57 protein-coding genes, 1 tRNA gene and 1 pseudogene (1 of these 59 cut by a window edge) are annotated in these 53,456 nt (G+C 41.5%); 29 read left to right on the top strand and 30 right to left on the bottom strand.

Annotation, left to right across the window (positions count from 1 at the left end; genetic code table 11):
• Nucleotides 1–196: 196 nt before the first annotated feature.
• Complete coding sequence (locus LC653_RS05385) at nt 197–1,840, bottom strand: acetolactate synthase large subunit (protein WP_229493150.1); 1,644 nt, start codon at nt 1,838–1,840, stop codon at nt 197–199.
• Between the two features lie 149 nt (nt 1,841–1,989).
• Nucleotides 1,990–3,357 carry an NAD-dependent succinate-semialdehyde dehydrogenase gene (locus LC653_RS05380; RefSeq protein WP_229493148.1) on the bottom strand — a complete coding sequence of 456 codons (1,368 nt, stop codon included), beginning with the start codon at nt 3,355–3,357 and terminating at the stop codon, nt 1,990–1,992.
• 227 nt (nt 3,358–3,584) lie between these two features.
• On the opposite strand from LC653_RS05380, the gene LC653_RS05375 reads away from it, so the two are divergent.
• Complete coding sequence (locus LC653_RS05375) at nt 3,585–4,208, top strand: Uma2 family endonuclease (RefSeq protein ID WP_229493129.1); 624 nt, start codon at nt 3,585–3,587, stop codon at nt 4,206–4,208.
• A 44-nt stretch (nt 4,209–4,252) separates the two neighbouring features.
• On the opposite strand, the gene LC653_RS05370 is transcribed toward LC653_RS05375, so the two are convergent.
• The 4 genes from LC653_RS05370 to LC653_RS05355 all read right to left on the bottom strand — a co-directional run bounded on the left by LC653_RS05370 (nt 4,253) and on the right by LC653_RS05355 (nt 8,860).
• Nucleotides 4,253–4,723: a hypothetical protein gene (locus LC653_RS05370; RefSeq protein WP_229493128.1), complete on the bottom strand. Its 471-nt coding sequence runs from the start codon at nt 4,721–4,723 to the stop codon at nt 4,253–4,255.
• Between the two features lie 276 nt (nt 4,724–4,999).
• On the bottom strand, nt 5,000–5,968 hold the full coding sequence (locus tag LC653_RS05365) for a lipase family protein (protein ID WP_229493127.1): 969 nt from the start codon (nt 5,966–5,968) through the stop codon (nt 5,000–5,002).
• A gap of 757 nt (nt 5,969–6,725) precedes the next feature.
• Nucleotides 6,726–8,378: an adenylate/guanylate cyclase domain-containing protein gene (locus LC653_RS05360; RefSeq protein WP_229493125.1), complete on the bottom strand. Its 1,653-nt coding sequence runs from the start codon at nt 8,376–8,378 to the stop codon at nt 6,726–6,728.
• A gap of 290 nt (nt 8,379–8,668) precedes the next feature.
• Nucleotides 8,669–8,860 (bottom strand): hypothetical protein, encoded by a 192-nt coding sequence (locus tag LC653_RS05355; RefSeq protein WP_229493124.1) that lies wholly within the window; start codon nt 8,858–8,860, stop codon nt 8,669–8,671.
• Nucleotides 8,861–8,935: 75 nt separating this feature from the next.
• Here LC653_RS05355 and LC653_RS05350 point away from each other — a divergent pair, with 75 nt between their 5' ends.
• Nucleotides 8,936–9,343, top strand: a complete 408-nt coding sequence (locus tag LC653_RS05350) for a hypothetical protein (protein WP_308189038.1) — start codon at nt 8,936–8,938, stop codon at nt 9,341–9,343.
• A gap of 27 nt (nt 9,344–9,370) precedes the next feature.
• Here the strand turns inward: LC653_RS05350 and ylqF are convergent, their stop codons facing one another.
• From ylqF to LC653_RS05320, 7 genes are all read right to left on the bottom strand, one after another.
• Nucleotides 9,371–10,252, bottom strand: coding sequence for a ribosome biogenesis GTPase YlqF (gene ylqF, locus LC653_RS05345; protein WP_229493122.1), 882 nt, complete (start codon nt 10,250–10,252; stop codon nt 9,371–9,373).
• 87 nt (nt 10,253–10,339) lie between these two features.
• The gene (locus tag LC653_RS05340; protein ID WP_229493120.1) at nt 10,340–10,723 is read right to left on the bottom strand and encodes a VOC family protein; all 384 of its coding nucleotides are present in this window, start codon (nt 10,721–10,723) and stop codon (nt 10,340–10,342) included.
• 129 nt (nt 10,724–10,852) lie between these two features.
• Nucleotides 10,853–11,275 carry a type II toxin-antitoxin system VapC family toxin gene (locus LC653_RS05335; RefSeq protein WP_229493118.1) on the bottom strand — a complete coding sequence of 141 codons (423 nt, stop codon included), beginning with the start codon at nt 11,273–11,275 and terminating at the stop codon, nt 10,853–10,855.
• Entirely contained in the window at nt 11,275–11,532 is a 258-nt protein-coding gene (locus LC653_RS05330) for a DUF2281 domain-containing protein (RefSeq protein WP_229493116.1), read from the bottom strand. The genes LC653_RS05335 and LC653_RS05330 overlap by 1 nt, the downstream gene beginning before the upstream one ends.
• Nucleotides 11,533–11,738: 206 nt before the next feature.
• Nucleotides 11,739–11,861 (bottom strand): N-6 DNA methylase, encoded by a 123-nt coding sequence (locus tag LC653_RS47205; protein WP_372478111.1) that lies wholly within the window; start codon nt 11,859–11,861, stop codon nt 11,739–11,741.
• A gap of 447 nt (nt 11,862–12,308) precedes the next feature.
• Nucleotides 12,309–12,381: transfer RNA gene (locus tag LC653_RS05325), tRNA-Arg, on the bottom strand.
• Between the two features lie 65 nt (nt 12,382–12,446).
• Entirely contained in the window at nt 12,447–13,652 is a 1,206-nt protein-coding gene (locus LC653_RS05320) for a murein hydrolase activator EnvC family protein (protein ID WP_229493114.1), read from the bottom strand.
• A gap of 966 nt (nt 13,653–14,618) precedes the next feature.
• Between LC653_RS05320 and LC653_RS05315 the strand changes: the two genes are divergently transcribed.
• The 4 genes from LC653_RS05315 (at nt 14,619) to LC653_RS48265 (ending at nt 17,984) form a co-directional block, all read left to right on the top strand.
• Complete coding sequence (locus tag LC653_RS05315) at nt 14,619–15,446, top strand: glycosyltransferase family A protein (RefSeq protein ID WP_229493113.1); 828 nt, start codon at nt 14,619–14,621, stop codon at nt 15,444–15,446.
• Nucleotides 15,447–15,452: 6 nt separating this feature from the next.
• Complete coding sequence (locus tag LC653_RS05310) at nt 15,453–15,635, top strand: hypothetical protein (protein WP_229493111.1); 183 nt, start codon at nt 15,453–15,455, stop codon at nt 15,633–15,635.
• Between the two features lie 539 nt (nt 15,636–16,174).
• Nucleotides 16,175–17,806, top strand: coding sequence for an NAD(P)H-hydrate dehydratase (locus LC653_RS05305; RefSeq protein ID WP_229493109.1), 1,632 nt, complete (start codon nt 16,175–16,177; stop codon nt 17,804–17,806).
• 13 nt (nt 17,807–17,819) lie between these two features.
• Complete coding sequence (locus LC653_RS48265) at nt 17,820–17,984, top strand: DUF8639 family protein (RefSeq protein WP_504828425.1); 165 nt, start codon at nt 17,820–17,822, stop codon at nt 17,982–17,984.
• A 715-nt stretch (nt 17,985–18,699) separates the two neighbouring features.
• On the opposite strand, the gene larC is transcribed toward LC653_RS48265, so the two are convergent.
• A complete protein-coding gene (larC, locus tag LC653_RS05300; protein WP_229493108.1) occupies nt 18,700–19,986 on the bottom strand; it encodes a nickel pincer cofactor biosynthesis protein LarC in 1,287 nt (428 codons plus the stop codon).
• A gap of 167 nt (nt 19,987–20,153) precedes the next feature.
• Here larC and LC653_RS05295 point away from each other — a divergent pair, with 167 nt between their 5' ends.
• From LC653_RS05295 to LC653_RS05280, 4 genes are all read left to right on the top strand, one after another.
• Nucleotides 20,154–20,813, top strand: coding sequence for an L-threonylcarbamoyladenylate synthase (locus tag LC653_RS05295; RefSeq protein WP_229493101.1), 660 nt, complete (start codon nt 20,154–20,156; stop codon nt 20,811–20,813).
• Nucleotides 20,814–21,205: 392 nt separating this feature from the next.
• Nucleotides 21,206–22,426, top strand: coding sequence for a HetZ-related protein (locus LC653_RS05290; protein WP_229493100.1), 1,221 nt, complete (start codon nt 21,206–21,208; stop codon nt 22,424–22,426).
• 115 nt (nt 22,427–22,541) lie between these two features.
• Nucleotides 22,542–22,751 (top strand): addiction module protein, encoded by a 210-nt coding sequence (locus LC653_RS05285; RefSeq protein WP_229493098.1) that lies wholly within the window; start codon nt 22,542–22,544, stop codon nt 22,749–22,751.
• Nucleotides 22,752–23,793: 1,042 nt separating this feature from the next.
• Nucleotides 23,794–24,270, top strand: coding sequence for a PD-(D/E)XK nuclease superfamily protein (locus LC653_RS05280; RefSeq protein WP_229493146.1), 477 nt, complete (start codon nt 23,794–23,796; stop codon nt 24,268–24,270).
• On the opposite strand, the gene LC653_RS05275 is transcribed toward LC653_RS05280, so the two are convergent.
• Nucleotides 24,242–25,099 carry a DNA adenine methylase gene (locus LC653_RS05275; RefSeq protein ID WP_229493096.1) on the bottom strand — a complete coding sequence of 286 codons (858 nt, stop codon included), beginning with the start codon at nt 25,097–25,099 and terminating at the stop codon, nt 24,242–24,244. The genes LC653_RS05280 and LC653_RS05275 overlap by 29 nt on opposite strands.
• Before the next feature lie 165 nt (nt 25,100–25,264).
• Between LC653_RS05275 and LC653_RS05270 the strand changes: the two genes are divergently transcribed.
• From LC653_RS05270 to LC653_RS05260, 4 genes are all read left to right on the top strand, one after another.
• On the top strand, nt 25,265–25,471 hold the full coding sequence (locus tag LC653_RS05270) for a DUF751 family protein (protein WP_190731327.1): 207 nt from the start codon (nt 25,265–25,267) through the stop codon (nt 25,469–25,471).
• Between the two features lie 123 nt (nt 25,472–25,594).
• Nucleotides 25,595–26,014 (top strand): 30S ribosome-binding factor RbfA, encoded by a 420-nt coding sequence (rbfA, locus tag LC653_RS05265; RefSeq protein WP_229493095.1) that lies wholly within the window; start codon nt 25,595–25,597, stop codon nt 26,012–26,014.
• 311 nt (nt 26,015–26,325) lie between these two features.
• On the top strand, nt 26,326–26,511 hold the full coding sequence (locus LC653_RS47200) for a hypothetical protein (RefSeq protein WP_372478109.1): 186 nt from the start codon (nt 26,326–26,328) through the stop codon (nt 26,509–26,511).
• 650 nt (nt 26,512–27,161) lie between these two features.
• Entirely contained in the window at nt 27,162–27,398 is a 237-nt protein-coding gene (locus LC653_RS05260; RefSeq protein WP_012407481.1) for a DUF4327 family protein, read from the top strand.
• Between the two features lie 495 nt (nt 27,399–27,893).
• On the opposite strand, the gene LC653_RS05255 is transcribed toward LC653_RS05260, so the two are convergent.
• Nucleotides 27,894–28,247: a hypothetical protein gene (locus tag LC653_RS05255; protein ID WP_100901541.1), complete on the bottom strand. Its 354-nt coding sequence runs from the start codon at nt 28,245–28,247 to the stop codon at nt 27,894–27,896.
• Nucleotides 28,248–28,394: 147 nt separating this feature from the next.
• Between LC653_RS05255 and LC653_RS05250 the strand changes: the two are divergent.
• Nucleotides 28,395–28,970, top strand: a pseudogene (locus LC653_RS05250) (cation diffusion facilitator family transporter); the annotation flags it as partial.
• 418 nt (nt 28,971–29,388) lie between these two features.
• On the opposite strand, the gene LC653_RS05245 reads toward LC653_RS05250, so the two are convergent.
• Nucleotides 29,389–29,793 (bottom strand): response regulator, encoded by a 405-nt coding sequence (locus LC653_RS05245; RefSeq protein WP_229493093.1) that lies wholly within the window; start codon nt 29,791–29,793, stop codon nt 29,389–29,391.
• 40 nt (nt 29,794–29,833) lie between these two features.
• On the opposite strand from LC653_RS05245, the gene LC653_RS05240 reads away from it, so the two are divergent.
• Entirely contained in the window at nt 29,834–29,980 is a 147-nt protein-coding gene (locus tag LC653_RS05240) for a hypothetical protein (protein ID WP_229493091.1), read from the top strand.
• 608 nt (nt 29,981–30,588) lie between these two features.
• Here LC653_RS05240 and guaA read toward each other — a convergent pair.
• The 10 genes from guaA to LC653_RS05190 all read right to left on the bottom strand — a co-directional run bounded on the left by guaA (nt 30,589) and on the right by LC653_RS05190 (nt 37,041).
• Nucleotides 30,589–32,208, bottom strand: a complete 1,620-nt coding sequence (gene guaA, locus LC653_RS05235) for a glutamine-hydrolyzing GMP synthase (protein ID WP_229493089.1) — start codon at nt 32,206–32,208, stop codon at nt 30,589–30,591.
• 224 nt (nt 32,209–32,432) lie between these two features.
• Entirely contained in the window at nt 32,433–33,548 is a 1,116-nt protein-coding gene (gene cbiD / locus LC653_RS05230) for a cobalt-precorrin-5B (C(1))-methyltransferase CbiD (protein ID WP_229493087.1), read from the bottom strand.
• 118 nt (nt 33,549–33,666) lie between these two features.
• Nucleotides 33,667–33,969 (bottom strand): DUF5615 family PIN-like protein, encoded by a 303-nt coding sequence (locus tag LC653_RS05225; RefSeq protein ID WP_229493086.1) that lies wholly within the window; start codon nt 33,967–33,969, stop codon nt 33,667–33,669.
• Complete coding sequence (locus tag LC653_RS05220; RefSeq protein WP_229493084.1) at nt 33,963–34,301, bottom strand: DUF433 domain-containing protein; 339 nt, start codon at nt 34,299–34,301, stop codon at nt 33,963–33,965. The genes LC653_RS05225 and LC653_RS05220 overlap by 7 nt, the downstream gene beginning before the upstream one ends.
• A 121-nt stretch (nt 34,302–34,422) precedes the next feature.
• Nucleotides 34,423–34,656, bottom strand: a complete 234-nt coding sequence (locus tag LC653_RS05215; protein WP_229493145.1) for a DUF433 domain-containing protein — start codon at nt 34,654–34,656, stop codon at nt 34,423–34,425.
• 39 nt (nt 34,657–34,695) lie between these two features.
• A complete protein-coding gene (locus tag LC653_RS05210) occupies nt 34,696–34,947 on the bottom strand; it encodes a DUF6887 family protein (protein WP_229493083.1) in 252 nt (83 codons plus the stop codon).
• The gene (locus LC653_RS05205) at nt 34,934–35,122 is read right to left on the bottom strand and encodes a DUF6888 family protein (protein WP_229493081.1); all 189 of its coding nucleotides are present in this window, start codon (nt 35,120–35,122) and stop codon (nt 34,934–34,936) included. The genes LC653_RS05210 and LC653_RS05205 overlap by 14 nt, the downstream gene beginning before the upstream one ends.
• 63 nt (nt 35,123–35,185) lie before the next feature.
• The gene (locus LC653_RS05200; protein ID WP_229493079.1) at nt 35,186–35,482 is read right to left on the bottom strand and encodes a DUF7734 family protein; all 297 of its coding nucleotides are present in this window, start codon (nt 35,480–35,482) and stop codon (nt 35,186–35,188) included.
• Nucleotides 35,483–35,519: 37 nt separating this feature from the next.
• Nucleotides 35,520–36,116 carry a DUF3177 family protein gene (locus LC653_RS05195; protein ID WP_229493077.1) on the bottom strand — a complete coding sequence of 199 codons (597 nt, stop codon included), beginning with the start codon at nt 36,114–36,116 and terminating at the stop codon, nt 35,520–35,522.
• 679 nt (nt 36,117–36,795) lie between these two features.
• On the bottom strand, nt 36,796–37,041 hold the full coding sequence (locus LC653_RS05190; RefSeq protein ID WP_190939487.1) for a Calvin cycle protein CP12: 246 nt from the start codon (nt 37,039–37,041) through the stop codon (nt 36,796–36,798).
• 370 nt (nt 37,042–37,411) lie between these two features.
• Here LC653_RS05190 and LC653_RS05185 point away from each other — a divergent pair, with 370 nt between their 5' ends.
• The 3 genes from LC653_RS05185 to kdpA all read left to right on the top strand — a co-directional run bounded on the left by LC653_RS05185 (nt 37,412) and on the right by kdpA (nt 41,254).
• Nucleotides 37,412–38,647, top strand: a complete 1,236-nt coding sequence (locus tag LC653_RS05185) for an FIST signal transduction protein (protein WP_229493076.1) — start codon at nt 37,412–37,414, stop codon at nt 38,645–38,647.
• 185 nt (nt 38,648–38,832) lie between these two features.
• A complete protein-coding gene (locus LC653_RS05180; RefSeq protein WP_229493075.1) occupies nt 38,833–39,147 on the top strand; it encodes a hypothetical protein in 315 nt (104 codons plus the stop codon).
• A gap of 361 nt (nt 39,148–39,508) precedes the next feature.
• Nucleotides 39,509–41,254 carry a potassium-transporting ATPase subunit KdpA gene (kdpA, locus tag LC653_RS05175; RefSeq protein WP_229493073.1) on the top strand — a complete coding sequence of 582 codons (1,746 nt, stop codon included), beginning with the start codon at nt 39,509–39,511 and terminating at the stop codon, nt 41,252–41,254.
• A 184-nt stretch (nt 41,255–41,438) separates the two neighbouring features.
• Here the strand turns inward: kdpA and LC653_RS05170 are convergent, their stop codons facing one another.
• The gene (locus tag LC653_RS05170) at nt 41,439–41,579 is read right to left on the bottom strand and encodes a hypothetical protein (protein ID WP_229493071.1); all 141 of its coding nucleotides are present in this window, start codon (nt 41,577–41,579) and stop codon (nt 41,439–41,441) included.
• A 33-nt stretch (nt 41,580–41,612) separates the two neighbouring features.
• Between LC653_RS05170 and kdpB the strand changes: the two genes are divergently transcribed.
• The 9 genes from kdpB (at nt 41,613) to LC653_RS05125 (ending at nt 49,253) form a co-directional block, all read left to right on the top strand.
• Complete coding sequence (gene kdpB / locus LC653_RS05165; protein WP_229493069.1) at nt 41,613–43,754, top strand: potassium-transporting ATPase subunit KdpB; 2,142 nt, start codon at nt 41,613–41,615, stop codon at nt 43,752–43,754.
• Nucleotides 43,755–43,760: 6 nt separating this feature from the next.
• Nucleotides 43,761–44,030: a potassium-transporting ATPase subunit F gene (locus tag LC653_RS05160; RefSeq protein ID WP_229493067.1), complete on the top strand. Its 270-nt coding sequence runs from the start codon at nt 43,761–43,763 to the stop codon at nt 44,028–44,030.
• A gap of 370 nt (nt 44,031–44,400) precedes the next feature.
• Nucleotides 44,401–45,039, top strand: coding sequence for a K(+)-transporting ATPase subunit C (gene kdpC / locus LC653_RS05155; RefSeq protein WP_229493065.1), 639 nt, complete (start codon nt 44,401–44,403; stop codon nt 45,037–45,039).
• A gap of 517 nt (nt 45,040–45,556) precedes the next feature.
• Nucleotides 45,557–45,922 carry a potassium transporter TrkA gene (locus tag LC653_RS05150; protein WP_229493063.1) on the top strand — a complete coding sequence of 122 codons (366 nt, stop codon included), beginning with the start codon at nt 45,557–45,559 and terminating at the stop codon, nt 45,920–45,922.
• Nucleotides 45,923–45,926: 4 nt separating this feature from the next.
• On the top strand, nt 45,927–46,436 hold the full coding sequence (locus tag LC653_RS05145) for a hypothetical protein (RefSeq protein ID WP_229493062.1): 510 nt from the start codon (nt 45,927–45,929) through the stop codon (nt 46,434–46,436).
• Between the two features lie 67 nt (nt 46,437–46,503).
• Nucleotides 46,504–46,902: a hypothetical protein gene (locus tag LC653_RS05140; protein WP_229493060.1), complete on the top strand. Its 399-nt coding sequence runs from the start codon at nt 46,504–46,506 to the stop codon at nt 46,900–46,902.
• Nucleotides 46,903–47,175: 273 nt separating this feature from the next.
• Entirely contained in the window at nt 47,176–47,388 is a 213-nt protein-coding gene (locus tag LC653_RS05135; RefSeq protein WP_229493058.1) for a potassium-transporting ATPase subunit KdpA, read from the top strand.
• A gap of 31 nt (nt 47,389–47,419) precedes the next feature.
• Nucleotides 47,420–47,674: a DUF7219 family protein gene (locus LC653_RS05130; protein ID WP_229493056.1), complete on the top strand. Its 255-nt coding sequence runs from the start codon at nt 47,420–47,422 to the stop codon at nt 47,672–47,674.
• A gap of 118 nt (nt 47,675–47,792) precedes the next feature.
• On the top strand, nt 47,793–49,253 hold the full coding sequence (locus LC653_RS05125) for a hypothetical protein (protein WP_229493055.1): 1,461 nt from the start codon (nt 47,793–47,795) through the stop codon (nt 49,251–49,253).
• 73 nt (nt 49,254–49,326) lie between these two features.
• On the opposite strand, the gene LC653_RS05120 is transcribed toward LC653_RS05125, so the two are convergent.
• Together LC653_RS05120 and LC653_RS05115 are read right to left on the bottom strand one after the other, a co-directional pair.
• Nucleotides 49,327–50,406: a phosphatase PAP2 family protein gene (locus LC653_RS05120; RefSeq protein ID WP_229493053.1), complete on the bottom strand. Its 1,080-nt coding sequence runs from the start codon at nt 50,404–50,406 to the stop codon at nt 49,327–49,329.
• Nucleotides 50,407–50,639: 233 nt separating this feature from the next.
• Nucleotides 50,640–51,284: an HMA2 domain-containing protein gene (locus tag LC653_RS05115; RefSeq protein WP_229493051.1), complete on the bottom strand. Its 645-nt coding sequence runs from the start codon at nt 51,282–51,284 to the stop codon at nt 50,640–50,642.
• Between the two features lie 639 nt (nt 51,285–51,923).
• Here LC653_RS05115 and LC653_RS05110 point away from each other — a divergent pair.
• On the top strand, nt 51,924–53,456 hold the 5' portion of the coding sequence (locus tag LC653_RS05110) for a WD40 repeat domain-containing protein (protein ID WP_229493050.1). 834 nt of this gene lie beyond the right edge of the window; the window shows 1,533 of its 2,367 coding nt (coding positions 1–1,533); the start codon lies at nt 51,924–51,926; its stop codon lies off the right edge, out of view.

The raw sequence follows: 53,456 nt of genomic DNA, 5'->3' as shown, positions 1-53,456 counted from the left end.
GCATCGCAGTACTGATCTACCACGGTGATCGTGGAGGTAGCCGTTCTTGAACCCAATTAAATACCCTTGCTAAGTTAAACTGTTAGTAATTAATTATACTCTCATGAGAGTAATAAAAGAGCGTTAATCGCGTCTCTTGTACAGATGCGATTAATCGCGTCTCTTGTACAGATGCGATTAATCGCGTCTCTACTTTTTACACTGCACAACTCAACTCGCCGGCTTTTTGACTGAAGCGGTGATTTTCCCGATAATCTACGGGACAATCTATCACGGCGGGTACATCTTGAGCGAGGGCTTCTTTCAAAGTGGGAATCAAATCTAAAGCTGATTCAACTCGGTAGCCTTTTAAACCCATGCTTTCGGCAAATTTAACAAAATCGGGATTGCTAAAATGCACAAAGGCTGAGTTTCCTTTGCCAAATTGATTTTCTTGCTTCCACTCAATTAATCCATAGCCACCATCATTGAAAATTATGGTGACAAAGGGCGTACCGACACGCAAGGCTGTTTCTAATTCTTGAGAATTCATCATAAAGCCGCCATCGCCTGTTACAGCAACGACTTTGCGCTTGGGATGAACGAGTTTTGCTGCTAAAGCGCCAGGAATAGCAATACCCATAGCCGCGAAGCCGTTGGAAATTATGCAAGTATTGGGACTATGGCAATGATAATGACGAGCCATCCACATTTTATGTGCGCCAACATCAGAGATGACGATATCATCTGGGCCCATCACTTGGCGTAAGTCATAAATTAACTTTTGCGGCTTGATGGGAAATCCGTCATCATGGGCATACTGTTCGTAATCAGCCCGAATATCTGACCTTAAGCTAATGCCAAAGGGATCGGGTTTACCTTGTCGGTCTGCTAATTTTAAGATTTCATAGAGTGAATCTGAAATATCTCCCACGACTTCGGCGTTGGGAATATAACTACTATCAATCTCCGCCGGACTTACCCCAATATGCACAATCGGAATTTCACCATTACGATTCCATTTTTTGGGGGAAAACTCAATCAAATCATAGCCGATCGCAATTACTAAATCTGTGTTATCAAAGCCACAGGTAATAAAATCTCTTTGCTGTAATCCCACTGACCACAAAGCTAATTGATGTGTATAGGGAATAACACCTTTACCCATGAATGTATTGGCAACAGGTATATTCAGCAAGGTGGCAAATTGCGTTACTGCATCACTTGCATGAGCGCGAATTGCCCCATTTCCGACTAAAATTAATGGGTTAACTGCTTGGCAAATTGCAGCTGCTGCTGCCCGAATGCTAGCAAAAGATGCATAGGTTTTTTCGCTATTATCCTTACGCAAAGGTTTGCCTTCGACGGGCATGGCAGCAATATTTTCTGGTAAATCGATGTGAACTGCACCAGGTTTTTCCGATTGCGATCGCTTAAATGCTTTCCGTACTACTTCGGGTGTAATACTCGGTCGCACAATCTGCTTATTCCACTTGGTAACAGGTGCAAACATTGCTACCAAATCTAAATATTGATGGGATTCAATATGCATTCTATCTGTTCCCACTTGACCGGTAATCGCCACTAAGGGCGCACCATCGAGGTTAGCATCTGCTACTCCAGTCATCAAGTTGGTTGCCCCAGGCCCAAGAGTAGAAAGACATACTCCAGCTTTTCCTGTCAGGCGTCCGTAGACATCGGCCATGAATGCTGCACCCTGTTCATGACGAGTTGTAATAAATTTAATCGAAGAATGTTTTAACGCTTCCAAAACGTGCAGGTTTTCTTCACCAGGAAGTCCAAAAATATATTGCACTCCTTCATTTTCTAGGCACTGCACCAATAATTCTGCTGTATTCATTTTATTTCCCGACAACTCTATTAACGAATAAGACTTTTGTTCTTTGTCATTAGTCATTTGTCCTTTGTCCTTTGACCAATGACCAATGACCAATGACTAATGACCAATGACCAATGACCAATGACCAATGACCAATGACTAATGACTAATTATTTAACCCACACGGTTTTAAGATTGACAAACTCATGTATACCCTGGATACTCAATTCTCTGCCATATCCAGAACGCTTGATGCCACCAAAGGGCAACCGAGGATCGGATTTGACCATACTGTTGATAAACACGGCACCAGCTTCGATTTCCTCAACCAAGCGATCGCTCTCTTGTTTATTGGTTGTCCAAGCACTTGCACCTAAGCCGAAGGGTGAGTCATTAGCGAGTTTAATGGCAGCATCGATATCTGGAACCCGGAATAACAAGGCTACCGGGCCAAAGAATTCTTCTTTGGCAATTGGTGCTTCAGGCGGGATACCTATGATAATCGTTGGTGGATAAAAGTTTCCAGGACGATCTGATAAAGGATGTCCACCGGTGAGGACTTTAGCACCACTGCTAATAGCATTTTGCACTTGTTGATCTAAATCCTGGAGAATACCAGGAGTAGCCAGTGGGCCTAAATCGGTATCTGGTTGCATGGGATCGCCTACTTTCAGCGACTCAAATTTTTCTAAAAGTAATTTTTCAAATTTGTCTGCGATCGCTTCTGCGACAATAAAACGTTTCGCTGCAATACATGATTGCCCGTTATTCAACATCCGCGCTGTAGTAGCTGTGACAACTGCTGTCTCTAAGTCAGCACTTTCTAACACAATAAACGGGTCACTTCCTCCCAATTCCAAAACGGTTTTTTTAATTTGTTTCCCGGCGGCGACAGCGAGGGATGCACCGGCTGGTTCGCTTCCGGTCAATGTAGCAGCTTTTACGCGGTCATCAGTCATTAAATCGGCGACTTTGGCAGCGCCTATTAATAGAGTTTGAAACGCACCTTCAGGAAAACCTGCCCGTCGGATAATATCTTCAATTGCCAAGGCGCACTGCGGCACATTGGAAGCATGTTTGAGTAAGCCGACATTTCCCGCCATTAGCGCTGGTGCACCAAAGCGGAACACTTGCCAGAAGGGGAAATTCCACGGCATCACCGCGAGAATTGCGCCCATTGGTTGATAACGTATAAAACTCTGGCTGGCATCAGTTTTTACACTGACATCAGCCAAAAAACCAGGGGCGTGTTCGGCATAGTAGCGACAGACGACGGCGCATTTTTCGACTTCCGCGATCGCAGCTTTAAATGGTTTACCCATTTCTAGAGTCATTAACTTCGCAAATTCTGCTTTGTCTTGCTCTAAAATATCAGCAGCCTTTTGTAGCCAGTGCGATCGCGTCAAAAAACTAGTCTGACGATACTGTTCAAAAGTCTGATTAGCTAAATCGAGTTTAGCGGCAATTTCTGCATCATTGAGTGGCTCAAAGGTTTGAAAAGTTTCCCCAGTGGCGGGATTAATGGTGGCGATCGCCATTACCTGACCTCCCGTTAAAAAATAGCTTGAAGTAGGCTTCCTAATGTTATACATATAAATTTAGGAAGCTACTACCTAAATTCTAGTCTTTTAGCTAAGAATTAGCTGCCCAATATTACAATTTTGCAACTTTAATTTAATTAAAGTATACCAATCAATAAGTATTAATATTGATGATTTAAATACAATTAAAGTTGTTATAATTTGCACAATTGAGGAATCAAGCTATGACTCAAGTCTTACGCAAAGTAGTTACATTCGATGAATTCGTTGCTAAATATCCAGATAACACAGGACAACGTTACGAACTATATGATGGAGTAGTAGTAGAAATGCCCCAACCAACAGGCGACCATGAAGAGATTATTGTATTTTTATCTACAAAAATAACTTTAGAATATAGTCGCCTCGGACTGCGGTATGGTATACCAAAAACAGTATTAGTTAAACCACTTGAAAACGAATCAGCTTATTCGCCAGATTTGCTGCTCCTAAATCTTACTAATTTGGTTAATGAACCATTGTGGAAAAAAGAATCAACTGTTACTCAAGCAGCATCAATTCCTTTAGTAATTGAGGTGGTAAGTACCAATTGGCGTGATGATTATCTGAAAAAATACGCTGATTATGAAGAAATGGGAATTTCTGAATACTGGATTGTAGATTATGGTGCATTGGGTGGTAGAGAATTTATTGGCAAGCCCAAACAACCTACTATTTTGGTTTGCTCTTTAGAAGAAGGTGAGTATCGCGTTAGTAAATTTCGAGGAGATGACTGTATCCAGTCGCCAACTTTTCCACAGTTTAATTTGACCGCAGAGCAAATTTTTCGCGCTGGCACGGTCAGCTAAATTGAGCATGAGGCTATTCAACTTCATCTCAAAATTAAGTAGGATCAGCCAAATAATAGCTTTGGTACTACTGCTGTAGTAATTATTAATATAATCCAGAAAGCGGCTGCACTCCCAAAAATCCAACTTATCCCATTTGTTGGAAGATTCTTCTCGAATCCAAATTCAAATTTAGGGTCATTTGGATTTGAGTTTTTTGGAATATTAAGCATTTCTTCAATGTTTTTTATATATCTGCTTCGGTGCAGTAACTCAAGCCAAAGAGTAATAACTCTAGCTGTGAACAAGAGAGAAGTCAATAGTGGCAACCAACTTGCAATTATAGTTACTCTTTGTGGAGGTTTTTGTATTAATAACCATGTCCAAACTAAACCTGCAATGATTACTGCATAACGAGCCAAATTATTACTTTCTTCAAAGTAGGATTGGTTCTGTCTGCGAATCTCAGAATACTCTAAAAGAATGAATTCTTTCTGAAAGTCAGACATTGATATTTTGTTTAAGTCATTATCCATTTACTTTTTACTACCTATAGAAGACACGAAAATCAACTGATACTAGGGTTAAGCATCTCCCAAATTTTATAAATTGATTCGCTCTAAAAACTAAAAACTTAAGTCTTGATCACCTCCAATTTAATATTTTGCATAGTCATACCAATTCTTTATGAAGACGCATAGAAAGAACCCCACCGCCTGCGGCACTTCACCTTGTTAAGGGGAGGTTGGGAGGGGTAAAAATAATGTGCAGCTTCAGAGAGAATTGGTATCAGCCAAAATTTTACTAACAAATTATTTTCTAATATTAAGTGGGTCTTGACCAATTCCATTCATATAAACCCCATGCAAATTATGATGCATTTCTAGAGCAGATGCGTGAAATGTAAAATAGATAGGTGTACCAGTATGTACGTAGTCTGGCATTCTTCTTTTTCTTCTGTTATACATTTCTTTGAAAAACCCAAAAATTGGATTTGGATTTTCATCCACACCGTTTACTCCACCTTGACCGAGTTCTGCCTCTGGTGATTTCATTGGTGATTCCGCTCTAAAAACATTTCCTGTTGGGAATGGAAGCGTCGTCACAAAATCTTCAGTATTTGCAATTCTCCAGTGCTGTATGCCTGTCTCTTGAAAGGCAGTAGCAAAAGTCCTGTCCCCACATCGTGGACTTGCAAAGGTATACAGTTCAATCTTTTGATGGTTATTAAACTGAGTATTGTTGAGAATATCCGGAATTGCCAAAGTGGCTAACGCACCACCGAGGCTATGTCCCGTTACAAAAATTCGAGAATCTGCCGAGCATTGATCGAGTGCTCTAACCATCTGTTGCCGGAGATTAATGTAGATCGCTCGAAAACCTGCGGTTACATCGCCAAAATCATTAATAGTCGGAATTTCGCTTGAAGACTCCTGAGTAACACCATCAGCAATATCCCAAGTTGCTTTCACCGTTAGTCCATTCTTTTCTGTGCTGTTTCTGTAAGAAACAAGTTGAATATTCGCGTCTTTGAACCACTCTATAAATCTTTTTGTGCCTCGAAATACAACCACTACATTATTGCTATCGGTTTCAGAGACAACAAAACCAAAGGGAACTTCTTCTCTACCAAGTTGACCAACTAATTCGTGAGACCCTTCAAGTTTCCAAATCCCTGTTCCTCTTAGGTCAAATTGGTCATACGCTTGTTGAATTAATCCTGCAAGTTTTCGAGCTTGAAAAGCATCAAATTTCTCATAGAGAGAAGCAAATGAAGTCATAAGTTTAACCTTACAGATGTCTAAGATACTTGTTAATTAGGTTGTTCGCTACCTGTAATTTCCAACCGGGTATTTTGAAATTGGTACTGTTACAGAGGTTTGTTATAACACCAATAATATACCAAAGCTTCTCCGCCTATTTACTTAATTTGTTATAAATATATAGAAACTTTCTCTGTAATATTTATTTTTGGACAATATACAAACTTTTTCCGTATACAGACCCCATTTAGAAAACAATATAGAAAATTTCCGGTTTTGCTGAACCAAAATATGAATCAAGCGATCGCTACAATCAGGCGCTTACTAAACATCTTCAGTGGTGAACAGTGCCACTGAAGAGAAAAGTGATGGCGTACTTACCCACCGTAGGCGATCGCATTTGTAGACTTATGACCAAAGTTATTTAAGTGTGAAAATATACCTTATCGTATAGTTAAAGAGCTACTGAAATTATTGAACTGCTATAAAGTTGTTACCAACTTTAAAAAGTGCGCTCACTATAAAGCGGGCGGATACGCCATCGTCACTCAAGAGAAAAGCGATCGCTTTTCTTAAATCAACTAATTTGATTTCAGCAAGCTTTTGAGTAGGATGACTTATTGACAATTGCTCCTTAACTTTAAGTTGACACCAATGGGGCGGGCGAGACGCCCACTCCACAATAAATAGTTAGATATTTTTTATTTGAAAGTCCCTAACGTAATTCATAATTAGCAATTTTTTCCTATTTCCCATTCCCTATTATGCCCAATGCCTAAAGATTAATAAATGGATTAATAATTGTTGGCATTGGCTGCAATTTTGTCTGATAAACCTTAACTAATCGCTCAATACCTTTGAAACGATAATCTCCCATTTCCTCAAAGTCTGAAGGCAGTGAAAGCATTTTATGAGTGGCTTCACTAATCACGCATTCACTAGGTGGACAAACTGCTTCCATGCGAGCAGCAAGATTAATCGTCGCGCCTAATGCCGTATAATCTACCCTTTGGGAACTACCGACATCTCCCACAACAGCCTTACCGCTATTAATAGCAATACGTAATTGAAGCGGTTCGTGCCAAAAACCGTTGGCATTAAGATGTTCGAGACGAGTGAGCATCCCTTTAGCAGCAGCAACAGCGCGATCGGCGTGATCTGGTTGCGGTTCTGGAGCGCCAAAAAATGCCATAATACAATCGCCAATATATTTATCTAAAGTGCCGCCCCAAGTAAAGACTTCTTTTAGCATTTCTTCAAATAAATTATTTAATAGTTGGGCGATCGCAGTTGGCGTTAACCGTTCAGAAATTGCCGTAAAGCCAACCAAATCTGCAAACAAAATACTGATTTCGCTCTCGGTGGGAGCTAAACGACCACCCGGTAATGCACCTAAAGATATCAACTGCTGTACGACTGCTGGAGAATGATAGCGTTCTAGTCGGTGACGAATCATTTCTTCAGTTTTGAGTTTCTCTACCAGCAACCAACGCTGGACGCTAGAAGCCACAATGTTTGCTAAAGCTGAAAAAAAGCTGAGTTCTTCTTCGCCTTCATTTGCCCAATGGTAAGAAGAAAGATTGGCATCGGCATACAGTACGCCCACAACTTTATTTTCATCCCATAAAGGCACTGCCATCGCGCTGCGAATGCCTTTGAACAAAATACTCTGTTCACTAGCAAACCGTTCATCCTGCTGGGTATCGGCGGTTTGAATGACAACTTTTTCGTCAAATACCTTTTGACAGATACTACGACTAATCCAACTTCCATCAGAGGGGAGATGTTTTTGCTGGGAAACATTTCTAGTGGCAGCATTCACTAATTCTAATTGACCGCAACCATTAACATCAATTAATAATGCCAAGCGATCGATACTATCAAGGTAACGAAAAACCACTTGCTGCACTTGAGAAAAAATCTCTTCTATAGACGCCGCCGCACAAAGATTTTTAGCTATGTCCACTAAGTCTTTGAGACGGGCAATGGTTTTGTCTTTATTGTTGATGTTGCCATCTTTGCTATCAGCTGCGATCCATTGCTGTTGTAATTGTTCGACATTGTGAAGAATTGTTCTTTGTTCATTAATGTCGGAAGTTCCAGGATACCCAAGTGTCTGTTGGGAAACAGGGCTTGTGAGCAGCACTACCAGGCTAACATTGCCCAGCCAAATGATATCGCCGTGATGTAACTCTTGGGGAAAGTTAACAAGATATTTATTTACTTGCGTCCCGTTTTTGCTGCCCAGATCCTCAATAGTCCACACACCGTCAGCTGTTTTCAGCAAGCGGGCATGGTTGCGAGATACTCCAGCAAAAGGTAAGTACAGGTTACATTCCGGCAAACGACCAATTGTGAATATATCTTGATCAACTGCGATCGTTGTCTCGGTATCTCCCTCTTGTAGGCGTAGCGTCAGTTCAGTCATGAGTGTGATCCATCGAAGCTAGAGGTGCAAGCAACTCTAAGGTAAGTTATACCCTACAGGTTAACCTTCACCTTTTCTTTATGACACTGTTAACTGGATTCCGACAACTGCATGTGATGGATATTACGTTGAAAGAGGCAATTTTGTTGTAGGTTCAGTTCAGAGTGGGTTTGAATCTCGTTGTGAAGGGGAGCCAGCAAATTTTCAGTTTTGTGAGCCAGCGCGGTAAGTTCAGACTGCGGCTGTTTATCGAGCGAAGATCCCCCCAACCCCCCTTAAAAGGCAGGGGGCTAATTTCCTGCTTTACCTCCTTTTGGCCCTGCCCGCATTATTTCGATTTCCGGCACTTCCCTACGTCGCAATTTGACACTGGGACAGCAGGGAAATAACTTAGATTTTCGATTACCAACGCCGATAACTGGAGAAAATGGAGCAGATTTAAGACTGAATATACCTAATACCGTTTCTTTGTGAAGCTGCATATATTTACCCCCCGGCTACGCCGTCCCCCCAAAGCATCGGGAGGACTACAGGGGGGTCTTATTATGTGCATCTTCATGCAGAATTGGTATAATATTTTTACAGACACTAAACCTCACCATCTAATCATCACTTATTCCAGAGCAACTATCCAAGTATATGTAGATAATTTACAGAATTTTTCCTCTTTGAATTTATTGGAATTAATACCTAAAAATCAGAGGATTTTTTACTATGCACTAACTTTTATTCCTTTAGGGTTTGGCTTAACGATATTAACTGTTCTAGCAAAAAGAAGATTAATATTTTCTAATTTATTCATTTTTGGAGGAATATTAATACCTTCTCTAATATTGGAAGGTATTTTAGTAAGTGAGAGTGGGAAAAACCTTAGTCTAAAAAGCCTATTACTTGGTATGTTATTTCCAGAAGGAACTATGTTAATTTTAAGGGCGCGGGCTGCTAAATTAAAAATGAGAAATTAACAAATTTTCCTTTTCTGTCACCCTAATTTAATTAGGAGGTAATTCTAAACTAATTTCACCTAACAAACCTTTGCGAAAATCTGTTAAAAGTTGCCTTGCAGCTCGCTCTATATCACCTTTGTAACGATGCTCTGCCAAGGCGTGCAAATAGGTATCTCCGGTGTCTGATGTCGAATCGAGTTGATAACGAGACTGTAATGGTTTCTTTGGTAATAAATCTGCGGCTACAGCTGACAAATAGTTGAGTAAATCCACTAGGGCTGCTGCTACTAGTTGATTATCGTAAGAAGCTTCACCGATATCATCACAAATGGCTAATTTCAATGCTGCATCTTGGTCTTCTAATCTTAGAGGGATGACACCAGGAGCATCTAGCAATTCCAAATGTTCGGAAATTCGCACCCAGCGTAATTGGCGAGTTACCCCAGGACGGGCTGCACTTTCTACTACTCGCCGTCCCAACAGGCGGTTAATTAAAGCTGATTTACCGACATTGGGAAAACCAATCACTACAGCCCGCACTGGACGGGGTAACATGCCGCGATCGCTTCTTCTTTGATTAAGTTCTACCCCAGCTGCTTGCGCTGCCCGCGCCACTTCTGCTATACCTTTACCATGTTGAGCGTTGGTAAAATAAGGGACTTCCCTTTGATGTTTAAACCAATCAATCCACAGCGATCGCATTTGCGGCGTTATCATATCTACTCGGTTAAGTATCAACACCCGTGTCTTACCCTCCACCCACTCACCTATTTGGGGATGGTGAGTCGCTAAGGGAATCCGCGCGTCTCGTACCTCAAACACCACATCTACGCGCTTCAGCTGTTCTTTGAGCTTTTTTTCAGCTTTCGCAATGTGACCTGGATACCATTGAATCAGGTTTAATCTATAGTTTTGAGTTATAGCCATTTGTCCTTTGTCCTTTGTTATTTGTCCTTTGTTATTTGTCCTTTGTTATTTGTCCTTTGTTATTTGCAAATGACCAATGACAAATGACTAATGACTTCCTGTAGCAGCTTGATGTAAAATCAAACGATTGCCATCAGGATCATAGGCATAAATTTCTCTGCCGTGGGAAGCAATGGAAATGTCTCCTGGTGGGGGATAGCCTAAAACTGTTAGGTGAGCGATCGCATCTTCTAAGTTACTCACCTCTAAGCACAAACTTATCTTACTTTTGGCAATCGCTTCAAATTCCGATTTATTTGTGTTCTTTGGTTTAAAAATACCTAAACGCATACTGACCAAATTAAACTCAGCATAAACATTCGGAATCAAAATAACTGGCTTTTGCTCCAGGAATTTAGTATAGAAGTTCACCAAATTCTCGCAATTAACCGATGCTATGGTGACAAATGCGTTAGTGTACTGGAAAACCATATTTTCCTTTCGCCTTTTGAACTTTTAAGTTACATATCATAGACAGGCAAAATGTCAAGCTTAGAGGATGTTTTAAAAGTGATTGGCTGTAATTTTAGGTACTTGTATCTCACTTATATCTATCCCCTTTTATATCCCATCAGCAATAATCAAATCCATCATCTCATTCTTATTCTTCCGATAAACCCGAAAATCACTATCTAGCGTCAAGACACAACTCCCCACAATTAACTCACTCATTCTTACCAAACACGCATCAGCTAACGACATCGGCACATTCTGATACCGCTTCAGCAACTCTCTAACCGTTCCTATTTCATCACTGAGACGAAAAGAGATTTGAATTAAGCCAGTATCTAGTAAAGACATAACCGTATCCTCTCCGCCATAAAAACTTCGCAATATAAAACACGCTTCACTAATTACTGCTTCACAAGTAAAGAAAGGGTAAGCTAGATTAGCAACTTCTTTAGTAGCCCAACTATGATATTGTTCCCGATTATTAATTAAAGCAACTAGAGGGCCAGTATCAATAATGATATTTTGCTTCACTACCTACCGTATTCTTCTAAATGCTTTTTATTAGTCGCCAAATCTCCAGTTCCTCCATCAACACATCCAATATACTCCTTAGCAGCTTCTAAAAATGAAACTTGTTTTTCCTTCTCTTTATCTTCAAGTGTCTCCTGCTTTTGCATCTCCTTAAACTGCAAAAATTCAATAAAATTTAATACCTCCTGCTGCTTCTCAGGAGATAACTTTTTAAATTCATCAATTATCATTTGTTCCTTATCAATTGCTTGAGTCATTATCCTATCCTCCTGAAAAAATCAATCCAAAATCTAAAGTCTCAAATTAGCAAGTACCTCAGCTAAATCTTTATCCGCGCATTCCCTCTCTTGTCTGGCTACCGCCAAATCTGTCAAAATATCCGCGATCGCACGATGCACAACTTTATCGCTAACATCTACAAACTGCGAGGGGCTAAGATTCTAATCCGCTTCCCTCAACTCTTCTATTCTTCATAAACATCTGCGCCGTAGTTTTCCTGATTCCACATCGGATTAGCAACCACATAATCAAAGTGCATCACCTTCTTGTCAACCGTAAATTTAGGTTGCCTGGATGTATCGCCAATCTCAATTTGATGTTTAGTATAAATTATATTAAAAATCTATTTTCTAGTAAGTTATTAGGGATTATTATAGACAGGATTTATCAATAACTTTTGAAGAATTCAGAAGTCAGAATTCAGGAGCAGAGCCGGAGACGTTTCCGTTGCTCCGGTCAGAATGCAATCAGTGGGGGATTCAGACCCCCACTGGGAAAGTTGACCACCAAATAATAGATTTGGTGGGGGTCTTAAACCCATTTATTCATCCGCCATTCATACAGAATTCAATTCTGAATTCTGACGACTGACGCATGTATTCTTTTTAGATAATCCCAAATTATATTACTAAGTCTAAATAATTTTTTATATTACAGCTACCCGTTGCCATTATGTTTCATAGGATAAATTGGGTTTATCCCATGAGAGAAAATAAATGACCTCTCGATTTCCTGGTTAGTCTTCTAAAGGTAACGAGCGCGGAGGGATTTGAACCCCCGACCCACAGAACCGGAATCTGTTGCTCTATCCACTGAGCTACGCGCCCTTAGTCTTACACATTATAGCACGTCTGTGATAGATTTGCAGCCTAGAGAAACTTGGTTTTTGGGTTCAAAGATAATTAGCTGGATCTACCGGTGTACCATTGCGGCGGACTTCAAAGTGGAGGTGGGGGCCAGTTGAGAAACCTGTGGAACCAACAGCAGCGATCGCTTGTCCGCGTTCGACTGCTTGTCCTTCGGAAACATACAACTCGCTGGTATGTCCGTAGAGTGTAGTCATACCATTGCCGTGGTCGATAATTACAGCTCTGCCATAACCACCGTACCACCCAGCAAAAATCACTCTGCCCGAATCGGCTGCCCGAATTTTACTACCATAGCTAGCGGCAAAATCTAACCCGGCATGAAAGCGACGATAGCCAAGGATTGGGTGCATCCGCCAGCCGAAGGGACTACTAGTAGAAGCATCGCTAGGATATGCCATTACACCAGTTCCCCGAATAATCACACTTGTCCGACTGTTGGTTTTTGCTTGCGCCTCCTCTGTTGCTCTGGCTTCTGCTACCTTTTGTTGAATCAAGACTTCCAGATTTTGAGATTCCCTCTCTAGCTGATTTTGCGCTGCTTCCAAGGCTAGGCGATCGCTATTAAGACGTTGAATCAATTCTGATTGTGACTCCGCCTGAGTTTGATAATCGGATTTTTGTGCTAACAATTGCTCACGAATCAAGGCAATTTCGTTTTTTTGCTGTTCTACGTCCGTTTTTTGTTTATTTATCAGGATTGCTTGTTGGTTGAGTTTTACCAAAATTTGTTCGTCTGCCTGATACACTAACTTCAACTGATGACGACGGCTGAAAAAGTCGCTGATATTTTGACTTTGGAGCAAAACTGCCCATCCAACAGATGCAGGCGATCGCTGGAGATAACGCAATCGTGCTACTGTTGCTATTTGCCGCTCCTCATAAGAACGTTGCGCTACTGCTAAATCAGTTTCCAATTGCTGGAGGCGTTCGGTGGCGAGTTGTAATCGTGATTCGCTCTCTTGAATATAGCTATCTGTAGTTTGCAGATTTTGTTTTAAACCAGTGAGGTGTTTTTGGGCCTCTTGTTGGAGATTTGTTAAGCGATCGCGATCTTTAACCACACTCTGACGCTGCTGGTTCATTTGTTGCTGCTGTTGTCGCAAATTATCAATAGATCCTGTAGAGGTTGCGTGGACTGGAATTAATGCCAAACAAATCCACATAATGCAGCAAAATGCAATAGATAAATAGCCAAAAATCTGCTTTTTTCCTATAAATCGCGCTCTCATAGCGTGAAGCCCAACCAAAACGATGCTTTCAAACACTATGAGGATTATTCCCAAAATCTGATTCACCCACTCCAACGCATGATTAAATTGTCTTCACTTCTGAGATATTTTTTATTGGGAAGTCCCTAAACAAAGGTTCCAGTTATGTCAACAATTAGAGCAGGGGAAGCAGGGGGAGAAGAGGAGCAGTTCTTGAGCAAACCCCATACTTAAAAGTAGGGGCTTGAGTATTGACCGGAGGCGGAGCGTCTCCGGCTCCGCACCTTGTGCCTCGCTGCAAGCAGTCTTGGCACAAATCTTTTTCTCTTCTCCATAGCTAAAGCTCGGGGCTTGAGACCATTGCTGTTCTTGAGCAGTTTTTCTTTCTCCCCCTGCCTCAAGAGCCTCCCCTGCTCCCCCTGCCTTCTTCGGTCACCATTAAGCAATTAACGCACACAAAGCAATTCTTCTAATTACCTTAGTTTTCAAGAGTTGACCTAGTGCGATTTTCCGGCTTGTAGAGATGTTGCGATGCAACGTTTCTACAAACGTTATTATTAGGCAAATTTCCCCCGTCATACTTAACTACCTTTGACAAAAGACATTGAGCCGATTGGTCTCTCTTTGAGAAAAATAGCTAAGTGATGGAAGAGGGCAACTATTACCGCAAGGCGGAAGTCAAAAGTCAAAAGTTTTGTAGATCAAGGCTTTTGCTGATTTAAAATGGGAGCTTTATTTACGCTTCGCTGTTCTAGAATTTTTGTCAATCCTAATTTAGATATAACATCCCTTGGTTTGAGGTAGTACTTAAGGACTTAAGATTTAAGTGTGCTATTGTTGTAGCAGAAATATAAAATATTGATAATAAAAGTATCGACAAAGTTCAGTTTTGTCTAATAAGTAAGTTTAAAAATGACTCTAAGTTCCCTTGTAAATAAGATTTGAGACGTACTTACCTAAGAAAATCAAGCAAGGTTATATTGCAATATGTTAGTTTTTCTGATCCCAATCAAAAGCTCTAAAGTAGCAACATCATGGACAGAATTATCCAAGATGTTTGAAAGATGTCTACGCTCAGTCTGCAATCAAACTTCCTCAGATTTTCAGGTTATTGTAGTCTGTCATGAAAGACCAAAAATTAGTTTTCATCATCGCCAAGTGCAATATATAGAAGTTGATTCTCCTATCCCAGGCTCAACCTTACCTGAAAAAATGGAAGATAAAAGAAAGAAACTTGCTGTTGGACTATTAGCTGCTCGAGAACTACAGCCAACACATATAATGCCTGTAGATGCTGATGACTGCATCAGCAAACGATTAGTAAGTTATGTTGCTCAAAATCCACAAAGTAATGGTTGGTATATAGACATTGGCTATGAATATCAAGAAGGAAGCAGCAAAATTCTGCTTCGCAAAGAAACTTTTTATAAATTGTGTGGAACGTGCAACATCATCAATTACCGCTTGTTTAGTTTGCCTGATAAAGTACTGCGCGATGAACCTTTGACTGGGCATGACGATTTTTTAGAAGGACATCCACGTGCTAAGAGAGATTTAGCAGCGCGAGGAACACCTATTGAGCCATTACCTTTCCCAGGTGCTATTTATGTTAGAGATAAAATAGGTGAGAGTACTTGTATGCAAGAGCCACTAATTACTACGTTCAAGCGTAATCCTAAACAAGCTTTGCGAGGTATAAAGAAAACTCTTCTGCTTCCGTTTATCCAACGGGAACTTACAGATGAAATTCGTGCTGAATTTAACCTATACCCTTTAGATAGCTACAGCCAGTTAGAAAAAGCATATAGAATTTAATTATTCTTGAATTGGGTAGAACGAAACCAAACTCAACATCAAGCCTCAACATTTGTAGACCACTTTTACGGTAACGTCTACGTATTTGCCGATGGTGATTGGGGATTGTTCGGAGGTGTAATTGCAGCGCTAGGCATACATGGATTAGTCACGATTAGGGGTTTCCAAGAAATAAATTATCCAAAATAATACCAATTTGAAAAAAGAATGCGACAGATGGGTAGGGGCACAACATTGTTGTGCCCTTACAAATAATTGATGTGTCGCAAACATTATTTGAATTGGTATCATATGATGCAATACGCTTGGGTTAAGGATAATCGTAGGTTGGGTGGAACGTAGTGAAACCCAACAAACCCGCGAAAATGTTGGGTTTCGTTCCTCCACCCAACCTACTAAAAGCCAAAGAACTTTAGTTCTAGGCGGGTGAGTCAAGTCGAAAGTTTTGCTATTTTTAGCTTAAGTTGACACGCATGAACAATGTTGTGCCCTTACAAATAATTGATGTGTCGCAAACATTATTTGAATTGGTATAAACTAACCACAGAGACGCTGAGAATACAGAGAGAGGAGAAATAGAAAAGATTTTTGCGTTAGTTCTGGAATATTTTTTATTTGGAAGTCCCTTAAAGATAATTGTGTGAAATCTGCTAAAGTTTCAGTTACCCTGAAACTCATAACTCAGCACGGGCTAAACGCCCCGCTAACGCTAACAGGACTTAGGGCTGATGCAGAACAGGCAAGAAAAAATTTCGCAAGTGGTAGTGACTGCTGGGCAGATGCGCGATATTGAAGAGCGGATCTTCGCAGCAGGAATGCCTGTAGTCGCTTTAATGGAAAAGGTGGCGGGATTAATTGCCCGTCGCATTCAAGAGATCCCCCCAACCCCCCTTAAAAAGGGGGGCTACATCCTTTCAAACACACCGTTCTTAAGAGGATCGTCGCAAGCGGGGGGATCTCGTGTCGGAATTCTTGTCGGCCCGGGTCATAATGGCGGGGATGCTTTAGTAGTAGCCCGTGAATTACACTTTCGCGGATATGAAGTTTGGATTTATTCTCCTTTCTCTAAGCTTAAGGAACTAACTTCACAGCACTTGCAGTATGCTCAGAGTTTGGGCATTCCAATTTATCAAACAATTGAGCAACTGCCAAATTCTGATTTATTGATTGATGGCTTGTTTGGATTTGGTTTAGAAAGAAACCTCACTGATCCCATCGCTTCTGCAATTAATCAGTTAAATGAATTGTCTGTGCCAATTTATAGTATTGATTTACCTTCAGGTTTACACACCGATACAGGCGAAGTATTAGGAACTGCCATTCGCGCCACTCACACTTTTTGCTTGGGTTTATGGAAATTAGCTTTCTTTCAAGATCAGGCGCTAGAATATCTCGGCAAAGCTGAGTTAATCGATTTCGATATTCCTTTAGCTGATGTAGAAGCTGTTCTAAAAGATGCACCCAGGATTAAACGTATTACACCAGCAACGGCACTTGCGACTCTACCCTTACCCCGTCCACCAGTCACCCACAAATATAAGGAAGGACATTTACTGCTGATTTGTGGTTCGCGGCGCTATGCAGGTGGAGCAATTTTAACTGGTTTGGGTGCTAGGGCTAGTGGTGTGGGGATGCTTTCGATCGCTGTACCCGAATCGCTGAAATCTCTTTTGGTGTCACACTTGCCAGAAGCGCTAATTGTCGGTTGTCCAGAGACAGAAACTGGAGCCATTGCCCACCTAGAATTACCAGAAAAAACCGATCTGAGTTCCTTTAATGCGATCGCTTGTGGCCCTGGTTTAACACAAGATGCGACTCCGATTGTGCAAGAAGTCATAGAAAGCGATGGCTCCGCCAACGCCAAGGGCGAACGCCCTCTAATTCTCGATGCCGATGGTTTAAATATCTTGGCACAAATGGGAGCGATCGCCACATTAAAAAAACGTCTTGCTGTAACCGTACTCACACCCCACACTGGTGAATTCCAACGATTGTTTCCTGATGTCCCCAATGCCAAACATGACAGGGTGCAAGCAGTACGGGAAGCGGCGGCGCAAAGTGAGGCGATAATATTGTTGAAAGGGGCGAGAACTGCGATCGCAAACCCTCAAGGTGCCGTTTGGATTGTTCCTGAAAGCACACCCGCCTTGGCGCGTGGCGGTAGCGGTGACGTGTTAACTGGGCTACTGGGTGGATTGTTGGCGCAAGCAGCAACGAAGGAGATTCCCATAGAAAATATTGTGGCAACTGCCGCATGGTGGCATTCGCAAGCGGGTATTTTAGCAGCCCAGGAGCGTACTGAATTGGGTGTAGATGCGTTTACATTGACACAATATTTGATAAAAGTTCTAAGTAATTAAACGTCTTTTAACTATGACTCTAAAAATCCAGACCGAAAAAGAAAAATTACAGGCAAGCACTAGTTTAAAGACAAATCAAGAAACAGAAAACGAAAAAGTTCTATGTTCTCATTGTCAGCGCACCGCTACGAACGGTATTAAATGTAAAGGCATTTGTGTGGCTGATAATGACTATTAAGGTATGAGTTTTCTCCCTCCTGAATATTCCAATTTGGATTGGGGATAAAGTTTTTCATTGATTGCCCAAAGTATGAAAATCAAAGGCACGCTTGTAAAGCCGAAACACATTAGGGTTGATTGATGTGTAATATCAAGTTCGGCAAATCACTTACGATATGTCATTGCGAATGCAACGAAGTGGAATGAAGCAATTCGCTTGCGGTTTGGAGATTGCTTCACTTCGTTTGCAATGACAACTAATCAGCCGAACATGATATAAGGGGAGGCGGAGGCTTTAGACTTGTCATTACCAAGATTTTTTGAATCTTGGGCTTTGTTACGATTCCCGCCTCGGAATAAATTCCAAGGCTAATAGCTAAAGTCCTCTCAAGAGGACTAAATACAAAATTTCCAGCCATCTAGAAGGCTATCTTATGTACAGGGCTTACGCAACAATTGCTAAAAAGCTAATTTATCGAACCGCCTTCTGGTGCGTCGGCTTCCGCCAACGCGCAGCCTCTTGTAGAGAAGAGAATCATTTGTAGAGTGTGCGTAAGTCCTAATGTAAAAGGGAAAATTTCAGTCCACTTGAGTGGACTTTAGCTATGAGCCGCAGAACTTAAGTTCTGGGCGGGATATGGGGTGAGCGCGACATGACTGTTACAAAAATGTGGGTAACGACAAAGCCTTTAGGATGGCATTCCCAGTCTCCAACGAGGAACAAGGAATTTGTATCAGCCATTGGCTAAATACCAACGCTGTAGCGCCAGCCGTTGAATTTCGCGCCAGGGAATATTATGTTTTCGAGCTAAGTCTGCACAATCTTCATATTCTGGCTGCACATTTGCAATAACTTTTTCTGGTGATTGCCCTTTCCATGCTATTTTGACGCGCACTTGACCATATTCAATTTCCACTTGTTGAATTTCCCGTTGTAAAATGGCGCGTTGCTGAGTTGTTCGCCGAATGCCTAAAGTTGTAGTTTCGCGGAATATGACGGCTTCACAACTGAGTAAATTTTCTGGATGACAAATCACAGTTAGCAAAATTCCCGGACGGGACTTTTTCATACCGATCGCTTGGGTAAATACATCCACCGCACCAGCAGCAAACAACGCCTCAAACACATAGCCGATCGCTTGCGGATTTAAATCATCAATTTGAGTTTCTAGTACTGATATCGTTTCTAAATTTGAGCTAGTATCTTCAGAATCGCTGAAATTTGACTGTAAATTTGCGCTTTCACCCACCCAAAGGCGTAAAATATTGGGAATGGGTAAATTTATGGTTCCTGCCCCCAATCCTATCTGCTTGATAGCGATCGCAGGTGGTGAACCAAAATCTCTTGCCAAAGTAGTAGCGATCGCAGCTCCTGTTGGTGTCACCAGTTCTCTGTCAATGCCATTGCTATAAACTGGACAACCCCGCATTTCCCACAGCTTTAATACTGCTGGTACTGGTACTGCCATCTGACCATGTGCAGCCCGAACAGTGCCGCCACCAGTCGGGAACGCCGAGCAGTAAAGTAAGGGCAATCCTTCGTCATTGCTCTCAATTCCCAACCAATCCAACCCCAGACAAGTACCCACAATATCTACGATCGCATCTACAGCACCCACCTCATGAAAATGAACTTTTTCAGGAGAAATACCATGCACCGCCCCTTCTGCTACTGCTAGCTGTCGGAATACCGCCAAACTCCAAGCTTCTGCCCGTGATGGCAACCCCGCTTTGAGAATCATCTGCTCTATTTCTGGCAGGTGGCGTGTGTGATCATGACCGTGTTCGTGGTCGTGGTGATGGTGGTGGTGGCGATCGTGTACTAAATCCACATGGACTTTAGTCGCCTGCTGACCATTACGTTGGACAAGTTCTGCCCTTAACTGATATTCCTGTTCAATACCTAACCCATTGAGTTTTTCAATTAAATACTCCACAGGAACACCCAAACTCACCAAAGCACCCAGGCACATATCACCAGAAATTCCTGTCGGACATTGAAGATAAGCAATTTTATTCATAATAAATTTGTCATTAGTCATTAGTCATTAGTCATTAGTCATTAGTCATTAGTCATTAGTCATTGGGCATTGGTTATTAATTATTTTCCTCTGCTCCCCCTGCTCCCCCTGCTCCCTCATCTCCCCCACTCCCCACTCCCCATTCCCCACTCCCCACTCTTCTTGTTATGGCAAAAATTTTCTCAGTTCATCCGGATAATCCTCAAGTTCGCCGAATAGAGGAAATAAAGTCGGCGCTTTCTAGTGGCGCAGTCACGCTTTACCCTACTGATACAGTCTATGCGATCGGTTGTGATTTGAATGCCAAGTCGGCGGTAGAACGAGTGCGGCAAATTAAACAGCTAGCAAATGATAAACCACTGACATTTTTATGTTCCTCGCTTTCAAATGTGGCAACTTATGCCTTCGTAAGTGACACAGCCTATGGAATTATGAAACGCCTGATTCCAGGGCCATACACGTTTTTGCTCCCAGCGACTAAATTAGTACCGCGATTGGTGCAAAGCCCCAAGCGGAAAACTACTGGAATTAGAGTACCAAACCATACTGTGTGTTTGGAACTGCTGGCAGCCTTGGGCAATCCGATTATTTCAACTTCAGCACATCTGCCACCAGATGAAGCAGATAATGGCATGATTCGGATAGATCCAGAAACTGTTCAGTCGCGGGTAGAGCTATTTGACCGTTTGGACAAGTTGGTAGACATAATTGTAGACACTGGCGAAGAACCTACTTATGAAGTATCTACTATTTTGGATATGACCGGAGACGAAGCAGCAATTATACGGAGGGGTTTAGGTTGGGAAGCAGCAGCAGCATGGGTATAAAAATTACACTTCACAGGCGCACCTCTTTGTTTCGGAAATTGTGATAAAAGCGACTCCAGTTTTTAAATTGTCATATTTTAAGGCAATGTCTACGATGGGCACAGATGCAATAACAGGATGGTGGCAACAGTTGGTACAGCAAGGGATTTGACAACTTTGAGAAAATGACGGGTACTTATGTCCCAGCGTCAATGTGGTGGCTTGTGAAAAAACCGACACATTTCCATAACTGTAACTCTCTCGTATTTCCTACAGTTTTATATATGAGCTTTAGATGTGAGCATTACATGCGGCAAGCCTTGATGGATGAATGCCTAAAGATTCGTAAGCCAAGGCCGGCCTTGATTGCTGTGTCTGCGTTGTAATTACGGTGCAATACTACTGGAAAAGTCATGAAATCTAACGTCGTTAATCTACCAAACTCTACACCCATTTTTGATAATCACCTTTCGACTGAAGAATTTTCAGACAGCAGCAGCGAAACCTTGATTGAATTGCTGTGTCAGGAAATGCAAGCGCAAGTGAAAGCAGCACCCAGGTGCGTAGAAGCTTTAGCAAACCGCATAGCCGTAGAAGTAGAACGCATTTGCGATAAAAGCTCCCGTATCCAAACATCTGGGGAAATCAAGTCCTGGCAGATTACGTTGGGAAGGCATCGGATGCACAAATGCTTACGTTACTACCAACTAGGTTCAAAACAAGGGCGCGTGGAATTACATAGCAATTTGGGTGCTATGGTTTACCGTCATGTAACTATATCCGGCTCTGAGTTGGGTTTTGAGGCTCGTTACAGCCTGATTGAAGATTTTTTACAAGCATTTTATATCGAAGCTATCAAAGCTTTCCGCAGAGAAAACGAACTACCTAACGATCATACACCGCGTACTCAGCTGCAATTAGCTGAATATATGGCGTTTACAGAGCAGTATGCCAAACGCCGGATCAATTTACCTGGTGGTGCAAATCAGCAATTGATTATCTTGCGGGCCCAAGGCTTTGCTCGTCGTCAGCCGCAAGAAACTACCGTGGATATTGAAATGGCGGTAGAGTCTGCTAAGGGTGAAGAAGCGGAATCTTACCAGCGTAACTCGGCGGTGCAACAGCTGCGATCGCAAATGATCGCCCAAACTAATTTCGATCCATCCGAAGAGTCAGAACGCGATCGCGTCATCACTGAATTGATGAAATACCTGGATTCTCAAGGACAATCTGACTGTATGAACTACCTCAGCTTGAAACTTCAAGACCTTTCAGCCCCAGAAATTGACCAAATTCTCGGTTTAACCAGCCGTCAGCGCGATTATCTCCAACAACGGTTTAAATACCACGTCGAAAAGTTTGCCAAGCAACACCACTGGCAATTGGTACATCAATGGTTAGGTGCGGGTTTAGAGCAAAAATTGGGTTTATCTTCCCAGCAGTGGGAAATCTTTGTGAATCAACTCACAGAACAGCAACAGCAAATATTACAGTTAAAAACTGCACGACAAAACGACCAAGCGATCGCTAAAACCATCAAATGCACCCCCAAACAGTTACAAAAGCGCTGGACTCAACTTTTAGAACTAGCATGGGCCATCCGCAACGGTGATACTGAGGCACAGACAGGTTGAAGCTAAGGTGAAATAACAAAATTTATCCAAGCTAAATTCCAGTTATTAGAAATGTTGTTATAGATATGGCGGTTTCGGGGTGTAATAATGAAAGTGAATAAAATCAGAGAAGACTATGAACCCAGTATTTCCCGAACTCTTTAGTCTTTCGAGAGCGGAAAAACTCCAACTGGTAGAAGATTTATGGGATGACATCGCTGCTACACCAGCAGCACTCCCGGTTTTAGATTGGCAGAAACAAGAACTAGCCCAGCGCAAAACCGAATATCTGCAAAACCTTACTACTGGTAGTAATTGGGAAGATGTAAAAGCTAGAATTTCCTAAAGGCATGGCTAGACAATTAACTATAGAAATTCTGAATCATTCGTGAGAAAATACTGAAGTACATAACATAAAAGATATATTTGCTACAAAAATACAGGGCGTAGCTCTGAAGATGCAATTATTGGAAGATTTTATAAAAAATAGCCAAGACAAGCGTGAAATCACGTGAACAATAGTAGTTAAAATGCTACTATGTGGACAATACGGTTCGGATAAGATCCCCCCGCCTGCGGCGACCCCCTTAAAAAGGGGGTAAAGATCAGAAAAAGCCCCCCTTTTTAAGGGGGGTTGGGGGGATCTTCGACAGACAAAGATGTTAACCGAACCGTATTGACTATGTGGATACAAGCATAAAGAGATAATACCAGTACTAAGTGTTTCGTCTGGCTTAATCAGTACGTAGAAAAAAGCATTTTTCAAAAATGAAATAGCCTTGGATAATTTACAAGGATAGTTATGGGGATACTATTTATAGTTTTTTTGGGGTGGTTTTTGATTTCTTTGTTAATTTATAAATTGACAAATTCACGTAAAAGACGCCTAGCCGATGTTATCATCCTGGTTATAATTGTTACAATGTGGCTTGTAAACTATCAATTAGTTGCGTTGATGATGCTATTTGTTGCTGGGCTTAATTACAGTATCGCTACTACACTATATTTATTTGTATCTTTCATAGGTGCATTTCTGAGCAGGAATCTGGTTAGGTAACTTTTGGTTCACTGCTCCCCACTAAGAATATTTTCGACTTCCTCTAAAGCGCGATCGCATCCACATTCCTACAATTCCCTTTTAGTTACAAATATTACTCATGAATTTATTCAGTATTTTCTCACGAATGATTTAGGACTGCTATATCCTTTTCGTTGTCCAAATTATTAATACATTTGTATTTATCTAGTACAAAATTACCAAATTATCCTTCTATTTATCTTGTTTGGGTATAGCCAAAATCAAAAATTCATATTAAGCAACTGACCATTTGTTACTTCTTCTGTGAAATCCTAATTAATAAGCACGATTTTTGGCAGAGGAATTGAGAATGGCTCTGACTCAAGGCGGACGAGCAAACAAGGCTGGAAAGATTTTAGAAATTAATGTAGAAGCAATTTTGACTGGGCATAATTATTTCCAAGTCGGGAACTATGTCCCAAAAGAATTTATACTAAATGCTGCTTTATTGCCAAAGCGTTATGGAAAAGAAGTTTATATTGGAACTGGAATTTATCATACCGATCTGAAGGTTGATTTTTATGTTGTTGGCTCACCTGCAATGCCATCTGGTTTAATTTTGGAGTGCAAATGGCAAGAAAGCCCCGGTTCAGTTGATGAAAAGTTTCCTTACTTGAATATGAACATCCAGAATTATTACCCTGCACCAACTATCGTGATTTTAGGCGGTGAAGGTATGCGAGAAGGCGCAAGCAAATGGCTAAAAGCAAGAGTTAATGATAACCATAATTTATTAGCAGTTTATAGTTTAGACAGATTCATTGCTTGGGCAAATAAAAATCTTTAAAAGATGTAATTAATAGTTCGTCAATCATCCCTCTATTTTTTATATTTGAGTTAATTGAGCGGGCCGCTTGGATTTTGTAGGTTTCAAAATTAATATCAGTATAAATTTTTTGAATAAATTCGCTATCAGAATTACATACCATGACTTTGACACCACGACTTGCTAACTCTGCACAAGTATCTCTCAAAACTTCTTGGTCTTTTTTACTAAAACAATTTTGGCTATAAGCAGTAAAATAGCTAGTCTCACTGATAGGATGGTATGGCGGGTCAAAAAATACAAAGTCATCACTGCTAGTTGCATGATTTAGGACTTCTGTAAAATCTGCTTGTTGGATTTCTGCATGAGAAAGCGCTTCTGAGGCTGCTTTTAGTAAAACCTCTGAACAAATATTGGGATTGTCATATCTGCCTAATGGCACATTGAATTTACCCTGTGAATTGACTCGATAAAGACCATTAAAACAAGTCTTATTAAGATAAATTATACGAGCAGCTTTTTCTATATCAGTACCACCAGAGTTGTTTCGGATACTATAATAATAATCTTTATCATGTCGGATTTTATGCTCTTTCAATATAGAAATTAATTCTTCAACATGATCTCTAACACAACAATAAGTGTTAATTAATTCGGCATTAATATCAGTTAAAATTGCTGTACTTGGTTGGAGATAGAAAAAAACAGCACCCCCACCCAAGAATGGCTCATAGTAATTTTTATAACTTTTAGGAAAATAAGGAATATATTGCTGTATCAACCTACTTTTACCCCCTGCCCACTTCAAAAATGGACGCGGGCTAGTTTCCTTGGGGATTTGAATTACCATTTACTTGCGATTTAACTGAAAATAATCGTGACTAAATAAAGCAAATATAACCGACGAAGTATATTTTATATTAGCTGGCTAATTTTCCAGCCGCATAGATTACAATTGAGTAGATAAAGCATATCAAAACAAACGTAAGTATATAACAAGGCAGTTTACATTCAGATGTTTGACGGATTTTGGGATAACGTCTTTCGCTACCCCCGGTACTTAATTAGTATCGTCTTAGGCTTGTTTCTGAACACCTTTGCGCCGTTAGTGCCATTGTTGAAGCGCCCAGTCACCTTGATTGCTATCTTGGGTTTGTTTGTGAGCAGCCTAGTCTTCCTTACTCTTACCCTACGGGCAATGTTGGGCTTGAGTACAATCTAGACTAGCGCTATATCGGGGCTGTGCCCTACAGACGGTTGCTCTTGGCGTTGCTCCCGCTAAGTACTGTCTACTCAACTTGCATCTATTTTTGTCGTACAACCTCTGTGATGAGGCGAAATTTTTATGGCTACAAATCGTCGGGTTTCCCGCGTTGCTGAATTGATCAAACGGGAAGTTAGCCAAATGCTGCTCAACGGCATCAAGGATGACCGTGTGGGTACTGGAATGGTAAGTGTTACTGATGTTGATGTTTCCGGCGATCTCCAACACGCCAAAATCTACGTCAGTATCTATGGTACAGATGAAGCTAAAGCAGAAACAATGGCAGGTTTAAAGTCGGCCACAGGTTACGTCCGCAGTGAACTTGGGGCGCGGGTAAGGCTACGTCGTACCCCAGAAGTGCTGTTTCTCGAAGATCGCTCCATAGAACGCGGTAATAAGGTACTGGCACTACTAAACCAACTTAACCATCAGCGTCCCCCAGAAAATCTGGTAGCAGTAGAAGACAACACTGATCAAGATGATGAATTATTTGATGAATAAGTAACTTAAATAACAATGTAACTTCAGAACAATTAATCTCAGCAAATCCGCCAAACAATTTACAGACGTGACCAAATCGCGTCTGTTTTAATATGACCATAACCTACTTCAGGGATCGGTAGTTGGATGTATACGCTTTTTGTTTGCCTTGGCTTTCGTCCCTACTCTACTATTCCTCTTTCCCTCTACCGCCTGCTGCCTATTTGTAGTGACCTTTAAGAGAAATCCTGTTAAGGGAACTCCAAAAATTAAATTATCCAATTCTTGCATCCAATACAACTATCAGATTCTGCTTCCCCTGCGATTGGATATTGTTTTATTTGGAAGTCCCTTACTCCACCCTTCTACAGATGTTTATCCAAAGAAAACTGTGTAATATTAGTACTCAAATTAACCAACTAATTACGGTTATACTTAAGAAATTGTTAACAGATGCTGAGGTAAAAGCCTTCGTAGTGTACTTTAGCCGTTATGTTTTGCAACACTTTATACCCTAGTATCTGACAAATATTCTTGTGTTGTTTACCCTTAGATAAATACCAGCAGTTCTAGATCCGGCTTTAAGGGACTTCCAAATAAAAAAATGTTCCAAAACTGACGCAAAAACTCTCTCTATTTCTCCTCTCTCTGTGTTCTCTGTGTCTGGAGTGGTTCGTTTATTTGGATAATTTATTTCTTGGAAGTCCCTAAGGTGATTATTTGATATGTAAGCGATGCCTGCGGCGGGCTATGACGCTCGTTCGCCTTTGGCGTCTCCCCTTGGGAGAAGACTCGCTACCGCAACTCTTGGAGACGCACTCGCGAACGCTCTTGGCGTCGCGCCCTGAACCTCTGGACAACCGCCAAATCTTGCCTAAATACAATGATGGCAAGATTTTCAGACTTGTTGCATAAAAACCATATAGCCGCCATAGCAGGTTAAGTTAACTACTCGGAATTTTTTTTGTAAAGCGGATTTTTGATAAATGTCAGGATTCGTTGACTTTCTTAACATATCTTGAGATAATTTTAGGAGATGTAGCGTCAAAATAAAAATAGTTCCGTATAGCAAACTACAAAATCCTAGCCACAAGTCTAATTTCTGTAATGTTTGTTCCTAATTTTTAACGGGAACACTATCGTAAGTGTTAATTTGTGAGTAAAAAACATGAGTGTGAATACGGTGCCTTCTATCAATTATTACTCTCTCGATCTGATTCAAGACGAAGCACGCCGACTGGTGCAAAAGGGAATGATTAGCCGACAACAGCCAATATATACGCTCTGCCAATACATTCCAGCGAGAGAGTGGGTTTGCGTTGAATGTGAATTAGAGAAATGTGACTTTTTGTTACGCGATCGCATTGGCGACCTAATTGGTCGTGAACAGTGGGACAACGACTAAATCAATGTTTAATTTCGGGTTTGGGATTGGGGGTTCATTTTCGATGTGTGGATGTCACAATCAACGATACTACGCCCAATCTGGGGGATAATCTCTGATTTTTGATAAGCATTGCCCCATGCAGAATCTTGCGTTTTTCATTAACACCGAAGCATTGGAGTCCGAATTTATACAATTTTTCCAGTCAAAAAAAGCATCAGAAGCATTTGTTCTATATATCTGGTGCTACAACTTGAGTCTAGTATGTAAATTCTGTAACCGGGGCGGTTCCCAACATGGAACTGCTCCGGTAATTTTTATAAAACTTCCCGACACGCTAAGGGGATTAGGGGGTTAGGTTTTCGTGGACTTTTCCACATGACCTGAATTGTCAGACTTCTAAAAGGGCATTCTGGAACCATTCGTTACAGTTTAAAGGGGAGGAAACTATTGCTTTCTCCGCCCTTGCAATGATTATCATTATTGTTTAAGCGTGTATTCTTGATTTTTGGTAATTTAGCCCACTTGCTCTAAGTAATTATTAATGTCTTCAATGATGCGAGTAAGTTCAGCTTCCGTAGTTAAGCGGATGTTGACGTTGCGGACAGTCAGCAAAACTTTGGCAGCGAAGGGCGTCGGCCAGATATTAGGATTACAGAAAATTTCTAAAAATACTTCACCCGTATAACGATATTCTAGGGGAGGCTGGGGCGTTACTTTACCGCCGCCAGGAGTGGGTTTAGCGGCGACAGCTTTCAGACGCTCCATCAATTGATCTGTTGCTGCTTTTAATTCTCGTGCTGCTTGGGGTGAAAAACTGAAGGAGACAGAACCTTCAATTAGGTTCAATGTTAGAGGAATTGAAGACATATCTTTTTTATTAAAACTTCTTGATAAGTACTAATATTACCGGAAGAAGAGACGAAGCTGCCGAGATCGGCGGCGAAGCCCACTTTTTCGAGGATGCGCCCCAGCTTTGCATTAGCGCTGGCATCGTCGTCAGACAGATTTGGATAAGAACCTGTGAGAATATCCCCACCTGAGTTGTGGCTATTACTAATTGTGTTGGGCGTGAATATTTTTGTGGCGTTTTACGAACGTAGTGTGGGTAGGCGGGTAGGTAGCTCAATTCTCATAGCTGACGCTACACATACCATGAGTGATATTTGGGTGACAATCTCTGTAATTGGCGGCTTGATAGGAATTTGGCTAGGTTATCAATGGATGGATCTGGTTTTAGCTTTTCCTGTCGCCTTGTTGGTATTTTGGAGTGGTTGGTCAGTTTTAAAAGAGAATTTGCCTTGGCTTGTAGATCAAATGGCGATCGCACCAGAAGCAATTCATGCGATCGCTACTTCTGTTCCAGGTGTAATTAACTGTCATGATATTGCTTCTCGCGGTGTTCTTGGTCGTCAAGTCTTCATCGAAATGCATTTAATAGTAGATGCAGCAGACGTAGAAATTGCTCACCACATCACCGAAGAAGTAGAAAGCCGATTAGAAGAACGGTTCCGTCCAGTCAGGATTTTAATTCACGTCGAGCCACCAGCCTATAAGTCTGAGCAAATTAGCTTTGAAACTGGAGCAAAGTAATCTAAGCAATTTAAAATCACGCCTTGTTTTAGATATAAGGAAGCCTTAACTCCGACTTTTTTGCAGCTAACTCAAACGTCTCTGGCTTTGCTCAAAATTAACAAATCCAATCGTGCCAAATTCCAGGCTATTGACTGTATGCATTCTTCCATACGCGATCGTTTATTTTGACAAAAAACACCCTACACTGTGCTTCAGCAAGGTGTTGACTTTTCCCTTAGAATCGAGAGCGATCGCATCGCTACTTTAGTTTTCTTTCTTAGCGACGACAGAATTAGTATTTCAGCCTTGTTGAATTCAGGTATGAAAATGATTTTGCGTGATTTCAAAAGTTTTGTAGAGACTAGCAATTGCAACGTCTCTACACCCAGATTCATACATTTAATCAGCAACGCCGACAAATCACTGCATCTTTGCGTTAACTCTTATAAGAAGCAACCAAATTAGCGACGATCGCAACTAGTTCTCCTGGGTCAACTGGTTTCGGCACATGAGACTGAAAGCCCGCTTCCAAGGCACGGCTACGATACTCGCTATCGCCATAGGCAGTTAAAGCTATAGCGGGGAGTTTTCCCCAAATATCAGACTTCAGCGCCCGGATCTTGCGGATGAGAGTGTAGCCATCTTCACCAGGCATAGCAATATCACAAATCAAAACTTCTGGTTGCAACTCAGGTAATACTTTCAATGCTGCCGCTGCCGATGCAACTGCTATGACGGTGGCTCCATCAGCTTCCAACACGGTAGTAATGTAAAAGCGGCTATCTTCATCATCATCAACTACGAGGATGTTTAAGCCAGCAAGGGGCAGAGCAGGTTCCATAACATCTCCATTAACGTTGATCAAATGAAAGTTATTTCTAATGAGATGCTTGTTTTTTTTCAGTGACCACACCATTGGTAATTTTACTGCGATCGCGTCTTTTTTTCTAGAAAAAACTCAAGTCGTCCAACCACCATCTAATTGGCGGTTAATTCTTCCCTGCCATTTATATTTATTGCCTGTATAAAATCCCATTGACAAATTTCACCGAACAAGCCAAAAGTTAAAACAAAGAAAGAATAATTTTAGGACTTACGCAAGTGTCATATAGGAATCATATTTGATTTTTGAAATTATCTATGTAGGTGGGGAGTGGGGAGTAGGGAGTAGGGAATATGGAATCACGCTTTTCGAGTTGTACGGATTTTTTTCAGAAATCAAATCATAGTCCTATATTCTTTTCGTATTGACATGCCATCGGGTGAATTAACTTTGGGATAAATCAATACTTGGAAATAAGAAAAAGTATAATTTATTTTATACAACAATAAATTACACTTTTTTCAATAGCTATCAAGCTTAGGAAGCATCTCAGTTTTACCAAAAATTCTAAGACAGAATCTGGAACGCTGCTCAATCCCATGTCCGGTTTCTAGGGGAGGGGAGAGAGGTGACTCTCGAACCTCACCCAACAACCCCTTCTCTTGCTAGTGAAGGAGGTCTATGAGATGAATGCCTTCAACACTATATTGGTTAGAGGTTGATGATCGCCAATTGTAAACGCGATCACATTATTCTTCAAAAGACAAAACGCGCAGAGAATAGATGAACCCTCTGCGCTTGTTTGCGTTTACATCATTCCCATTCAATGGTTCCAGGCGGCTTGGAGGTGATGTCATAAACCACCCGATTCACCCCTTTCACCTCATTCACAATCCGAGTGGAAATCACTTCCAGCACATCGTAAGGGACTCTTGCCCAATCAGCAGTCATGCCATCTTCACTGGTCACAATCCGCAAAACAATCGGGTAAGCGTAAGTGCGTTGATCCCCCATAACGCCAACACTACGAATTGGCAGTAATACAGCAAATGCTTGCCAAAAATCATGATACATGCCGCGTTGGTTAATTTCTTGCCGGACAATCAAATCTGCATCGCGCAAAATGTTTAACCGCTCAGATGTGACTTCCCCCAGAATGCGAATTGCCAAACCAGGCCCAGGAAAAGGTTGCCGTTGGACAATTTCTTCTGGTAAACCAATGGAACGCCCAACTTTGCGGACTTCATCTTTAAATAGTTTCCGTAGTGGTTCCACCAATTTAAATCTTAGGTCTTTGGGTAAACCGCCAACATTGTGATGACTCTTAATTTTCACCGCTACCCGCTCACCGGTTTGGGGATCTACGTTGGTGTCAGCAGATTCGATCACATCTGGATAAAGAGTCCCTTGAGCTAGATAGTCAAAGTGACCAAGGCGTTTGGATGTTTCCTCAAATACCGCAATAAATTCGTGTCCGATGCGGCGGCGTTTTTCTTCAGGATCTGTAATATCAGCAACTTTAGCTAAAAAGCGATCGCGAGCATTAACATACTCTACAGGAATGTGAAACTGCTCTTGAAAAAGCTTTACTAATCGCTCTGGCTCATACTTTCGCATAAAGCCTTGATCGATAAATACGCAAGTAAGTTGCTCACCAATGGCTTTATACAGCAAGAAGGCCAGGGTAGAAGAATCCACCCCACCAGACAGCGCCAACAGCACCCGCTTTTCACCAACTCTGGCGCGAATTTCCCGAATTGCCTCTTCGACAAAAGCCGCTGTTGTCCAAGTAGGTTCGCAATCGCAGATGTGGTAGACAAAATTACGGATTAATGCTATACCGCCGATAGAATGCACTACCTCTGGATGGAACTGAACGCCGTAAAGTTTCTTTTCGTGATCGGCGATCGCAGCACAAGGAGTATTTTCTGTATGTGCCAGCAATTCAAACCCTGATGGCATTTGGGTAACTGAGTCTCCATGACTCATCCACATCGTAGTGCCATCTTCAACATTCGTGAGTAAATCTGTGGGATCATCAATATATAATGAGGCTTTGCCGTACTCACCTCGGTCAGCCTTTGCCACTTCGCCGCCGAGTTGGTTTACCATCAGCTGCATCCCATAGCAAACACCCAAGACGGGTATTCCCAAATTCCAGATTTCTGGGTCACAATGGGGAGCGTTATCACCATAAACCGAACTCGGCCCACCTGAGAGGATGATTCCCTTAGGATTGAGTTGGCGCAAATGTTCAGAAGTAGTGCGATAGGACAAAACTTCAGAGTATACTTGAGTCTCGCGGATGCGACGGGCAATCAACTCAGAATATTGAGAGCCGAAGTCCAGAATTACAATCAATTGGCGATCAAGTCTCCCAAAATTTTCTAATGTTTGGGGCGCTTGTTCTGTTGGTATCACCGCTGTGTTCATGACGGGAGTGTTATGTCTGTTAAGGGTAGATGCTTTGTGGTCTATGATGATGCTATTATTCAGCCTGGGTAGGCTGATAATGGTATAGAGAGCCTTTACAAACGCAAGGTTATGTGCGTTTGTCGAGTTCCGGAGGCGGAGATGGTATTAAAACGATAAACTTACCCTAGAGTGGTTACTTAGAAGATTATTTATTTGAATTGTTTACGATTATTCATAATAAATTAACATAATTTTCCCATCAACAGACCAGCAGTTTTACTCTTCACGATAATTTTGCGATCGCGATCAAAGAGGATAGAGCCACAAATTGTTACTCCTGTGCCCTTTTCGCTATGACTTTGGATGTATTCTTTAGAACGGACATCGATGGCTTCGGCGATCGCACTGTAAACTTGATTTACCCAATCACTACCAGTTGATGCATCTAGCGATTTTAAGTATGTTAGTGCGGCTTCGGCGGTTGCACTGTTAAACACAGCTTGGATATCTGGTGATTTTAAACCAGCGATCGCACAGTGCGCTGCTAAAATTTCCCGCCGTCCATCAGCCAAGTAGTGATGGGTGTGAAAAATCCCGCCAGCCAGTTTCATCAGCTTACCGTGATAGCCAAATAATAAGATTTCTTTTACGCCTAGCACATCAGCTTCTACTAACATTGGGCCAAGCCAGTTAGCAGTTTTGACCAATTGCTCAGGATTAATCCCTAGTTTACGCGCCAAATCTAGGCCATTCTCTCCGATACAGAATACTAAACTCTCAAAACGACTGGCTTTATTTTGTAACTCAGCCCGAAAAACTGCAAGCTGATCTGGTGTACTCAAGGGTTGAGAAATGCCAGTTGTGCCTAAAAGGGAAAGTCCTTCAACCACACCAAAAGCAGAATTTGAAGTCCGAACAGCAAGCGATCGCCCTTCGGGTAGAATAATCGTCACCGTGATTTTTTCCCCAGGTGCTAGAATTCGTTGCAAATTCTCTTGCAACAGCCTTTGAGCGTAAGCATAAATAGCAGGCTTGTCGTCAGCATTTAATTGCCTACCAATCCCTTCCCCACCTTTAATAATTACAGCTTCATCACCCTGTTCTCGCCATTCCACCAATGCCCAAATCGGTGTATCTTTAGTCAAATCGAGATTATCACCAGGATCGCTACGGGTGATTGCTAAAGCTGTATTCTCAGATAATCCTGCTACCTGTTCAATTGGTATTTCTGCAATTTGGCTGGGTTCAATCAAATCTACAGATGCTATGCTTAATGGTTGGCGATCACGTAACCAATGTAAAGCTGCAACAGCAGAAGCGCACGCAAATACTGGGAGTGTGTATCCAGAACGAGACATTTTGTAAATTTAAAAGTCAAAATAATTCTTTAAAAATAAAGACAGTTTCAGATGTCCTACTCGTTAATTCTTTGTAAATATCAGTTAAGTTCTCCTTCAATTCGTTTTTGGTTTTTGCCTACTCTACAAGTACAAGAATATCTTCAATGACCTGCCCGACGGGTGCATCTAGGCTGACTTCGATAACTCCCGGCATGGTCTGACCTTGCCTAACTCGATCGTATGCATAGCGAGTAATTGTAGAAACGTCATGGGTAAGCAGGATACGTCCTTCTTGGGCTGCCCAATCCAGGATAGTTGGATCATCTTTGCCTGATAGCCCAACATCTTGTACACGAACGATGTCGATTTCCGGGCTACGGCGGAACAATCCTCTAACAACCGTATTATCGAAATTTTCATCCGCAAGGAATTTTAACATGCTTCCTGTGCTGCTTTGCGGGCAAGCAAGCGATCGCGTAAGCCTTGTGGGTCAAAATTCGCTTGATTTATTGCCCGAATCTCTTGTGATTGCTGCCGTCGCTGTTGCAAGTAGGCTTCTACTTCCGGTTGATGATTCAAGTAGAAGGCGATCGTAGCGTAAATCTCAGCCAAATTGAGCGACGGATAGCGATAAACAATTTCCTCTGCTGTCGCGCCTTGCTTAAAGACAGCAACCACAGTGTCCAACGTGACGCGGGTTTTACCGACGAGAACTACACCATCCTCATTCGATTTTAGAGGAGCAGGTTCAGCCATAATCGATAGTGTCATGAACGCCTTCCAATTCATTGCTTTGATAGTAGCAAACCTTAGTGTGCTGATAACAAGGTTTTCAGGGGATAAGCACGATTTTGCTTCAGGTCAGCAATGATGCAGCGTAACATACCCGGACTCACAAGTTGTGAATCATCAAGCTCCATGAACTCTTCTCACGAGCAGCAGCAAAAGCTAAACACGCTTTGATGTCTTCAGAAGTTAATTCAGAAAAATCCTCTAGGATTTCTGCTTGAGTCATTCCAGCAGCAAGATACTCCAAAATATCATAAACAGTGATTCGCATTCCCCGGATACAGTGTTTACCACTGCGTTTTCCAGGTTCAATCGTAATAATGTCGGTCGTGGTAATTCATAAAAAAGTAGATAACTTTTCTTTGCCTCTGACAGATCACTCTTGGTCAGTCGGCTGCAAAGCAGTGTTAGCCTGCTGACTAACGCTTCTTGCTGCTTCTAGCTTTTGGCGAATCGCGGCTTGAACCTTCTCATCAAAATCGGGATCGTTGGGGCTTGCAACAATCCTACGCGGACGTTGATTAATCCTGTCCAAGTATGCTTGAAAAGCAGCTTGATCTCCACGATGCTTGAGAAAATACTGTTTCAACTCAACATCAGACATTGAATCGTAATTAATTCGACTCATCAGACAACTCTCCGTTGGGTAAAATTTGGAATTCAATCTCTTCGTCATACCCAGCAAGGATGTATACATTACGAGTCCGATTATCAACGCAAATGAGGTATATGGGCTGAAGCATGATATACGTCAGTTGATAGCTAATACGATACAAACTTGCTACTTGAGCAGCAGTAGGCATTTTAGTTAATTACACCACCTGCTGACCATTTTAGCAGTTCCGCATAACTGCCCAATTAAATAGTTAAACACCCACTTCTGATAATAGAACTTCCATAGCTTCCCAAGAAATTCCTTGCTCAATATAACGGGGTGCTTCAGGATTGTAAGGACTGGCTACTCGGTCAATGTTGAGGATATTTGCCCCATCTGGTATAACTGGTACATCTGCATCAAATGCTGTAGGACGCATCAAAGAACTGGAAAAGCCTTTGAAAATAGCAATTGTATCTTGCTCATCAGCAATTTCCACTGTTACAATTAGGACTTCTTGGGGACGTTTAGCGGTGTATTGTTCCAGTCGCTTGCCAATGGAATCCATTTATTTTAAGAGTAGGGGTATGGTAGTGCAACGACGCTTACTGTGGTGTGGCTGAACGTCCCTGCTTGCCCAGCTTAATCAGAACAAAGTAGCTTAAGTAAAGCACATAAATTACTAAACTAGTTATGCCGAGAAAACCTAAAAACTCAGCCTTGCTATTAGCATGGAAATATTCTTTGAATAGCAACGGAGCCTCAAACCAGACGCGACAATAGGAAGTCTTCAGCGCACTGCCAGAAAAAGCACAACCCAAAAAAGGGATAAAGGCTAGTGTACCCAAAATAGAATAAACAGTTGTAGCCCAGCGCCAAGAAGTAAAAATCAATTTCAAAGCTCCACTGGTTTGATACTCAATTTCATCGTTGATATCCACCCAGAACCACAGCGAAATCGGGATCAAAATCTGAGCTATCAACCCAGAGATAAAGCTAACTGGATACTGGGCAATCATTAAGTAAATCGTGATTGCTACCAGGCTTGATACTCGCCAGTATATAGCCAATAAGCGTTGTATGGCTTCCGCTTTTTGCACAAATGCCCAAATTAGAAGAATTAGCGGAATAACTACCAGGAATAATACTGCCAGTCGGTAATCCATCCAGACGAAAGGGCGAAACCAAACGTTATAGTCCATAGTTTTTCTCAAACGATAAATAAAACATTTTTAACCAAGAACAAGATCCATAACTGACAAACTGTAAGCTATTAGCTAGCTATTAGTCTATCTATAATTACATAACAGTTTAATCAAAGCACAAAGTCTAGCCTCAAGACTGCGCTCTAACTTCTTTGTGCAAGCAAGTGGTTACCCAACTTATACTATTTCACGGAATTTATACTGTAAATACGTTTGTAGGGGCATACATATGTACGCCCCTACGGCCAATTCATTTGCTGCAAAGATTTTTGGAAAAGGTATTACATGGTAAATCGTCTAATTCACTTTCCTCAATCTCTCTATTTGCTAAAAAACAAGCAACTCAAAGGTTCTCATCTCAGATTTTGCACCTATTTGTAAGTAGCGTCAGGAAGAGTTCTAAAACCCACCCACCGACTATATACTCGACACTCTCGGACAAAATCCCAATTTTTTGGGTGTAAAAGTTTCCTTTTAAGATAAAAAAAAACCTCAAATTTTAACCCTTATACATCCGTAACTCCAAATGTTTCACCAATTATTTACCTGTTGGGGCAAATGATGAAATACGGGGAGTAAGATTTTAGGCAAGAGTGAGGTAAGAGTGCAAGATTTGAGTAAGTAAATTTTGGTTGCTTGTTTACCAAACGAATATAAAACTCACTTGTCTAAATTTCTAGTCGTCGTAAACTCGGCATTCAATTGCATCTGGGTTGTCATCACAATACTGTTCTAAAGAGTTTTTTGGCTTGCTTTGGCGCTTGTGGGAAGCTTCGGCTTGCAATTCTTCTACTGCATCCCAAGCAGCAGCACACTCTGGTGAACCGCTACCGTTAACGTCACAGACAGTACGCGCTTGCTCCACTTCTTCTTGGATTTTCTCTTGAATATCACTCTTTGCTGTTTCTTGGATGTTGGTCATTGCTTTAGTCTCGTTGTGTGTTGTTAATACTAGTATAGAAAAACTTCAGAAATGGCAGATTTTAGCTTGATTACTAACCATTCTAACCATTCAGCTCATAAGTTAGGACTTTAGCCTATTGATTTATAACCAATACAGTAAACTGCCGCATCTATAATGCATTCATCTTTATTTTTTAAGATTTTGTGGAATCAGTACCATAGATAAACAATCATACAATATATTTAGATGCATCTATTAAGGAATGATTTCCCCAGCTTCTTGGGATGGAGGAGACAAAAGGCTGGCACTAATTTTTGTCGGATGCAATTCTTCCCAAAATCAAAAATCAAAACCTACTAGCCCAAAAAGAGAAAGAAGCTCAAAACTCATGGCAGACCAAATGCAGTGGGCAAACGCCCTATCAACCCGTCATTCTTTGGAAGCAGCTGTTACAGATGTGGTGGAACGAGCTGTCTCATCGTTAACAGCACCTGCGGATCTAGGACTGGTATTTATTTCGTCTGCTTTTACGAGTGAGTATTCCCGACTGTTACCCTTGTTAGCTGAGAAACTTTCTGTGCCAGTGCTAATTGGCTGTAGTGGTGGAGGTGTGATTGGGACGACTGTTAACGGAGAAATCCAAGAACTAGAAGCTGAACCAGCTATTAGCTTGACCTTAGCACACCTTCCAGGGGTGAAGGTTCAAGTCTTTCATGTTGTTGCTGAAGAATTACCTGATTTAGACAGTTCACCAGATGCTTGGGTTGATTTGATTGGTGTGCCAACATCACCGACACCCCAGTTCATCTTGCTATCTAGTTCTTTCGCTTCTGGAATCAACGATTTATTGCAGGGGTTGGATTTTGCTTATCCAGGATCGGTGATAGTGGGGGGACAAGCTAGCGGTGGGGGTGTGGGTGGTCGTGTTGCCCTTTTTTGTAACGATACTGAGGGCGGGGAATGCCAAAGTTTGTATCGTGAGGGTACTATCGGCATAGCTTTGACTGGCAATATTGTTTTGGAAACGATTGTAGCCCAAGGATGCCGACCGATTGGCAAACCATTGCAAGTTACAAAAGCCGATCGCAATATTATTCTGGAGTTAGATGAGAAAGTGCCTCTAGTAGTATTGCGAGATTTGATTGCCAGTCTCAGCGAACACGAACGGATTTTAGCACAGCACTCTCTGTTTGTTGGTGTGGCGATGGATGAATTTAAGTTGGCTTTGCAACAGGGAGACTTTTTAATTCGTGGTATTCTTGGGGTCGATCCAACTGCTGGGGCGATCGCAATTGGCGATCGCGTCCGTCCAGGACAAAGGCTGCAATTCCACCTCCGCGATGCCCAAGCCTCTGCTGAAGACCTAGAATTACTCCTCCAAAGTTATCAAACCCAACGAGAATCTGAACCCTCTGCCGTAGCTGCTTTAATGTTTGCCTGTCTGGGGCGAGGCGAAGGACTTTATGGTAAACCCAATTTTGATTCTGAACTATTTCGGCGCTACGTCAGCGATATTCCTGTAGGTGGCTTTTTCTGTGGCGGGGAAATCGGCCCTGTTGGTGGCAGAACTTTCTTACACGCTTACACTTCTGCATTTGGAATTTGTCGCCAAAATCAGTTATGAATTATGAATTAGACTCCTGACTCTATAGCAATCCTATCTAATTTGTGAAAATTCGCGGTGTCCAGCTCCCCGACTTCGTAAAAGTTGTTGGGGAGCTAACTTTTCACGAATGATTTAGGACTGCTATAGTAGCCTGTTATTAAACTAGAAAGTAATTTCAGTATTATTTATGGAGAGCTACTAGTATGGGAAACAATAACAATCAAATACTACCATTACTAACAGAGGCTGACAGACAAGAGTTAGAAGGCGTTGTGCAGGTGTTAGCAAATGTAACTAAGCTCCCTGTTGAAGTGGTTAAGCCACATTTTGATGCATTGCTTAAGCAGTTGATGAAATCAAAACAGGATCAACCATTTTACAAAACTGCAACGGCTCTTGAGTGGATAACAGCTTTTCAGGAATGGGCAGAGAGCCATAGACGAGATACGCCCTTACTATCAGAGTATGCTTTAAGTCGGGCAGGAATATACGATGATGACGAAAACGAAGATATTTAACTTTTCTAGATGACGTGAAAAATCAGCTAGGCTATTCGCCAAAGTGGGATGCTCCTGTTTGAGCGCAAATAGCTGTTTGTTTAGCATTTAGCTGTCCTTTTATATTTGCAGATATATATCGAGATAAACGCTCTGAAGACTTGTGTATATATATAGATATATATTCCTTGTATAGGCTAGTTTAAATATTAATTTATACCTTGTGTTCTTTCACGAAAAGCTCGATGATTGATTGAGAAAGCACATAATTATAGGTTAATTAATAAGAATGCCGATATAATTCATTATTTTTTCCGATTCATGGTAAGAAAATATCTTATATTCATCTTAAATTTATTCATGTCGGAGTTCGACTAATCCAATGCTACAAGGATGGATTCAAATTGTATTAACGCTACTAATTGTAGTAGCAATTACTCCATTTTTTGGGCGCTATATGGCGCGTGTCTACCTAGAGCAAAGTACTTTTCTCGACCCAATTCTGAATCCGGTTGAGCGAGTGCTTTATGCCTTGGTTGGCGTTAAAACCAAAGAAAACATGACGGGCTGGCAGTATGGGCGGGCAATCCTGTATAGCAACGTAGCAATGGGGTTACTGATTTTCTTTATCATCATGAATCAGGGATGGTTGCCCCTGAATCCTACGGGAATAAATGCCCCAACTTGGGATACAGTGCTGCATACGACTATTTCCTTTATTACTAATACCAACCAGCAGCACTATTCTGGTGAAACCTACATGAGCTATGGCAGCCAAATGTGGGGGCTTGGTTATCACATGTTCACCTCTGCTGCGACTGGTTTGGCGGTGGGGATTGCCTTTATTCGGGGATTGACGGGTAGATCGTTGGGCAACTTTTATGTAGACCTAATTCGCTCGATTACCCGAATTTTGCTGCCTATTTGTATTGTGGGCGCGATCGCCTTGATGGCAGCTGGCGTTCCAGAAACTCTGGCGGGTGCAGTTGTATTCCCTACCTTGGAAGATCCGAACATTAGTCAGGCGATCGCTCGTGGCCCTGTTGCCCATTTTGAAATTATTAAGCAATTAGGGGAAAACGGCGGCGGCTTTTTCGCCATCAACTCGGCACACCCCTTTGAAAATCCCAACGGATTTTCTAATTTGATTCAAATTGTGGCGATGATTTCAATCCCCACGTCCCTGATTTATGCCTACGGTTTATTTGCTAATAACACCAAGCAAGCCTGGTTAGTATATGGCATGGTTAGTGTGCTTTTCATCGTATTTGTCGTTATCAATGCCATTGGGGAATATAACGGCAACCCGACTGTAAATGCACTTCTAGGAAGTTCGCAACCGAACCTGGAGGGTAAAGAAGTGCGGTTTGGTTGGGCACAATCTGCCTTGTTCGCAACAGTTACAACAGGCACCATGACCGGCGCTGTTAATAGTTTACACGACTCGTTCATGCCCAACGGCGGTTTCATTACCCTTTCCAATATGTTCCTGCAAATTATCTGGGGTGGACAGGGTACAGGAACCGCTTATTTATTCGCTTACTTGATTCTGGCTGTGTTTGCTACAGGGCTGATGGTGGGACGCACACCAGAATTTTTGGGACGCAAGATTGAGAAGCGCGAGGTTGTACTTGCTAGTTTCCTGATTCTGCTGGTTCACCCGATCGCTATTATGATTCCCGCAGGTATCACCCTAGCATTTGCTGACCAACTATCAGGAATTAGTAATCCGGGTTTTCACGGGTTTGCTCAAGTCATTTACGAATACGCCTCTGCTGCTTCTAACAACGGTTCTGGGTTTGAAGGTTTAGGCGATTCACAACCTTCACCTTTGGCGATCGCAACGGGCGCAAAAACCACTGCAACTGCCCTGTGGTGGAATCTAAGTACCTGCTTCAGTTTACTAGCTGGACGCTATATTCCAATTTTGGGTTTGCTGTTTTTGGCAGATAGCATGTCTCGCAAGCAAGCTGTTCCCTACACGACTGGTACATTGCGAACCGATACCGGACTATTTATAGGTGTCACCGCAGGCGTGATTTTAATCTTGGGCGCACTCACATTCTTCCCAGTATTAGCATTAGGCCCGATCGGTGAAGCGTTTTTTATCGCCAAAGGCATCGGCTAGGGATTGGGGAGTGGGTAGAGACGCGATTAATCGCGTCTGTACTGGGGAGCAGGGAGAGTTAGAAGTTAAAGCATTAGCTTAAAGACTCATTCATCCAGCTTTGATACTCATTCATCCAGCTTTGATACTCATTCATCCAGCTTTAATACTCATTCATCCAGCTTTGATACTCATTCATCCAGCTTTAATACTCATTCATCCAGCTTTGATACTCATTCATCCAGCTTTGATACTCATTCATCCAGCTTTGATACTCATTCATCCAGCTTTGATACTCATTCATCCAGCTTTGATACTCATTCATCCAGCTTTGATACTCATTCATCCACCTCAAAGACTGATGCCCAAAATCTAATCTATGCCAACTACTACTGATTCTCCTTCGCCCCGTATTCCATCTGGAACTCGTGACTCGCGCAAGCACACCCCCAAGACAGATATGCGGGGGCTTTACCAGAGAGCAATTCGTGAGTCATTTGTCAAGCTCGATCCTCGAATTACTGTTAAAAACCCAGTTATGTTTGTTGTTTGGGTGGGAACAATTGTCACCTTTCTTGTTACCCTTAACCCAAATCTGTTTGGTACAATCCAGGCAGATGTCAACCAACAACGCCTCTTAAACGGGTTGATTACCTTTATTCTCTTTTTCACACTTGTTTTTGCCAACTTTGCTGAAGCTGTAGCTGAAGGACGCGGTAAAGCCCAGGCTGATTCATTAAGATCGACGCGATCGGATACTGTTGCCAACAAAATCCTCCCAGATGGTTCGATAGAAAAAGTCAATTCTACGGAACTGCGACGGGGCGATTTGGTAAAAGTGGTTGCAAATAATATGATTCCCGCCGATGGAGATGTAATTAAAGGCATCGGCTCGGTGGATGAGTCTGCAATTACTGGAGAATCTGCCCCTGTACTGAAGCAACCAGGTACAGATATTGCTAGTTCGGTGACAGGCGGCACACGCCTACTCTCCGACGAGTTGACAATTCGCATTAGTGCTGATCCTGGACAAGGCTTTATCGATCGCATGATTTCCCTGGTAGAAGGGGCAGAACGCAGCAAGACTCCCAACGAGATTGCTTTGACGGTATTGTTGGCAGTGTTAACACAGGTGTTCTTGATTGTGGTGGCGACAATGCCCCCATTTGTCGGCTACATCGCCAGCTTTATCAGCACGGCCTTTGGGGCTGAGGCGGGAAACAGTTTGCGGGCGGGTGCTAGCGTTGCTATTCTAATATCGCTACTGGTAGCTTTAATTCCTACAACTATCGGTGGTTTACTCAGTGCGATCGGTATTGCAGGGATGGATAGAGTAGCCCAATTTAACGTCATTGCAACCTCTGGTCGAGCCGTAGAAGCTTGCGGCGATATCAATACCTTGGTGCTGGATAAGACAGGCACGATCACCTTGGGAAACCGGATGGCTGATGAGTTTATTCCCCTGGATAATCATTCAATACAAGATGTGGCGCAAGTCTCCCTAGCTGCTAGCTTGTTTGATGATACGCCAGAGGGCAAGTCAATTGTGATATTGGCAGAAAAGTCTCAGGCTGCGGTAGACTTCAATCTCGACAAAGCCGAGGGTGTAGAATTTTCGGCAAAAACCCGGATGAGTGGCACAAATCTACCCGATGGCAAACAAATTCGCAAGGGAGCGGTAGAGGCGATTAAGGGATTTGTCCGTTCTCGTGGCGGCGACGTTTCTGATGATGTAGACGCAGCTTATGAGCGAGTTTCCCGATTAGGCGGTACACCCTTAGCTGTTTGCCAAGATGACAAGATTTATGGTGTCATCTACCTCAAAGATATTGTGAAACCTGGTTTGCGGGAACGGTTTGACCAACTCCGCCGCATGGGTGTTAAGACTATCATGCTCACAGGTGACAACCGAATTACCGCTTCGGTGATTGCCGAGGAAGCCGGGGTGGATGATTTCATTGCCGAAGCGACTCCAGAAGACAAAATTGAGGTGATTCGCTCGGAACAATCTCAGGGTAAACTGGTGGCAATGACCGGGGATGGTACGAACGATGCACCTGCCTTGGCTCAAGCAAACGTGGGTGTGGCGATGAACTCTGGGACGCAAGCTGCCAAAGAAGCTGCTAACATGGTGGACTTAGATTCTGACCCTACGAAGCTGATTGATTTAGTAACCATAGGTAAACAGTTGTTAATTACTCGTGGAGCATTGACAACATTCTCCATCGCTAACGATATTGCCAAGTATTTTGCGATCATTCCGACTATCTTTGCAGCTGCTGGAATCGGCGCACTTAATATTATGGGATTAAAGAGTGCCCAATCTGCGATCGTCTCGGCGCTGATTTACAACGCCTTAATTATTCCGGCACTAATTCCACTGGCACTTAGAGGGGTAAAGTTTTTACCTTTAACAGCAGATCAACTGTTACGTCGCAACATCTTCATCTTTGGTCTTGGCGGTATCGTTGCTCCCTTCATTGCCATCAAACTGATAGATATTATCCTACCTTTGTCTTAATTTACTATGAAACCCGTTCAAATCCGACGCACTATTCCTGCATCCCAAGTATTAGAAGAAATAACTGAAATCTGGTGTCAATGGCGTAGACAAAAGCTGCCACTGTATTTATTTCTGGCGATGTGTTTCAACCTAGTGGTTGCACCTCTAGTCTATGCAGCTACTGGTGAACAACTTTCTCGCAGCCAATCTTGGGGATTGGGGCTGTTAGGACTGGTGACGCTAGGGCTTTCTATCTATTTATTTTTTGTAATGTTTGTACCGGAGAAATTCTAGTAACCATTCCCTGGTTTAAAAAGACAGGGCTTTGTCCCCCGCCCAACACTACTAACAATTGCTTGTTCACTTATGTTGTTTGCGAAACTTACGGGCGCGGTTACGGTTGACCAGAGGATGTACTCATCCCCACACCCCATGACTCAATTTTCGTTGCTACGACGCTCGCAGACTCGCTACCGCTCCGCTATCGTTAGACAACTCAGCTACTAGCATAAGCCTTGAAAGCGAGTTAACTTCCTGCGTTGAGCTAATTTCACTGTTATTCGATTTTACCAAAAAAGCGTATGTCACAGCAATTAAAATTGCCGTTCGGCTTTCCTCCACTGTCTGAAGTCAAGTTGTTTCCAGTCGTTTCGAGGATGTTCCTATGAGTTTTGCACGTGAAGCTAGCAGAGCTGTTCGTTCTACCTTAGTACTCTGGGTTATTGGAGCGATTATTTATCCTTTTGCGATGATTGCCATTGGGCAGATTGTGTTTCCCTTTCAAGCAAACGGTAGTCTCCTGAAAAATAGCACAGGTCAAGTTGTCGGTTCTGCTTTGATTGGTCAACCTTTTAGTAGCGATCGCTATTTTAACAGTCGTCCCAGTACTACCAGCTACAGCACAGCCGACCCGAAAAAAGACGATGCGGGAGTTTTGAAAACCGGAGTTTCTGGTGCTAGTAACTTGGCTCCCAGTAATCCCGCATTACTAGAACGCATCAAAGGTAAAGATGACCCAGAAAAGAGCAAAAAGGTTGAAGGTGACTTCACTCGTCTGAAAACAGCAGGTGTGCAGCCGACTGGCGATTTAGTCTACACCTCTGGTTCTAGCCTTGACCCTCACATTACTCCCGAAGCTGCGATCGCGCAAATTGCACGAGTAGCTAAGGCGCGAGGAGTTCAGCCGAACCAACTGGAAACTTTGATTGCTCAAAACACCGATGGTCGCTTTCTCGGCATCTTTGGCGAGCCTGGAGTTAATGTGTTGAACCTGAATTTAGCTCTGGATAAGATTAAGGGATAAAAGCATAGGAAATAGCGAAAAGGGGGTGTTTTTGATTATTGCTACACCTCCCAATACGGTTCGGTTAAGCCCAAAAAATAAAAATGTGTAGGTTGGGGAGCCACTGCGCCCTTGCGGTTTCCCGACTTGAAGCAAGTGGCGTTTGAGGAACGAAACCCAACATATTGCAGGGTTTGTTGGGTAACACGAATGTTCAACCCAACCTACAAATATTCTTAACCGAACCGTATTGCTACACCTCCTATTCAGAATAATTACTTATAGCAATCCTTAATGACTACTTAAAATCGAAAGGCTTAGATTCCCGATTTATTAAATTAAGCCGGGAATTTTGTTATTTACGAATGATTAAATAGGACTATTCAAATCTATATCTCTAAATATATGCCTATTTAACTAATTAATAAACACATGTTTATTTTGCTTGATACATTATATATATTCAAAATATATTTAAAGAAAATCATATTTTCTCTGTAAAATATTGCACAATATAATCAGAGTTAAAAAATCTTTTGTGTTAAAAAACAAAGAAATCTTAGAACCAAGCCTGTTTGGTGTTTTCATCCAAGCTAATAGCGTTTACTGTGGCATTCATTTAACTGATATTCAGTTACCCGAACAATGCTTTTTTTTGGGAATTTTAAGAGAAAGTAAAGTCATTTCAGCAATATATAATCCTAGTATTTTTGCTGGAGACTACATTTTAACAATAGCAACCCATCCCATGATGGTTCCGGCTCTCAAAGTCACTCTTAAGAAAATTCATTCTGTTTACTATTCCCTTAACAGTTGCTTACTGGAAGCTCGACCAACAGCCAGTCAATCTGTTAATTCAGATGGCTCAGATGTACCAATTAGTTTCAATTCCACATATTATTAGATAAATGAACATTTACTTCTTCTCTTATCATGCACCTGAGCCAAAGATGATTAAAGATTTAGGTGCTCCGATTACAACCCAATTTAAGGGCGAAATTAGCGATATTCACTCTAAAGGTAATGTGATATTTTTTATGGAAACTCTGTTTATGGGTGGGCAAAAAATTAAAGCCAGCCATACTATTCCCACTGAATCGATTGTGATTGTTGAAGCTCCACCCATATTACAAGGAGATTGGTTAGCAGCAGGAGTTTCTACACTTTTGGTTCCTCAAATAAAGCCAGAAACTACCGCTTGGGGTGCCGTTGTCCTCAACTATTGCAGATTAATCCAAATTCAGAAAATTGAAGTTATTACCTCTCCTTGGAGTAGCAACATTGATACGGAAGCAGTTATCAATCAGGCAGCAAGTGAAATAAAGTTACAAACAGTCAATACTTTGGATTCATTTTCAATGGCAAAATTTTTCCAAAAACTGGGATGGAAACCAAGCAAGACAGTAGTTTCTCCCTAGCCTCTGAAGATGTTTAATTTAGATGACCTTTACTGAATCTCAATTCGACTAACTAAAGGTTTTTAATATGCATACTTCGGAGCTTTTTCTACTTTATATATCCGCCCAAAAAAATGTTCATCAGTTCATCCTGATTGAAACTAACCTGGCTAAGGCAACACATAGCGACATAAAACCACAGGACGGAGACATTCCCTTTGTAGCAGTGTTTTTGGCTCACATCTCCTTCATGATTGTTTGGGGAATTGTCGTTTTTCTCGTTTCATCTGTCTGCAAAGCAGTAGAAGATCCTCCAGAAAATGCGGCACAAGATAAAGACGAAATAGTAAGTATCAAACATTTACAGCAACATCCCTGTAAAAACTGCCGATTTTTTAACGACAACCATTATCTAAACTGTGCAGTACATCCTACCACTGCTCTAACGAAACAAGCATTCGATTGCTCTGACTACAGCCCTAAATAGGTGAGTTTCTGGCTATGCCTATGGCGATCGCTTTATCCCATGCTTCCCAATTATGATCCAAGGCTTTGTGCAAATTTTCCTCACTCTATTCTTAGTTCTGACTTTTCCCGTTATCTCCTTGATTGAGCGATCGCTTACTATACCCCTAGCCCAAAGCCCTATTCTCTCGTAATTTATTGTCAGTAATATTAAGTTATTGAGAATAAATTATAGTCTGAAACTCTTGCTGCTTCGTTGTTTCATGACTTAACGGGAAAAGTCAGATTCTTAGTTGTGGTGTCAGTACCAATCGTAGGATACTACTTAGCTGAAGTCTTTTTCATGCACAAAACTTGGCTCGATCCAGTGATGAACCCATTGGAGCGCTTAATTTATCTCCTTATAGGTATTGAACCGCAAAAGAGCATGACTGGAAGAGAATATGCGATCGCTCTGTTACTCAGCAATACAGCTTATATCAGGTCGCTGCAATTAACCTCCCAATAGCTAATCAGGTTTTTTTGTCAGGAGTAAGTTGATGCTACAGCCTAATTATGAAGATAAAAATAGCTTTCTTTATCCTCGCGATCGCTACTACGGTCAAGTTAAACCAAAAAACTTAGTATTTAATGCTAATCTCCAAGAGTTTGCTCAAAAAATTAGCTATATCACTAGTTTAGAAACTGGTGGAAAGCTATCTCCAGAAAAAGCCTTTGCTCAAATAGAGGCACTCTGGAAACAGTTGGAGGATAGTAAAAATAAACTGGGAATTGGTCGCGATCTAACGGTTTAATTTAGTTGACTCAACCTGATGCAACTGTAACAACGGTGATGCAGTGATTGTAAGGACGAGAACGTTCAAATAGAGTTTGAAGTCTTAAAAATTCATTTTATAAACCTGAACAAATTTTATGAAACAAAAAGAAACGGTATTTGTTATTCCAACTCATCGACTGAGAGATGTAGCACAGACCATCGAAAAGTATGATGAGAATTTCTGGGCAAATGGTCATGCTTTAAAAATTATCGTCTTTGATGATTCCAGTATTGCCAATCACGAGAAATATTACCCACTTTTAGAGCAGACTAAGACAGTCAATGATGTGTTTTATGTCGGCCCCCAACAGAAAGAGCAATTTCTTACATTTTTAAACGAAAGACTGCGCGATCGCAAGCTGGAATCACTAGTCAAAAACTTATTCCGACCTAGTTATGGAGGAAATCGCAACTTCACGCTAATGTACACCCTTGGACATTTAATGGTTAGTGCAGATGACGATATGCGACCAGATGCATTAATTGAAACTAGCCCAGAATCTTTATCAGGCGATGAAATATGTCGAGGAAAATTAATTAAGTCCAACCAACAAGGCGGCTTCGTCCATAAATCTTTTGACTTACTCACGGCTTTTGGTGATGTTCTTGGTCAAAAAGCCAGTCATGTACCAGAAAACTTCGAGGCTGGAGAATTGGTTCTTGATACAGCAATGGATTTAGAAACTAATACGACCAAAGGTTACTTTCGGGAAAACAGCCTCTTATTACAACCAGGGAGAGTATTAAATAATGCGATCGTCAAGATTGCCCAGACTTTTCGCACAGGAACTAATGATATTGATACACTTGATTTTATTCATATGTATCTCAATGATGAAAATCAAATAAGTCCAAATGACCTGAATGATTTTTATATTATTACCAATTTTCGGCCTGTTATTACCAACAAAAACTGGAGAATGGATTGTGGAGTCGCTGGATATGATAATCAGCTAGGTTTACCACCCTTTTTTCCAACTCGGCTCAGATTTGAAGATTATATCTACAGAATTTGGATACAGCAAGAGGGAATCGCCGCTGCACACGTTGATGCTGTCCAGAACCATATTAGAAATAACTATATGCGTAATCCTCTGGCTAGTGAACTCTTTAATGAAGAAATATGTAGCCTACTTAAAAAGAAGATTAAGAGCAGTGTTTATCATCTTGATGATCTAGGAATCAAGTTTGATTACTCTGGGGAAGTCACGTTACAAGACTCTGAAGAAATCCTAGAAAAAATCTCTGCTATTCACAGGCAGGTAGTCAAAGCCTCAATGTCTACCCAGAATGAAGAACGTAAGCAGTCACTCCAATTGTTTGCTGAGAACTTATCAAGAGTATTTTATGGGTTTGAACCCGACTTTTTTCAGCAAAACGTTTCCAGAATTATCGATGATGTGATTAGCCAATTTCACGGTTCTCTAGAAATATGGCCAACTCTAGTTGAAATCTGTTACTTTTACAAAGATAAAAAGGATCTACCACAAATCAGGGTCAAAAACAAGAAGGTAAAATCGAGAAATGGTGCCAAATCTAGCGAAATTCCTGTATAAACGCGACCTTTGGTAAATAATATCATGTCCGCTTGATTGCTTATTAAACCCGAAGAACCCCACCCCGCCAAAGCTACGCTGGGGAAGAACCTACAGATGAGACTGCTTCCAGTGACGAGCGATATTTTTGCTGCGATTCTAAGGTAAGGATACAGGCAATCAACCACACTAAACCTGCGGCATAGCCAGCTGTTACATCAGTTAGCCAATGTACACCAAGATAAAGCCGACTGAAACCGATCGCAGCAATTAAAATAATAGTCAAACCATAAATCCAAAAGCGCCATTCAGGAAACTGCTTTGCCAGAATATAGCCGGTAAAACCGTAAATCACTATTGAAACCATTGCATGGCCACTGGGAAAACTGTGTTGACCCACTTTAATAATATGCTTCCACAGTGCTGGACGCGCTCTACCAAATAATAGTTTCATCAAACAATTTAGCAAGGTTGCACCGACTCCAGCGATGCCCAAGATAGTTGCTTGCCAGCGACGATTATAAAATAACGGACTAATCGCCAGCCCCAAAGAAGATAACAGCATTACTACTGGATCGCCCAGAAAAGTGATACCAAGCATGATGCGATCGCGCAGTGGTGTATGCAACCTCTGAATTAAGAGCAAAATGGCTTCGTCAAGATTATATGCATACAACAGTCCAGTGCCGCATACAAGAGCGCTAACAGCCCCCAATACAGGAATAAGTTGACTACCTGTTTGGTTTAATTGTCGCTGCATAGATATTTGAGGCAGTACGGCTGAATCAAATATGTTTCGATTATTACCCCCAACGAAAGCAGCATTTTCTTTAGTGCTAAAGGAATGCAAGTTACTGTCTCCAATGACTGCGGCAGAAGCAAGTGATTTACTGCTTTTTTGTTGATAATCTAAGAGGATGTCTTGAATAAGGAGAGCGATCGCCTTTAAACTCTTATCTGGATGAAAGATAACAAGAACATTCCCTGTGTAACTATTAGCACTAGCTTGTGAGATTATTTCCTCCTCTAATAATCTCGATTCAAGATATTTTTTAAGAGCTTCTGAATGATAGAGTCCATTTACCTTATATCTAACTCTTCCTTTAACAGCAGTATGTATTGCTTGAACCCAATGGTTTTGATTAGGAAGTTTATGAAAGTGAGGATTACCCATTTGTTATTGATAATAAAATGCTTTGACTGAAAACTAGTAGTCGGGTTCGTAGTAAGCACTTCAGTGCTTAAAAATCCCGGACTAAAGTCCTTACTACGAACTTTTTCACCCTTTATAACTAATGCGATAGACTACTAGGGAAGAGAGATTTTCATGACTTATCGGAAATCCCAGTTATTTTAGCGCTACTTACTCTTAACCAGGAATCATTTTAATAGCTACTGTATTAGTAACTACACAAGTTCAGGTTCGCTGGCAGATTTCAGTTTCAAAGGCTGGGAGTTCACCTCGCCATTGCCGCGCAATCGCCATCGCTTGTTGGGCAAGATAAACATGGTGGCAGATTTTAGCCTCTTAATTATGCTTCTTGAGGTAGAAAGTATCCGTTCCCAAACGTCTGTCCTAAACCTTCGATATACAATAACATTACGTGCCTGGTTGATTTTGCGTGTACTATCAATTAAGTTGATTAGAGCATCAAAGATAGTCCCCACGATTGATTTTGCCATTACCTCTTTTGGCACAACTACATCTTGGGCAGTTTGAATCAGGTTGACTAGATGCTCGCGCATTTGATTATCTGAAATTACACCTACTTTATAATTGATGACGATGGATGCAGCTTTTGGGTTAGCACGGACATTTGTAACTCTAGGATCGGATTCTATCGCTAATTTGAGTTGATTAGCATACTCAGCATCTCTGGCTAGCAGAGGAATACGAAAACGAATTCGCCCAGGAATTGTATGGACAATGCTATAGAATATCTTTTGGGATGGCGCTGTTTTCTTAGCTACGTTTTTAGCTGCCTTTTTTGGTGGTAAACGCAGATTAAGACTAGCATTTTTGTCAGAGTTAGACCGTTTTATAGAAGTCATAGTACTATTTTTTAATTTCAAAAAACAAAAAACGCAACCAGGCTTATAAATTTATCGCTTGATGTTATAAGAGAGCGTTTTATTGAACTGCATTGACTTTACTTTAGTCATACCTATTTTTCTGATTTAAAAAATCTATCTCAGTAGTGAATTTAGCTGTCGCTGCTATCAGGTTGATTAAGTTTCTTTAACATTGTACTTCGCTAATAATTAAGAGGAGAAAGGTTGAAGAAAGCAGAAGGCAAAGGGCACTTAGCAATATATTCGAGGATTGAGCATCGTAATTAAAGCACCTCTTGCCCTCTGCCTTGTTGATAAATGCTCTCTTCCCTCCCTTCTTAGATGATTATCATTTTGATAAAGAGTTTTTGGTACATACCTCGCCCCTTGCGATGCTCTGAGCAAGGGGCGTGGTTTCTCTTGAACTAATGACTAATAACTCTCGCATTGCGGTTTGATTTACAAGTATTTCACTACATAGGCTTATTGACATGTAAGCATTTTAATGTTTCAGGGTCGAGTTACTATATTCTCAAGTAGTAAGATCAAGAGTATGTATGAATTTACTGGATGGGAGTATTGCCCTGATTTCATGCAAGCCTTGCTTATTTATTTTATTCACTTTCTAGGTATGTGTTTATGCAGCAAGGGTTAAGCTTACTAATTCAACTGGTACTAGAGTTTGCACCTGTTGTTGCAGAGCTAGTACAAAAGAGAAGTCAAGATTTAGCTCTGAGTAAATATGAACCGATTGAAGTAATTCCCGAAATACTCAAAGTTCTAAATCCTTCAAATAAAAAAAGCAGTTATGTTGAAGACTTTGAACAAGAAAGAATTTTCCAACAGCAATTAGTAGCCGACAATCACCAAACGCAATTAAGAATAGCTGCCCAAGAGCGAGAAACAGCGCTCAAGTTGCCAGAAGTTAATAAAATTCTTGATAGCTGGCCCTTAAGATTATACCCTTCGCAAATTTTAGACTCCACCAATTATGGACGCACCCCACTGAAAATTTTTATCGCTCCTCCTCAAGTACATTTTGACCAATTTAACGAGAATAGAGATGAAACAATTTCCCAAATTGAGTTAATGTTGGCTGAAGGATTACGAGATTTTTTCAACAAGCATTACTCTCTAAACAGTCAAGTTAGACCAACAGAATTATTGGCAGGAGCTTGGGATAGTAAGCGTTTTCACAGTGAATCAAGTATTAAGGCTCTGTTTGGAATGTTGAAAACAGAGCCTATTTTGATTTTAGAGTCAGAAAATGACGGAGATTATTTAAATTTTCGGATTGCCTACTGGGGTTTGGGACAAGGTAATTATTATTATAAAACAATTGCTCGTTTACCTTATCGAGAAATTCTGGAAGAGTCTGCTAAAAGACGAGCGTTAGAATGGAAAAAGATTAGAGATGAACTGCTGTCCTTGGGAGAAAACTTAGAGGAAATTAATCACATTGGAAAAGAGAATGTTGTTAATTTGGCAATTTTAGAAAAGGTAGAAAAATGGAATGAAAAAGGAATTGATATTAGTAAGTTATCTTTACAATATCAAGTCAACCGTCAAGACTTTGAAAACCTTTGTCAGGTTTTGATTACTTATCACTGTTTGGTTGCAGGTTGGGTAGCAGATATTTACCACCTGGTTAATCATGGTGTACCTCCGTTACTACCAGAGTTGCTGCCGAGTCTGCTGTCAGATACTTTTGATTTACAATCAGTACAGGTTATCGCCTCTGGTTACAAGCAAGTTTACCAAGCTCTGGAAAATGAGCGTTGTTACTGGATTCCAGAATTGGCTTTGCAATTAGCCCAGAGTTTATCTCATTTAAGCGATGCCTACGGCGGTAAACTACGCTCTTGGGCAAATGAACAGCTTGATTATTCAGTGGCTACATGGTTGCAACTACGCCAAATATCACTACAGGATTCTACAAACCCGCTTCAGGCAATGCAATCAGCCGTCAGCGTCAAAGATGAGGAATATGTCAAAAAGTTAAGAGAATATTTTGTTGCAGTGGGTGATACTCAGAGTCTTGCTGATGTTGAGGAAATTTTAAATTGTGTTGCCAACCTCAAACACCAAGTTACACTACAACATATCGTTCTCAGCCATACCCTAACTGGACATTCAGAAAAAGTGACATCTGTCGTCATTAGTCCTGATTCT

Source organism: Nostoc mirabile CHAB5784 (genome assembly GCF_020829645.1).
In the GTDB taxonomy this organism is placed as follows: domain Bacteria; phylum Cyanobacteriota; class Cyanobacteriia; order Cyanobacteriales; family Nostocaceae; genus Nostoc; species Nostoc mirabile.
This window is presented reverse-complemented; position numbering and strand designations above follow the sequence as displayed.

Coding starts and splice junctions, on each gene's coding strand:
- LC653_RS05385 (WP_229493150.1), bottom strand. CDS start 1,840: ATGAATACAGCAGAATTATTGGTGCAGTGCCTAGAAAATGAAGGAGTG.
- LC653_RS05380 (WP_229493148.1), bottom strand. CDS start 3,357: ATGGCGATCGCCACCATTAATCCCGCCACTGGGGAAACTTTTCAAACC.
- LC653_RS05375 (WP_229493129.1), top strand. CDS start 3,585: ATGACTCAAGTCTTACGCAAAGTAGTTACATTCGATGAATTCGTTGCT.
- LC653_RS05370 (WP_229493128.1), bottom strand. CDS start 4,723: ATGGATAATGACTTAAACAAAATATCAATGTCTGACTTTCAGAAAGAA.
- LC653_RS05365 (WP_229493127.1), bottom strand. CDS start 5,968: ATGACTTCATTTGCTTCTCTCTATGAGAAATTTGATGCTTTTCAAGCT.
- LC653_RS05360 (WP_229493125.1), bottom strand. CDS start 8,378: ATGACTGAACTGACGCTACGCCTACAAGAGGGAGATACCGAGACAACG.
- LC653_RS05355 (WP_229493124.1), bottom strand. CDS start 8,860: ATGCAGCTTCACAAAGAAACGGTATTAGGTATATTCAGTCTTAAATCT.
- LC653_RS05350 (WP_308189038.1), top strand. CDS start 8,936: ATGCAGAATTGGTATAATATTTTTACAGACACTAAACCTCACCATCTA.
- ylqF (WP_229493122.1), bottom strand. CDS start 10,252: ATGGCTATAACTCAAAACTATAGATTAAACCTGATTCAATGGTATCCA.
- LC653_RS05340 (WP_229493120.1), bottom strand. CDS start 10,723: ATGGTTTTCCAGTACACTAACGCATTTGTCACCATAGCATCGGTTAAT.
- LC653_RS05330 (WP_229493116.1), bottom strand. CDS start 11,532: ATGACTCAAGCAATTGATAAGGAACAAATGATAATTGATGAATTTAAA.
- LC653_RS05320 (WP_229493114.1), bottom strand. CDS start 13,652: ATGAGAGCGCGATTTATAGGAAAAAAGCAGATTTTTGGCTATTTATCT.
- LC653_RS05315 (WP_229493113.1), top strand. CDS start 14,619: ATGTTAGTTTTTCTGATCCCAATCAAAAGCTCTAAAGTAGCAACATCA.
- LC653_RS05305 (WP_229493109.1), top strand. CDS start 16,175: ATGCAGAACAGGCAAGAAAAAATTTCGCAAGTGGTAGTGACTGCTGGG.
- LC653_RS48265 (WP_504828425.1), top strand. CDS start 17,820: ATGACTCTAAAAATCCAGACCGAAAAAGAAAAATTACAGGCAAGCACT.
- larC (WP_229493108.1), bottom strand. CDS start 19,986: ATGAATAAAATTGCTTATCTTCAATGTCCGACAGGAATTTCTGGTGAT.
- LC653_RS05295 (WP_229493101.1), top strand. CDS start 20,154: ATGGCAAAAATTTTCTCAGTTCATCCGGATAATCCTCAAGTTCGCCGA.
- LC653_RS05290 (WP_229493100.1), top strand. CDS start 21,206: ATGAAATCTAACGTCGTTAATCTACCAAACTCTACACCCATTTTTGAT.
- LC653_RS05285 (WP_229493098.1), top strand. CDS start 22,542: ATGAACCCAGTATTTCCCGAACTCTTTAGTCTTTCGAGAGCGGAAAAA.
- LC653_RS05280 (WP_229493146.1), top strand. CDS start 23,794: ATGGCTCTGACTCAAGGCGGACGAGCAAACAAGGCTGGAAAGATTTTA.
- LC653_RS05275 (WP_229493096.1), bottom strand. CDS start 25,099: ATGGTAATTCAAATCCCCAAGGAAACTAGCCCGCGTCCATTTTTGAAG.
- LC653_RS05270 (WP_190731327.1), top strand. CDS start 25,265: ATGTTTGACGGATTTTGGGATAACGTCTTTCGCTACCCCCGGTACTTA.
- rbfA (WP_229493095.1), top strand. CDS start 25,595: ATGGCTACAAATCGTCGGGTTTCCCGCGTTGCTGAATTGATCAAACGG.
- LC653_RS05260 (WP_012407481.1), top strand. CDS start 27,162: ATGAGTGTGAATACGGTGCCTTCTATCAATTATTACTCTCTCGATCTG.
- LC653_RS05255 (WP_100901541.1), bottom strand. CDS start 28,247: ATGTCTTCAATTCCTCTAACATTGAACCTAATTGAAGGTTCTGTCTCC.
- LC653_RS05245 (WP_229493093.1), bottom strand. CDS start 29,793: ATGGAACCTGCTCTGCCCCTTGCTGGCTTAAACATCCTCGTAGTTGAT.
- LC653_RS05240 (WP_229493091.1), top strand. CDS start 29,834: ATGAGATGCTTGTTTTTTTTCAGTGACCACACCATTGGTAATTTTACT.
- guaA (WP_229493089.1), bottom strand. CDS start 32,208: ATGAACACAGCGGTGATACCAACAGAACAAGCGCCCCAAACATTAGAA.
- cbiD (WP_229493087.1), bottom strand. CDS start 33,548: ATGTCTCGTTCTGGATACACACTCCCAGTATTTGCGTGCGCTTCTGCT.
- LC653_RS05225 (WP_229493086.1), bottom strand. CDS start 33,969: ATGTTAAAATTCCTTGCGGATGAAAATTTCGATAATACGGTTGTTAGA.
- LC653_RS05220 (WP_229493084.1), bottom strand. CDS start 34,301: ATGACACTATCGATTATGGCTGAACCTGCTCCTCTAAAATCGAATGAG.
- LC653_RS05210 (WP_229493083.1), bottom strand. CDS start 34,947: ATGAGTCGAATTAATTACGATTCAATGTCTGATGTTGAGTTGAAACAG.
- LC653_RS05205 (WP_229493081.1), bottom strand. CDS start 35,122: ATGCCTACTGCTGCTCAAGTAGCAAGTTTGTATCGTATTAGCTATCAA.
- LC653_RS05200 (WP_229493079.1), bottom strand. CDS start 35,482: ATGGATTCCATTGGCAAGCGACTGGAACAATACACCGCTAAACGTCCC.
- LC653_RS05195 (WP_229493077.1), bottom strand. CDS start 36,116: ATGGACTATAACGTTTGGTTTCGCCCTTTCGTCTGGATGGATTACCGA.
- LC653_RS05190 (WP_190939487.1), bottom strand. CDS start 37,041: ATGACCAACATCCAAGAAACAGCAAAGAGTGATATTCAAGAGAAAATC.
- LC653_RS05185 (WP_229493076.1), top strand. CDS start 37,412: ATGGCAGACCAAATGCAGTGGGCAAACGCCCTATCAACCCGTCATTCT.
- LC653_RS05180 (WP_229493075.1), top strand. CDS start 38,833: ATGGGAAACAATAACAATCAAATACTACCATTACTAACAGAGGCTGAC.
- kdpA (WP_229493073.1), top strand. CDS start 39,509: ATGCTACAAGGATGGATTCAAATTGTATTAACGCTACTAATTGTAGTA.
- LC653_RS05170 (WP_229493071.1), bottom strand. CDS start 41,579: ATGAATGAGTATCAAAGCTGGATGAATGAGTATCAAAGCTGGATGAAT.
- kdpB (WP_229493069.1), top strand. CDS start 41,613: ATGCCAACTACTACTGATTCTCCTTCGCCCCGTATTCCATCTGGAACT.
- LC653_RS05160 (WP_229493067.1), top strand. CDS start 43,761: ATGAAACCCGTTCAAATCCGACGCACTATTCCTGCATCCCAAGTATTA.
- kdpC (WP_229493065.1), top strand. CDS start 44,401: ATGAGTTTTGCACGTGAAGCTAGCAGAGCTGTTCGTTCTACCTTAGTA.
- LC653_RS05145 (WP_229493062.1), top strand. CDS start 45,927: ATGAACATTTACTTCTTCTCTTATCATGCACCTGAGCCAAAGATGATT.
- LC653_RS05140 (WP_229493060.1), top strand. CDS start 46,504: ATGCATACTTCGGAGCTTTTTCTACTTTATATATCCGCCCAAAAAAAT.
- LC653_RS05130 (WP_229493056.1), top strand. CDS start 47,420: ATGCTACAGCCTAATTATGAAGATAAAAATAGCTTTCTTTATCCTCGC.
- LC653_RS05125 (WP_229493055.1), top strand. CDS start 47,793: ATGAAACAAAAAGAAACGGTATTTGTTATTCCAACTCATCGACTGAGA.
- LC653_RS05120 (WP_229493053.1), bottom strand. CDS start 50,406: ATGGGTAATCCTCACTTTCATAAACTTCCTAATCAAAACCATTGGGTT.
- LC653_RS05115 (WP_229493051.1), bottom strand. CDS start 51,284: ATGACTTCTATAAAACGGTCTAACTCTGACAAAAATGCTAGTCTTAAT.